The following is a 57,671-nucleotide window of genomic DNA, read 5'->3' on the forward strand; positions in this document are numbered from 1 at the left end:
CTGGTGGGGTATGAACCATCGGTCATTGTGCTTTGTGACAAAGCAGAATCACCGTTGCATGAACTGGAGCTGGAGATAGCGGAAAAAATGGTCACCGTACCTATTATTCCCTTCATCGGAAATGTGTGTGATAAAGTTCGCATGCAGCAGTTGTTTGAAATTTATGCACCTGCTATCGTATATCATGCCGCCGCCTATAAACATGTGCCGATGATGGAAAAAAATCCGTCCATCGCTGTGATGAACAATGTGCTGGGCACCAAAACAGTAGCGGAACTTGCCGTTGAATACGGCGCGGAGAAGTTTGTAATGGTATCAACGGATAAGGCCGTAAATCCTACAAACGTAATGGGTGCTTCCAAGCGTATTGCAGAGATTTTCTCTCAATCTTTCAATAATCACCTGAGCGAAAAATATCAGAAAATGGGGCCGGTGTACAGCGCACCACCAACACGTTTTATTACCACACGTTTTGGAAATGTGCTGGGTTCCAATGGCTCTGTTATTCCCCGTTTCAAACAACAATTGGAAAAGGGTGGACCATTAACGGTTACGCATCCGGATATCACCCGTTATTTTATGACCATTCCCGAAGCTTGCCAGCTGGTGCTGGAAGCAGGAGCAATGGGGCAGGGTGGCGAGATATTTGTGTTTGACATGGGTAAGCCCATGAAGATTGCCGACCTGGCCAGGAAAATGATACGGATGACAGGCAAAGAACCAGGTAAGGATATTCAGATTGTTTTCACCGGATTGCGTCCGGGAGAAAAACTCTACGAAGAACTACTGAATAATGCAGAAAATACATTGCCCACTTATCATGAAAAAATCATGATCGCCAAAGTAAGGCAATCTGATTTCACGGAAATCAATGAGCGGGTGAATCAACTGATAGAGTCAGCTCAAAAACATTACCTCACACCAACCGTGGCCAGGATGAAGGAATTGGTGCCAGAGTTCATCAGCAAAAATTCAGCTTATGAAGAACTGGACAAGGTAAAATAAGGATGTAAAATTATACTGTAAAAATATCTTTTCTGCAAGCCCTGGGCTCGCAGCAGGGGACGATTTATTTAAACTGTTTGCCAGTAATGAAAATAATTAATCAGGGCTTGTCCCGTTTCAGACGTTTTAGAAGTTTACTTGTTTTAATGGGGAGCATGCTCGCCTTATTTATGGGTGGCTGCTCATCACAAAAAAATATTGCATACTTCAAAGATGTGCCTGATACAGTTAAACGGCAGATGGTGGAGATGGCAACATACACTACGCCTGTTATACAGCCGGATGATATTTTGCAGGTAACTATCCAAACGCTGGATCCTGCATCTACCGCACTAATGAATCAGCAGAATTCACCAAACTGGTCGGTAGGTGGTACTTCCGGTGCAGCCGGAGCCGCTGCCGCCAGCAGTCCGGGCTACCTCGTAGATAAACTGGGATTTGTAACACTGCCACTGGTGGGGAAAATACTGGTGAAAGGAAAAACAACCGGAGATGTACAGGAAGCTATTCGTGCTAAAGCGGCAGAATTTTATAAAGATCCTGTAGTAAATGTTCGGTTTATAAATTTTAAAGTAACGGTACTGGGGGAGGTAACTAAACCAGCGACTTATGTAATGCCTAATGAGAAAGTTACTTTGCTGGATGCGATAGGCATGGCTGGAGATCTTACTATTTATGGTAAAAGAGAAAACGTTTTATTGATTCGGGAAATAGAAGGGAAAAAGGAATTTATCAGATTTAATCTCAATAGCAGCAATTTATTTACTTCTCCTTATTACTATCTGCAACAGGGAGACGTGGTATATGTTGAACCGAATAAGTCAAAGGTGGTTTCCACGGATGCAGCCCGTTTGAGGAATATTACAATTATATCATCCGTTCTGACGCTGCTGGTTGTAATCTTTTCAAGGGTTAATTTTTAAATGTTTGCTGTTTATGTCGGAGAATTATAATGGTAATGGACAAACTGCTGTAAATGTAAATGGTGTTTTACATCAGCATAATGAACCTGATAAGGTTTTTGATCTCAGGAAGCTGCTCGACAAAGTGATCAGTTACTGGTACTGGTTCCTTCTCTGTGTAGTGGCTGGCATCGCATTGTCGTGGCTATACCTGAGGTATGCAACACCCGATTATAAAGTGAACGCCAAAATATTGATACAGGATGATCAGAAAGGCGGCGACAGTCCGGAAAAGGATATGTTACAGCAATTGCAGATATTCAATAGCAAGAGCAATGTGGATAATGAAATGGAAATTATAAAGTCCCGTTCATTAATGGAGAAAACGGTCAGGGACCTGCAACTGAATGTATCCTATTGGCTGGAAGGCAGATTGAAAACAGCAGAACAATTCCGTAAACTGCCCTTCGCCGTGCAATGGACCAATCTGAATGATACACTGCCAGATGCTGAATATGTTGTGCGCCCATTGTCCGAATCTAAAGTACACGTAAGTGCCGAAGGGATCGTGAATAAGGATATTTCCTGGAACGACACGCTGCATTTACCGGAAGGAGTGATGAAGGTGATGCGACAGCCAGGTAATAACCTGATTAAGGAAAACTATGTGGTGAGAGTGGTATCTGTTGATAAAGCAGTAACCGTTTACCGAAATAAATTAGCTGTAAATATTCCTAATAAGCAGGTAAGTACTATCGACCTGACGATGACAAGTACTATCCCGGAAAAAGGGGAGCTCATATTAAATGAGCTGATTAATGCCTATATGCAGTTAAGCGTGGATGCCAAAAACAGGATTGCAGACAGCACTATCGCCTTTGTAGACAATCGTCTGGCACTGGTAAGCCGTGAGCTGTCAGGCGTAGAAAAAGATATTCAGACTTTCAAGCAGAATAACCAGCTGGCTGATCTAGGAGAACAGGCTAAACTCTTAATATCGAGTACGGGCGACTTCTCCAGGCAACTAACAGAACAGCAGGTTAAATTAAGCGTCATTGAATCCCTGGAAAAATACATCAATGACGAAACAAATAATAAACGGATTGTGCCCTCTTCACTTGTTCTGGAAGATCCCAACTTTGTATCTATTATTGGAAAGTATAATGGTCTGGAGTTGGAAAGAGAGCGGTTGCTGATGTCAAACACGCCGTCTAATCCGGCAGTGAAAAACATTGATGAACAGCTGGTTGGTCTCAGGGGAGATTTGAAAAGCAACTTGTCTTCTTTTAAAACCGGCATACAAACAAGTATTGGTCAGTTGCAGCAAAGATCCGGCGCCATTGACAGGAAGATTCAGCAGGTGCCCGCCAAGGAAAGGGTATTCCTGGATTATTCCCGCCAACAGGCGGTTAAGCAGGAACTCTACCTGTTTTTACTCAAGAAGCGTGAAGAATCTGCTATTTCCAAATCTTCCAACCTGGCTGGTGCAAGAATCATTGATCTCGCCAAAAGTGAAGCATTCCCTTATATGCCTAAGCGGGCTTTGATTTACCTGCTGGGAATGATACTGGGTATTATTTTACCTTCTATTGGTTTATATCTGCGGGGTATATTAAGTCGCCGTGTAGTCAACAAACTGGATATCACCGAAAATACACCTGCGCCTATACTGGCAGAAGTAGGACATACTGATGTAAAAACAGCCGTGATTATATCAAAAGATTCCGTGACGCCGGTAGCAGAACAATTCAGAGCGCTGCGTACCAACTTACAGTTTGTATTGCGTAATCCATCCGAGAAAGTAATCCTCCTGACATCCAGTATGAGTGGTGAAGGAAAAACGTTTATCGCCACCAACCTGGCGGCGGTTTTATCATTGTCAGGGAAGAAAGTGCTGTTGATGGAAATGGATCTCCGTAAACCCAAAATATCAGAAAAACTGGGTCTGGATAATCGTACCGGATTCAGTACCTGGTCGATTGGAAAAACGCCACTGAATGAACTAATCAAACCCTCCGGCATCAATGAAAATTGCTGGATGATCAGCTCCGGGCCCATTCCGCCAAATCCGGCTGAACTGCTGCTGACAGATGCCACAAAAGAATTGTTTCAGACCCTCCGTTCCCGCTTCGATTATATTGTTGTGGATGCGCCTCCGGTTGGACTGGTAACGGATGCCCAGCTACTCGGTAGCTTCGCGGATGCTACCCTTTACCTGGTAAGACAGGGATATACTTTCAAGCAACAGCTCCAGATATCCAAAGAGCTTTTCATCTTCCATAAAATGCCTAAAATGAACATCATTGTAAATGATGTAAAAGCTGGGAAAGGATATGGATACAGCTATGGATATGGCTATGGATACGGTTATAATGCCAATTCAGAGAAAGGATTATCTAAAAAAATCAAAGTAATATTCGGTAAGTAATATTATAAGAAACTATTCTAATCAAATTATCAATAAAATGAATCAGGAATCAAAAATTGCGATCATCGGACTGGGTTATGTTGGCTTACCGCTGGCGATTGAGTTTGGAAAGCTATATAGTACATTGGGATTCGATATTAACAGTCATAGGGTAGAAGAGCTGAGAAGTGGCTTTGATCATACCCTGGAGGCTGATCTCGAAGGGATGAAGGAAGCAATAGAGAAAAAGAAAGATGGCAAAGGAAAAGGACTGAGCTTCTCTGATAAAAAGGAAGAACTTAAAGCCTACAATACTTTCATTGTTACAGTACCCACTCCAATTGATCGTTTTAATGCACCTGATCTACGGCCTTTACTCAAGGCCACAGAAATGCTGGGTAGTATTCTGAAAAAGGGAGATACTATTATTTATGAATCTACTGTATTCCCTGGTTGTACAGAGGAAGACTGCATTCCCTTGCTGGAGAAAATATCCGGCCTGAAGTTTAATGTGGATTTCTTCGCCGGATATTCTCCGGAGCGTATTGTACCAGGTGATAAAGTGAATACGTTAACTACCATCAAAAAAATTACTTCCGGCTCTACACCTGAGGTGGCAGAAAGAGTAGACCAGTTATATAAAAGTATCATCAAAGCCGGTACGCATAAAGCGCCGAGCATAAAAGTAGCCGAAGCTGCCAAAGCCATAGAAAATGCACAGCGGGATGTCAATATTTCTTTTGTAAATGAACTGGCATTAATCTTTGATCGCCTTGGTATTGATACCAACGATGTACTGGATGCTGCCGGAACCAAATGGAACTTTCTGAGATTCAGACCCGGACTCGTTGGTGGGCATTGCATCAGCGTAGATCCTTATTACCTGGCGCACAAAGCGGAAGCATTGGGCTACCATCCGCAGGTGATTCTGAGCGGAAGACGTGTAAATGATATGATGGCGGTATTTATCGCTAACAAGATCCTTAAACTGATGGTAAAGAAAGGACGCAGAGTGGAAGGAGGAAAAGCACTGATCCTCGGTATTACGTTTAAAGAAAATTGCCCTGATATACGTAATTCCAAAGTGGTGGACATCTGCAAGGAGTTGACGGAATTTGGAATGAAGGTCGATGTGTATGATCCACATGCAGATAAGGCAGAGGTAAAAGAAGAATATGGTCTGGAGCTGATTGATAATGTGTCAAAACAATATGATGCTATTTTGGTAGCAGTGGCACACAATGAATTCCAGGCAATTGATTATAACGCCTTGAAGAATGGTCATGATGCAGTGCTGTTTGATGCGAAAGCCATTTTAGACCGATCTCTGGTAGACGGAAGACTATAGCGAAAAGCGGTTACCATACCCGATTTTCATAAATACAGGATTGTTGAAAACCCTTAGTTGAGAAACCTTTTGTTGAAAGACCCATAAATAAGAAGGATGAACCATATCAAAAAGAAAAAAGTAATGGTAGTTTTTGGCACCCGGCCGGAAGCTATAAAAATGGTTCCGGTTGTAATGGAACTGGCCAGACATAGTGACCTGATTGATGCAAGAACCTGTGTAACAGGCCAGCACCGGCATATGCTGGACAGCGTACTGGAAACTTTCAATATTACACCTGATTTCGACCTGGATATCATGCAGCAATCGCAGGATCTCTATGATATCACTATCAACATTCTGTCAAGAATGAAAGTAGTGTTGAAAGAGTTCCGGCCTGACCTGATCCTTGTGCATGGTGACACTACTACCGCTTTTGTGGTTTCGCTCGCGGCCTTTTATGAAAAGATTCAGATAGGACATGTGGAAGCGGGGTTGAGAACCTTTAACATTCATTCACCGTGGCCGGAAGAATTTAACCGGCAGGTAGTAGACAAAATTGCGGACCTCTGCTTTGTACCTACCGAAAAGTCTAAAGCTAATTTATTGAATGAAGGAATGCCAAAATCAAGCATATTTATTACCGGCAACACCGTAATAGATACATTGCTGCTGGCACTGGATAAAATAGAAAGCGATGCATCGTTGAAATTATCATTGGAACGAATTTTATTGGAGAGCGGATATGATATTTCAAAAGGCAGGCAATTTATCCTGGTAACAGGGCACAGAAGGGAAAGTTTTGGAGATGGTTTCCTGAATATTTGTGATGCCTTGAAAAATATTGCCACCCGCTTTCCGGATGTGGACATCGTTTACCCGGTTCACCTGAATCCCAATGTGCAGGAGCCTGTTTATAATAAACTGGGTGGCATTGAAAATATATACCTGACCAAACCACTGGATTACCTGCCATTTATTTATCTCATGAAACATTGTTACCTGGTGCTGACAGATAGCGGCGGTATTCAGGAGGAAGCACCAAGTCTGGGTAAGCCCGTATTGGTCATGAGAGACACCACTGAGCGTCCGGAAGCGGTAGATGCAGGAACCGTCATACTGGTAGGTACCTCTGCTGAAAAGATCTTCTATGAAACGGAGTGGCTCATACTGGATAGTGAAAGATATGCTGCTATGAGCATGTTACATAATCCTTATGGTGATGGTAAAGCTAGTGCCAGGATTATCGATGCTATTCTGGAAAAAACGGCTGTTACAAAATAAAGGTTAAACGGAATCACAACGGAAAATATGTAAAATATTTTCCGATCAAGATACTAAGATGATAATTATCCAGAAGTATATGCCGCGGCTTGCAGATATCATATTTGCGCTGAAAGCGAAGGTTAACAAATCAGAAGTTGGTAAGAAGATAGTACACGGTGTTTTCTGGACATTTCTGGGAACGGTGGTCTTCAGAGCCCTGATCTTTTTATCTTCTATTGTGATCGCCCGCATGCTTAAAAAAGAAGGTTTCGGAGAGATGGGAATGATCCGGTCAACGATCGACATGTTTATCGTTTTCTCCATATTCGGTCTGGGTATCACCACCACAAAATTTATTGCGGAATTCAGGGATACTGATAAACAGAAAGCGGGCAGAATAGCAAAGATGGCCATGCATATGGCTATTTTAATGGGATTGATTATCAGTGTTTCGTTGTTTTTTTCGGCGAGTCCGCTGGCAGAGCATTCGTTGGAGAATGCCCACCTCGGCACCGGGCTGAGATATGGTTCCTGGGCGATCCTTTTCTACGCTATTAATGGCGTTCAAACTGGAATCCTGGCCGGTCTGGAAGCGTTTAAAAAGATAGCGAAGGTTAACCTGATGGCCGGGGTTATTAACCTGCCGATTTCCATAGGGCTTACTTATTTAATGGGCGTAAACGGTGCTATTCTGAGTTTAACCATCAATGCACTTTTAATTGCCGTGTTGAGTTGGGTAGAGATCAAAAAGGAAACAAAGAAATTTGGTATCAATGTAAATGAAAAAGATTACCGCAAGGAGTTAAAGGTATTGTACACTTTCAGTTTACCAGCGGTTTTAAGTGGCATACTGGTATTACCGGTAAACTGGTATTGTAATGTGCTGCTGGCAAAAGAACCAACAGGTTATGCGCATCTCGGGGTATATAATGCAGCACTCAGTATTTCACTTATTATCAGTGTGGTAAATACTACGCTGGGGCAGGCTTTGCTGCCGCAGGTAATCCGCAATTTTAAACAGCGGAATGCTAAACTGGAGGCGATCAACAATTTTGTTCCCTGGGGTATCGGTATATTTTTATCGCTGCCTTTTATACTGGTGCCGGAAATGGCAGGTATCGCTTTTGGTAAGGATTTTACATCCGGCAATTTAAATGGTACAGTGGTGATCGTAATGATAGGTACTATCGTTATTGCACACCGGCAGGGTATAGCCAGAAATTTTGCAGCAGGTAGCTTTATGTGGTGGAGCATGTTAAGCAACGGTATCTGGGGGCTACTGGCTATTTTCTATATGATGGGAATTAAGCAGGGCGGTTCGGAAGGCCGTGCGGGTGCTTATGCATTTGCCTACTTTATCAGTACCGTGGCATTTGTTCCTTTCTATATAAAAAAGCAACTGGCAGATGCTTATTTCCTGATATCTCCTGAATCATTGGCTATCTGGGGAATCATCTTTATAGCATTTATAGTGATGATGATGTTCAAGTTGAGCATATACGTGCGGCTATTGATTTTGCTCGTTGCATGCGCCATTATTTTATGGATATTTTATAGAATTTATAAACATGTCAGGTCTGTTTCTTAGTAAAATATACAATGCTGTTGCCAACAGCATTCACAAAGCGGGTATCAGGCGGACAAAGTTCCACCTGCTGGGTGCAGGTGTGTCAATAGGTCGCCCGTTTCACTGCAGCGGGGAACGTAACATCTCTATTGGGGAGTACACTTATATTGGCCCTGGCGCCAAACTATATGGTGTAGGTGGTATTACCATCGAAAAGGGAACCATTATAGGACCTGATGTAACGATATACTCCGCCAATCACGTATTCAGAGACGCACATTATATTCCTTACGATCACCGGGTGGACACCAAACCTGTGAGCATTGGCGAAAATGTTTGGATCGGTGGGAATGTAATTATCGTACCCGGCACAAGTATTGGGGAGGGCAGCATCATCGGCGCAGGAAGCGTGGTAACAGGCACTGTAGCGCCGTTTTCTATTGTAGCAGGCAATCCCGCGAAAGTAATCGGTAGCAGAGACGCTTCACATTACAACAAGCTTAAAAGCGAGAATAAAATATACTTCAGGGCCAAGCAGCTGGGTACACTACAGCAGTAGCACTGACAGGGAAGACATTTGATAACCATATGAAAAACCATATAATAACCAGATAACATGAAAGTATTGGTAAGAGGGGGATACGGACTGAATAACTTTGGCGATGATGCATTGATGATTACAATGTATGATCACATAAAAGATATTCTGCGTGAAGATGAATTTGGCTTCTATTGCACCAAGGCAGATTACTTTAACGAGTTACTTCCTGCAGCAAGAATTATTTCTTCCGAAGATCTTTTTAGTAAGCTGGATGTAGATATGCTCGTTTACGGAGGAGGTACCCAGTTTTTCTCTTTCCCTAACACGCAGGTCAAGTATCTTCCTAAAATGACCCTGAAGAAATTGAAATATTTCTTTGACTATAAAACCCTCAAATCCGTTGTACTACCCCGTTTAAGAGGGTTTAAGAAAGTAAGCGGCATCAAAGCTGCCAAAACAGTGGCCATCGGTATTGGCGTAGGTCCGTTTGTAAAAGATTCTGTAGAAGAGCGGGTAGCAATGCAAACTTTCCGTCAGCTGGATCAGGCACTGGTTCGCGATGTGGTGAGTTATGATATGTGTAAATCGTGGGAATCCAAAGGATTGTTCCTGGGTAGCGACTTATGTTTTAATTCCTCTTTTGTCAGTAACTATTTTACAAAAACAAAACCCGCTGCCGATCCACGTGTGATTGGTATCATCGTGCGTGACTGGAAACATACAGATGAAGGACATGCCTATTACGGTAAGTTACTGGAAGCTACCCGCATCTGGCAGCAAAAGGGATACGAAGTAAAATATATTCTTTTTTCCGAAGAACGCGATCCTGAATGGTTGGATATTATTAAGCGGGAAAATATCGAAGCCATGATCTGGGATGCCAGACGATATACCTTCAAAGCATTCATCCAGGAACTGGCAGGTATTGATATGTTCGTTACTGCCAGGTTCCATGGGGCTATTTTTGCTGCGCTGCTCAACAAGCCTGCAGTGTGCATTGAAGTGGAACAGAAACTGAAAATCGTCAGCGATAACTTTAAATCGTTCGACTGCTGGAAATACCCGTTTGATGTTAACCAGCTGGTAAATTATGTAGAACAGATCCGTGCTGACTATGCAAACAGGATCCGTCTTTTCCAAACAGATCTTGACAGAGAGATTGCCCGGGGAGATCAGATGTTTTCTTTATTCAGACAAGCCATTCAGGAACTGTAGCACGTAAATTTTAGATTATGAGTAAGTTTAAAGTACATATATTTTACCCCCGTGTATATGATTTTGACGGAGGACATGTAACAGTAGGAGGTGTACAAACCTATCTGCTGTCGCTGGCTGCTGTGTTGGCAGGCGAGGGACTCGATGTATCCATTGTACAGTTTGGAAACAAAGATTTTAACAGGAAAATTGATAACGACGTTAACCTGGTAGGCTATAATCTGTCGAAACGCCAGATGAAGCCGTTGTTTGATCGCCACATATCACAGATTGATCCGCTGAACGACCTGGTGATCTGGGGTGCCGATACCCTGTCTGTAAAAATTGCGCCTTATAAAACGATCAGTATCCAGCATGGCGTATATTTCGATTCGCTGGAATTAAATACAGGCATGCGCAAGCTGATGGCGCAAATGCAGTTGAATGTGGTGACCAAATTAATGCAGTCTTTCAAAGCCTACAGTTACTTTACCAAATCAGAGTATAAGGTTTGTGTGGATTACAATTATTTATCGTGGTACCGCACGTTCACTTCGAGGGAAGGAGAAGAGAAGATTTTCGTAATTCCCAATTTTGCAAGTGTGAGTCAAACGCCCAATATCAATTTTGGCGGAGCGGGTGGGGAAACCATTAAGATACTCATCGCCAGGCGTTTTACCAAGATCAGAGGTATTGCAGTGATGGTGGATATTGTAGAAAACCTGAATAAAAGATACTCAAATCTGAGCTTCACATTTGCAGGGGAAGGGGAACTGGAACCCTTGTTGACGGAGCGATTTAAGCATCTCTCCAATGTTCATATTACCAAATACGACTTTAATGACTCCCTGAGGTTTCATGGCAATTTCCATATTGCGGTGGTGCCAACATTGGCATCAGAAGGTACTTCTTTTTCGCTACTGGAAGCAATGGGCGCAGGATGCGCGGTGGTAGCCTGCAATATAGGCGGGATCAATAATATTTTATTGAACAACTACAATGGCATGCTGACAATGCCGTTTGCCGAAAACATTATGGGGGCTATAGAGTACCTGGTGAATAACCCCGAAGAAAGAAAAAGGGTGGCTAAAAATGCCATTGACACCATAAAATACAGTTTTAACGCAGAAAGATGGGCTGACTCCTGGCTGGAAGTAGTACGAAAAGTGAATAAGCAAGCATGATACAGTTGGAATATAAAGATATAGCCGTGAATCATATGGCGCTGGATGCAGCATATAACCGCCATAGCAAAATCGCCAATTTTTTTGGGAGTGCTATCGTGCTGTTTCTGGCGCTGGGGTATCCTATTCAGTGTGCTGTTCCATTGTTCCTGAAAGTCAATTCAACGCCTGTTAACGCCGCTTTTCGGGTGTTGATAGCGCTTGCGTCGCTGGTAGTGATTGCCCGTGTACCATTTTCGATGAAGAAAGTATCGAAAGGTACTTTCCTTTTATTGTTGTTATGGTTCATTTATTCCTGCCGTCTTTTTGTAGATGTGAGTCTGCGTGGAATAGAGTTTGGTAATGGCAGGTACAGTACTTTCTTTATGTATTCCATGGCATTCGCCAACTGTTTTCTGCCGGTGATTGCGGTGGCAGCGGCAGCGCCTTATATCAATATAAAGCAGTTCCTGAAATGGGCATTCATCTTCACGTTTGTCAGCAATATCATCATCTTTGTATCCTTCTTTACAAGTAATGGTATTACGATGGCACTGATGTCTACCAGAGGTGCAGTGGGCGATGATCCCAGCGAAGCCATGATTAACCCGATTACCATCAGCTTCTATGGCATGTTGCTGGCTGTTTTAGCACTGAGCAAACTGCTTTTTGATGCACCGAAAACCATAAAAGGCGGTATCGCATTTTTTATATGTGTGATCATCGGAGTGGCCAACGTACTGCTGGGCGCATCCAGAGGACCCTTCCTTTCCCTCATATTATCGGTGTGCATACTCTTTTATTTTAAGTTAAGAATGTCCCGTAATACGGTGAGCATCGTGTTAAAGTCGGCCCTGGTTATTTTTATGCTGTTGGGCGGCCTGATGATGAGTGGTATAGGATCAAAGATATTTTCGGATGATGTATTCCTCTTTTATCGGTTAACCCACTTTTTTGATAACGTAGCCAATGGCGAGAAGGAAGACCGGGACTATGAATATGCCAGTGCCTGGGACCAGTTCAGTAATCACCCTTTTATCGGAGATAAATATGTGACGGATCATAGCCATATTTATCCGCATAACGTATTCCTTGAATTACTGATGTCGTTGGGAGCTGTTGGTGGCATCCTCTTTCTGCTGATTCTCTTTGAGGTGCTCATCAAAGCAGGCCATGCCAGCAGATACCGGCTACACCGTCATATTGCCTTGCTATTGATTTTGCTTGGATATTTATTATTGTCAATGACTTCCGGGGGGATCTTTATTACTCCCGGATTATGGATACTGCTTGCATTGTTTTTTGAAATAAAGAACAAGCCTTTCGATGAATCTTTAAACTGATTATGATGATGTATTGGATAAAAACATATAAAGTGTTTACGGGTATACTGCTGCTGGGTCTTGCAGGTATACTGCATGCTGCATCGGCGCAAACAGCAAAACCCGCCAGCAGCAATCCTCGGTTATACATTGCCATCAGCGGGCTGGGCGACAAAGCAAATACCTATATACAGGGGCAGCAGAATATTGCCGTGGCGAAGATTATTGGCCAGAGCAGCATTGTAGCGAAGAATAGTCTGAACGTAGACAGCAATTTGCTCGTTACCAGCATCCGGAAAATATACCCGGATAAAGGCGCCGGCGGCGTATGCATATTGGACTGGGAAGGAGAGGCCCTGGAAATACTGACCAACAACCACTCCGGTAACCAGGATTATCAGAAGATTGCCACGCAGTTTAGAAGAGCTATCACGATTGCAAAACAGGAACGGCCGAATGTACAATGGGGTATTTATGGACTGCCATTCAGAACGGTTACTGCTAATGAAAAATGGCAGAACCAGTGTTATCAGCTGAGAGACCTGTTAAAGTATGTAGATGTTATTTGTCCATCGCTTTACATGATTTATTCAGAAAGAGTGGTAAGCAGAAGTTATAACGAGAAATATATAGAGAATAACCTGCGGATAGCGCTGGAACTGGGCAAGGAACTGAATAAGCCTGTACTTCCTTTTGTGTGGCCGCGTTGGCAGGGTAAAGGAGCGTCATTTATGACACTGGTACCAATGGACGCATTTTCTGCCTATGTTAAAAAAATCATGGGTGCAGAAGTGAATGGCAACCGGCCTGCAGGCGTAGTATTCTGGGATGGGGAAGTTTATTACTATAAGCAGAAACAACCACAGATGCTAAAGGAAGCTCCAAACCTGGAGAGCTTTGTTCAGCGTCACGATAGCCAGGTGATAATATACAGTGATCAGATCCTGAAAGCATTAAAAAGATAACCCTTAATTTTTTGTATTAAAAAGAATGTAATGAAACTACTGATTGTTTATAACAAAGTATGGCCATACCGGGAAAAAATATTTGAACTTATTAATGAGAAGTACGACTTAACTGTGGCTTATACGGATCCTAAGTTTTTAAACAAAAAATATCCATATAAAACCGTATTCACACCCGGTAAACAGGTAGGACCTTTTTTTATTCATAAAGAATCGCTACACAAGTTATGCGCACAGTTCGATGCCGTGATAGGGCTCTATGAACTGCGCTGGTTGCGCCTCATGGCGCTGATGCTGAATCCCTGGAGAAAATATAGCATGTCTTTCTGGGGCATAGGTGTATCTGCCTCTTACAGCAATAAATTTGATGATAAAAAGCAGTGGGACTTTGTAAGGAATTTCTTTGGTAAAAAGGCCGAGTCCCTCATCTTCTATAGCGATTATCCTAAAACCAAATTTGTGCAGGCAGGTTTTAGCGCGGATAAAATTTTTGTTGCCAACAATACGACCTACGTAAGCCCGGTGAACGGCCTGGTAGCGGAAAGAAATACTTTTCTTTTTGTAGGCACCCTGTATAAGGAAAAAGGTATTGATATTCTTTTGCAGGCGTACAGCAAAATTAAAACCAGCCGTGAAGCGCTGCCCGTCTTAAATATTATTGGCGAAGGGCCTGAACGTGCTTCCATTGAGAAATGGGTAAAAGAAGAAGGACTGGAAGACAAAATTTTCCTGCATGGCGCCATCTACGACAGCGAAATCCTTAAGACATTCTACACAAAGGCGCTGGCCTGTATTTCGCCTAACCAGGCAGGGTTGTCTGTACTGACCAGCATGGGATACGCCACCATTTTTGTAACGGAGAAAAATGCGATCACCGGTGGGGAAGTATTGAATATCACCAACGGGAAAAACGGAATTATCTACGAAGGTGGGGTAGAAGCACTCCAGCAGCAAATGCAATGGATCATAGAAAATAAAGAGGAAGTGATCCGGATGGGGAAAAATGCGCAGGAACACTATCGCAACAACAGAACACCGGAACAAATGGCTGGTTCTATCATGGGCGCAGTGGAATATGCTTTAAAAAGGAGGAAGCATGCTTGATCTGATCCTTCATCATTTCAGCGTAAAGCATTTCAAAGACTGGTGGAAAAATCGTCACCTGTCATTCTTTGTCTTTTATGATAAAGTAACGGTGATTTCTGAAAAATGTCGCATACAAAGATCTGTAGTAATAAGACAAAGTACCATCGACAAGTATTCTTATATAGGACATGGCACCAATATTAACAGTGCCACGATCGGTAAATACTGTTCGTTCTCAAAGAATATCATTATCGGTATTGGTACACATCCAACAGACTTTATTTCTACGTCGCCCTTATTTTTCTCTGTAAATAATGGTACGGGGTATTCATGGATTACGGAAGATAAGTTTGATGATCGTCCTGCTCCTGTTACGATTGGAAATGATGTTTGGATAGGGTTAAATTCTTCAGTAATGGGAGGAGTAAAGATTGGTAACGGTGCTATCATTGCCGCCCACTCTGTGGTGACAAAAGATGTTCCTCCATATGCCATTGTAGGAGGAGTGCCCGCGAAGATTATTAAGTATAGATTTTCGGAAGAAATAATTCAGCAGCTGGAAACCCTCAAATGGTGGGACATGCCGGAAGATGCCCTCAAAAAGTATATCGGGCATTTTCAGTCAGCATTGCAGCCGGAACAAATAGAACATATCATACAGGATTTTAAACAATATAAAAGCTAAGTTATGTTGATAGATATTATAGCCGGAGCCAGACCCAATTTCATGAAAATAGCTCCGATTATTGAAGCTATAAAACAAAGAAAGGAAGAGGGGATTCGTTACAGGCTCATTCACACAGGTCAGCACTACGATAAAAAGATGAGTGCTGATTTTTTTGAGCAGCTGGGTATTCCGGAACCTGATATCAACCTGGAAGCAGGTGGTGGTACGCAGGCGGAACAAACAGCGGCCATTATGGTACGATACGAAAAGATCTTAATGGATACCAGGCCAGACCTGGTGCTGGTAGTGGGAGATGTTACGTCTTCTATCGCTTGTGCCATGGCTGCCAAAAAATTAAACAATATAAAAGTAGCACACGTGGAAGCCGGTATCCGTAGCGGAGACTGGACCATGCCGGAAGAAATCAACCGGTTGCTCACGGATGCTATCACAGACTATTTTTTTACGACCACAGAAACCGCCAACGATAACCTACGGAAATCCGGCGTAACAGAAGAACGCCTGTTCCTGGTGGGAAACACCATGATTGATACCTTATTGAAACACCAGCCACATTTCAAACAACCGGATATCTGGAATGAACTGGGACTGCAAAAAGGAGGATACATCGTGATGACCCTGCATCGCCCCGGCAATGTGGACCAGGAACAAAATCTCAAACTGTTGATGGATGGTATTATCAGCTCATCAAAGGGGCTTCCCCTGGTGTTTCCGGTACATCCACGTACAGCAAAAATGCTCGCCAATATTGGCATCAAAGCACCTAACCTCCATATGGTGGAACCATTAGGATACCTGGAGTTTAACTACCTCGTTCAATATGCCCGGGCAGTCATCACTGATTCCGGTGGTATTACGGAAGAAACTACTGTCATGCATATCCCATGTATGACGCTGCGGGCTAATACCGAAAGACCGGAAACCTGCGACATAGGTACAAATGAACTGCTGGGGATTAGTCCTGCTGCCATTCCTCCGGCCTTTGAAAAGCTCTTTTCCGGTAACTGGAAAAAGGGCGGCATCCCGCCATTATGGGATGGAAAAACTGCAGAAAGAATCGTTGACGTTTTATTAAAATTGAATTAATCATGTTTGAAGGAAAATCTTTATTGATAACCGGCGGTACCGGATCATTTGGTAACGCTGTTCTGAATCGTTTTTTACATACTGATATCAGGGAAATACGCATATTCAGCCGCGATGAGAAGAAACAGGATGATATGCGCAACCTGCTCCGCAGCGAAAAGGTAAAGTTTTATATGGGAGATGTTCGTGATTTCAGAAGCATCGATGGTGCTATGGAGGGCGTGGATTATGTATTTCATGCCGCTGCACTGAAACAGGTGCCTTCCTGTGAATTTTATCCTATGGAAGCCGTAAGAACCAATGTGCTGGGTACAGAAAATGTACTGGAAGCTGCCATTAAAAATAACGTAAGCAAGATCATCTGCTTAGGTACAGATAAGGCCGTATATCCCATCAATGCTATGGGTATTTCCAAAGCCATGATGGAAAAGGTGGCAATTTCCAAAGCCCGCTTACGTACCAATCCGCTGATCACCTGTACCCGCTATGGCAACGTAATGGCCAGCAGGGGATCGGTAATTCCCTTGTTTATTTCCCAGATCAAGGCAGGTAAACCACTCACCATCACCGATCCTGAAATGACACGCTTTATGATGTCGCTGGATAATGCCGTGGAACTGGTATTGTTTGCCTATGAAAATGCCAATCCGGGTGATATCTTTGTACAGAAATCACCTGCTGCTACTATCAGGCAGGTAGCGGAAGCGCTCTGCGAAATTTTCAAAGCGAAAAATGAAATAAAAGTAATCGGTACCCGCCATGGGGAAAAACTCTACGAAACATTACTGACACGGGAAGAGTTTGGAAAAGCAGAAGACCTGGGTGATTATTACCGTATTGCTGCCGATGACCGTGATCTGAACTACGCCAAGTATTTTTCTGAAGGTGATAGCAAGATTGCAGAAGCACAGGATTACCACTCCCATAATACATACAGATTAAGCGACGAAGAACTGAAAGCATTATTACTCAAACTGGACTATGTTCAGCAGGAACTGAAGAACTAATGGCATCAGTAGAACTAATAAAAGGCGGTTCTTTTGCCGATGCAAGGGGAACACTGGGATTTGTAAATGAGTTTACTTTCCCGGACGTAAAGCGTTTCTACCAGATTGTGCATCCGGACATAAGTGTTGTACGCGCATGGCAGGGCCACAAAGTGGAACAAAAATATTTTTATGTTCCCAAAGGGAAATTTGCACTGGCGTGGGTGGAAATTGATGACTGGAGCCAGCCTTCGAAGGATCTGAAGGCAGAATACCTTATATTGAATGAAGCCGAACCTGCGGTATTAAGCATCCCTCCGGGGTATGCCAATGGTATAAAAGCACTGGAGCCAGGTTCCATCTTAATGGTATATTCAGATCTGGATGTGCAACAATCGGGAGAAGACCGCTGGTCTTTTGATGCTTCACTATGGTTGGACTGGAATAAATTATAAAATGAAAAGAATAGGAATTACCGGCCAGAATGGCTTTGTAGGATCTTACCTGTTTAACAAAATAAGTTTACTGAAAGATGAGTTTACGCTCATCCCTTTCAGCAGATCTTATTTTGATTCGGAGGCACAACTAACCGAATGGGTGAAACAATGTGACGTAATTGTACACCTGGCGGCCATGAACCGTGATCCGGATCCGCAGCTGATCCATGATACCAATCTCGGGCTGGTACAGCAACTGGTAACAGCACTCTCCAAAGCGGGGAATCATCCGCACGTCATCTTTTCTTCCTCTACCCAGGAAGAAAGGGATAATCTTTATGGTAAATCCAAGAAAGGTGGACGTGAACTGCTGGAGAAGTGGGCTGTCAGCTATCAGGCAAATTTTTCGGGATTGGTAATCCCGAATGTATTTGGGCCTTTTGGGAAGCCATTTTATAATTCTGTAGTCGCTACTTTCTGCCACCAGCTTTGTAATGATCAAACGCCTAAAATAGACCAGGATGGTTTTTTAAAGTTGATTCATGTGGATGAACTGGCCGCCCTGATCATTGATGCCATTCGTAACAACGATCATCAGCGCAATTATGAAGTAAAGCCTACGGCAGAATTGTATGTGTCTGAGATCCTTTCAAAATTGACAGATTTTAAGAAACTGTACCTGGAACAGGGAGTGATCCCGGCGCTTCCGGATGCATTCAGCATCCACCTGTTTAATACTTTCAGAAGTTATATCGACCATAAAACTTACTTCCCCTTTAAATTGAAGCAACATGCGGATAACAGGGGTGTTTTTGTGGAGATGGTAAAGCTGCAGGTAGGCGGACAGGTATCTTTTTCTACCACCCATGCCGGTATCACCAGGGGGAATCATTTCCATACGCGGAAAATTGAAAGATTCCTGGTCATCAGAGGGAAGGCACTGATTCAGTTACGGAAATATAATACGGAAGAAGTACTGAATTTCGAACTGGATGGAAACGAGCCATCATACGTAGATATGCCGGTTTGGTACACGCATAATATTAAGAACATCGGAGAAGAAGAATTATATACAGTATTCTGGATTAATGAGTTTTTTGATCTGCAGGATCCTGATACCTACTTTGAAACCGTTTAAAAAGTTTTTTAACAATCATCATCATGAGTACAGCTATAAAGAAATTGAAGGTGCTGACAGTAGTGGGCACCAGACCGGAAATAATAAGATTATCAAGGGTATTGGCTAAGTTGGATGAGTCGGAAGCAATAGAGCATGTACTGGTGCATACCGGGCAAAACTACGATTATGAGTTAAACCAGATCTTCTTTGAAGACCTGGGCCTGCGCAAACCTGATCATTTTCTGGAAGCTGCGGGCAAAACCGCCACGGAAACAATCGGCCAGATCCTTATAAAGATTGATCCGCTGCTGGAAGCGGAGCAGCCGGATGCTTTCCTGGTACTGGGAGATACCAATAGCTGTTTATGTGCTATTCCAGCCAAAAAAAGAAAGATTCCTATTTTTCATATGGAAGCAGGCAACCGTTGTTTTGATCAACGCGTGCCGGAAGAAACCAACCGGAAAATAGTAGACCATATCAGTGATATCAACCTGACCTATTCAGATATCGCCAGAGAATATTTACTGCGCGAGGGATTGCCGGCCGACAGGATCATCAAGACCGGCAGCCCTATGTATGAGGTGTTGCATCACTATATGCCAAAGATCCGGCAGTCGCATATCCTGGATGAGCTACAGTTGAAAGAACAGGAATATTTTGTTGTATCGGCACATCGGGAGGAAAACATTAACTCCGACAGGAACTTTGATAACCTTGTTACCTCGCTCAACCAGATTGCAGGCATATTTGGTTTGCCGGTGATTGTGAGTGCACATCCCCGTACCCGTAAAATGATTGAGGCAAAGGGTGTAACCTTTGATCCACTGGTAAAGCTGATGAAGCCATATGGACTCAGTGACTATATCGCACTGCAAATGCAGGCTAAAGCAGTATTGTCAGATAGCGGTACTATTTCGGAAGAGTCGTCGATCCTTAACTTCCCGGCACTAAACATCCGGGAAGCGCATGAAAGACCGGAAGCAATGGAAGAAGCCTCGGTGATGATGGTAGGGCTGAACCCGGAAAGGATCTTGCAGGGATTAAAACAACTGGAATATCAGGAAAGAGATACCAGGAACTTCCGGGAAGTGGCTGATTACTCCATGCCCAACGTAGCAGATAAAGTGGTAAGGATAATTATTTCCTACACCGACTATATTAAAAAAACAGTTTGGAAAAACTATGAATAATTATGGGGAATAAATTATGGGTAGTAACCGAGCTATTTTTTCCGGAAGAAACGTCTACAGCGTATATCATGACGGAAGTCAGTGCACACATTGCGCAAAACAGTGAAGTGCACGTGATATGTGGCCCATCTTCTTACCAAAAATCAAATATTGTATCCAACGATGCCTTTGCAAATGAAAGTGTGAAAATTCACCGCGTAAAGGCGCTGCCGTTGAGTAAGGATAAGCTATTACAGCGTTCCCTCAGAATGATGTTATTAAGTGTGCAGCTTTCATTTAAACTGCTGGCAAAGGCAGGTAGGGGCGATCGTGTACTGATTGTTACCAATCCTGCGCCAATAGTGCTGTTGGTATCTTTGATCAGCAGGTTAAAGGGGCTGAAATGCTTTACGATTGTACACGATGTTTTCCCGGAAAACCTGGTAGCAGCCAGGTTAATGAAAACCAGCAGTATTGGCTATAAATTGTTGAAATGGATTTTTAACAAGGCATATAGTAAAATGGCGGTATTGTTTGTGCTGGGAAGAGATATGAAAGAAGTTTTTGAGAAGAAGCTAAAAGGGTATAAAAGGAAGCCAGCCATATACGTAGTCGAGAATTGGGCCGATACAAAAAGCATTTTCCCTACAGGGAAAGATGAAAACAGGATTGTGCAGCAGTTGGGGATTACAGAAAAAATCATTTTTCAATTTGCCGGAAATCTGGGTCGTGTACAGGGACTGATGGAGTTATGTAACGTTATCAAACAGATCCGGAATCCATTGGTGCATTTTATGTTTATCGGAGAAGGTGCTGTGAAGGAAGAAATGAAGCAATTTGTAGCTGTTAATCATCTGCGTAACGTATCCATGCTGGATTCTTTTTCCCGTAGTCAGCAGCGTGAGTTTTTAAACGCCGGCGATGTAGGTATTGTTTCGCTGCAGGAAGGGATGGCCGGCCTCGGTGTGCCATCAAAATCTTACAATATCCTGGCAGCGGGAAAGCCGATACTCTTTATTGGTGATGACGAAAGCGAGATTGCCAGAATGATCCATGAGAACGATGTAGGCTGGTGCTATGCGACGAATGATACCCGCACGTTGCTTGATTTTTTTAACAGCTTGTCTCCTGAAGATGTCTCACAGCTTAAAAGTAAGGGCGAAAGGGCGAGGTCTCTGGCGGAAACAAAATATACCAGGGAAATTATCCTGGATAAATATCTAAAAATGACAGCAAGTGAAAATTGATATATTATTAACCGGTGCTTCGGGCTTTTTGGGAGGAGAAATTATTGGCACTCTCGATGGCAGGTACCACTTTATTACGTTGGGGCGGCAATCGCCGGTTTCCGGCGGGAGACATATCGCAGCCGATCTGGGCAGCGGTATGGTCATCAATTTGCCTGCCGTTAAATATGTTATTCATTGTGCAGGAAAAGCGCATAGCATACCGGGAAATGTGGCGGAGAGGGAAGATTTTTATAAAGTAAATTTTCAGGGAACCGTCAATCTGTGCCAGTCGCTGGAGAAGGCGACGGCGCTTCCGGAGGCATTCGTTTTTATCAGCACAGTGGCCGTGTATGGAAAGGAGGAAGGTGTTTTGATTGCTGAAGATCATCCGTTGGCCGGCGATACACCATATGCAGAAAGTAAGATCATGGCAGAGCAATACCTCGAAGAGTGGTGTGCGAAGCACCAGGTAAAACTGAGTATTTTACGTTTGCCATTAATAGCGGGTAGCAACCCTCCCGGAAATCTTAAAGCGATGATCCGCGGTATCAGGAGTGGAAAGTACCTGAGCATTGGCAAGGCCAATGCAAAGAAAAGTATTGTATGGGCGAAAGACATTGCTGCTATTCTTCCTGCTGTGGCGGAAATAGGCGGAACATATAATTTAACAGATGGGGATCATCCCAGTTTTCGGGAGCTGGAACACAGTATCGCCCGCGGTATGGGTAAAAAAGATCCGTTGCGTATCCCTTTTCCGGTGGCAAAACTACTGGCGCTGATGGGGGATTTGCTGGGAGATAAATTTCCGGTGAACAGCAGCAAGCTTAAAAAAATTACGACAACACTGACCTTCAGCGATGTTAAAGCGAGGAATTTGCTTAACTGGAAGCCATCAGTTGTTACAGAGAAAATAAGATTTATAGTATGATGTACCTGGCATTTGCAGCAGCATTTTTTTTGCTGATCAAAGTTTATTTTAAGTTGGCTAATCATTACAATATTATTGATAAGCCCAATGAGCGCAGTTCTCATACCAGTATTACTATCAGGGGAGGAGGCATCGTTTTTGTAATGGCAGCCCTGATAACGCTGATGCTTGATTTTAATGGATTTGGTATTCCTGCCGCAGGTGTGATTATTATTGGTGTCATAAGTTTTCTGGATGATATTTATTCTTTACCCAATAAAGTAAGGTTACTGTTTCACATAACAGCTGTGTCACTGATGTTTTTCTATCTGTCGGTATTCGGGAACTTCCCTGTTTATGCTATCATCGCTTTGTATATACTGGTCATCGGTATCATTAATGCCTACAATTTTATGGATGGTATTAACGGTATCACCGGTTTATACAGCCTGGTTACCCTGGGCGCCCTGCAGGTTGTAAACATACGGCATATTCATTTCATCAATGAAGATATGATCTGGCTGCCCATGCTGGCATGTGCTGTTTTCCTGTTTTTTAATTTCAGGAAGAAGGCGGCTTGTTTTGCAGGAGATGTAGGTAGCGTAACGATTGCTTTCTGGATTATTACGTTGCTGTTGAAACTCATTTTATTTACAGGCGAATGGAAATACCTGCTTTTGCTGTCGGTTTATGGGGTAGATACCGTTCTGACCATTATCCATCGCTTAACACTGAAACAGAATATTTTTAAAGCACACCGGTTACATTTTTACCAGCTACTTGTCAATGAAAGAAAGATGCCGCACTTACTGGTGGCTTCATTGTATGTAGCCGTACAGGCGGCTATCGATGTATTCATCATCAGTAATCAAAATAGTCTGCTGACGAATATAGCGATTGTTGGTGTACCGCTGGTGCTGATATATGTAATTTTAAAACCGGGATTAAAACCTAAACTAGCTGCATAATGTCCACATCATTTCTTATTTACGGTGCGGGAGGTCATGCTAACGTGCTGGCTGATCTTGGAATGCTCACCGGTGCAGAGGTGCCTGTGATGTTCTCAGATGATGCTGCACATCATGGTAGCCGCAACAATACGATTATCCGCTCCTACGATCCGCTTCTTTTTCCTGAATTACCATTGGTATTGGGTATTGGGAATAACAATGTCAGGGAAATATTGGCGGAAAAAGTAGCCCATTCATTTACCGGGTTATTGCACAGTACTTCTTATGTGGCGGCGAACGCTGCTATAGGAGAAGGGAGCGTGGTGCTGGCCAATGCCGTAGTACAGGCAAACAGCCGGATCGGGAATCACGTGATTATTAATGCTGGTGCTGTGATTGATCATGACGCTGTTATCGGCGACTTCGTACACGTGTCTGCCAATGCCTATATTGGTGGTGGTGCTGTTATTGAAAAAGGTGCTGTAATAGGACCCGGAGCCATTATAACAAGGCATGCTGTTGTAAAGCAGGGAGTTGTTGTACCACCACTCACGGTAGTGGCCTGAATATAGTGATGCATTTTATCAACCAACATCTTTTTTGATATTTTACCAATTGTAAATCTTCGTTACTTTTACAACACAGGATAATATTTTAATACTACCTGCCGTTATAGTCGCAATAGATGGAAACCTTTATTTCTTATAGATTTTATCTGATAACCATTGCTGTTCATTTTTCTTTATCGTCCTATTTAGTGAGGAAAGCTATTTATTAAATAATTGTTTTATTCATAAAAAACATATAAAATAATTTTACATTTGTGAGAATGTTATTCTTGAACAAGCGGGCTATGTAAAACGTTGTATGTTCAGAATGTTCGTTACGAGGCTATGCCTTCGCTATTTGAAATGTGAATTTTTTTATGAAAACCATATCTTCTGCATCTTATTCTGTGCTGCTGAAAATCCGCGCGCCAACTTTTTTAACCTACTTCTGGCGGTTGAAAAAATGGAGCAGTATACTCCTGCTTGTCTTTCTTCTCTCGTTACAATATGTATCCGCACAGGACATTCAGATAAAAAATCCTTCACTGGAAGGTGTGCGTGGACAAACAAAAGCACCACCATATTGGATTGTAGCCTTTAATACGCCAGATATACAACCCGGTGTTTTGGGGATTACTTTACCAGCTTCACTTGGAGCTACCTACGTTGGTTTGCACAGTGGGAAAGACGAACTGGAAGGAATTTCCCAGGAGGTCAACTTAAAAGGAGGACGTACCTATACGTTTTCCTTTGATCTGGCGTACGCCCCTTTGTATATTTTCAGAGCATGTTATGGTGATTTAGCTATTTATGGAAGCGATACGCCCACAACACCCACGGAGCTATTATGGAGATCCGGACAGTTTTATCATACGGATTGGCAACGGCATACCGCTCAGTTCACAACTACCCGGAGCTTTAAATATATTATTCTTGCGGCGTATGTTTCAGCAGCATGTGATAAAAGTAAATATGGCTCCGCCTTATTGATAGATAATTTATCCGCCACCATGCGGGAAGTACCTCAGATTACTTTCAATGTGGAACATACCTGCATAGGTGCAGCCAATGGCCGCCTTTCAGCGAATGTATCAGGCGTTACACCTCCCTATACTTATTTATGGAAGCCAGGCGGACAAACTACCAGCAGTATTGCAAATCTGGATGTAGGAACCTATGAAGTAACCGTTACCGCAGCTAATGGAACACAAGCCACCGCCAGTACTGCTATCCGGAATACTGATTTGAAGAGTGAAGTTACTACCATATCCTCTGATTGTAGTGGAGAGAATAAGAATCAGATATTGATAAATACTACAGGAGGAATACCGCCTTATCAATATTATCTGAATAAAAATGATCATGCCAGTTACACGCCTGTATTTAAGGACCTAAGACCGGGAAGTTACCAGGTAAGAGTAAAAGACGAACATGGTTGTGCTAATAGTTTGGAGAATATAAAGCTGCAGGAACCATTGCCGCTGGAAATTACGGAAGTAAAAACAACCGGTACCAGCTGTACCAGTACGATTGATGGAAAGATTGCATTGAACGTAACAGGAGGGACGGCGCCATATGCTTACCGCCTGGAAACAAATGAGTGGCAAACGGATAATATTTTGAGTAAACTGGATGCAGGTACTTACTATTATCAGGTAAAAGATAAAAATAATTGCCAGGTACATGGAAGTGCAGAAATAATCAAAAATATAAGAGAGTGTGCTGTGTTTGTTCCTACTGCATTTTCACCAAATGGTGATGGGCAGAATGATCTGTTTCGTGTAAAATTACATGATGATGTCCATGATTTTCATCTGGACGTTTATAGCCGATGGGGACAACTGGTATTTAGTACAACCAGCCCTGAAAGCGGCTGGAATGGCGAATTAAAGGGCCAACAACAGTCCGCCGCCACCTATGTATGGGTACTTACCTATACAGATAGTAAACAGCAGGCGCTTAAGCAAACAGGAGTCGTTACACTGGTCCGGTAAATTAAAGGGTATTATTTCTGAAGGAATAAGTTTCCAGTATTCTTCTCAGCTTCGTATTCCTGGCAATATCTGTAATAGCCTTCAGGTGTTTTTCATGATGAAGATCCGTACCGATCAGATCTATGAGTCCGGCGGACATGAGTTTTTCTGCCGCCTGCTGTACATGTTTGCCATAGTAGCCTACAAGAGAGAGCAGGTTCACCTGTAACAGACAGCCCTGTTGTTTCAGTTGCTGATATTGTTCCATATCCTTGTGATAATAGGAATAACGTTCAGGGTGTGCCATTACCGGCTGATAGCCAGCCGCCTGCAGATCAAACAGCCACTGACCCAGCTGCATCGGCGCAGACATGAAAGAGATTTCTACCAACACCAGGTTACCGGAAAGCGTTAACAATGGCTTTTGAAGTAAAGGGATGAATTGTTCATCCAGGTAATATTCAGCAGCATAGCTAAAATCGACCCGGATATCTTTTTGTTTAAGTGCCGTCACTACTTCCTGATAAGGTCCCGTCATCGTATCTGTTGAATTGGGATAACGATCCATCATGATATGCGGAGTAGTAATAATTTTTTTGATACCCAGTTGTTGCAGCTGATCTATAAAATGTAACGATGTGGCAGCATCCGGCACTCCATCATCAATGCCGGGCAGGAGATGGGAATGAATGTCTGTAGCCATAAACGCCAGCAAGTCTGCCGGCAATATTGTTTCGATATTTTTTTTACGAAAAAAAAGCATAATGGTTTTTCAATAAGTCAATGTCACAAAATTTCGCTGTGTTATAACACAATCAGTGCCACAATTTCTTCCAGAAATTGCTGATCGGTGGTGTCAAAGTGGGAGAGGTGCTCGCTGTCTACGTCCAGTATTGCTTTTACTTCATTGTTGCGGATCAGTGGCACCACTATTTCTGACCGGGAAAGACTGCTGCAGGCAATATGTCCGGGAAATGCTTCCACATCAGGTACAATCAATGTTGCAGCCTGTGCCCAGCTGCTGCCACATACGCCTCTGTTCTTACGAATACGGGTACACGCTACAGGGCCCTGAAAAGGTCCCAGCACCAGTTCATCTTCCTTCACCAGGTAAAATCCCACCCAAAACCATCCAAACTGCTCTTTCAGCGCAGCGGCAACATTGGCTAAGTTTGCCACGAGGTCTGTTTCTCCTTCCAGCAACCCCTTTATTTGCGGGATCAGTGAAGTATATTGTTCCGCTTTATCGCCCCTGATGATATGTAAGTCTTCTGCCATAATCGATGTTGTTATACTGCAAAAGTCCGGAAATTTCTATATATTTAGCGTAGTAACCGTTAAAGTAATTGTCGTTAACCATTCAACCAATATATATCTGTAAAGGGAGTTGTTTTTTGGTAGTTTATCCTATTTTCCGTCTGCCAAAAGTTTAATTAAAATATATTTGTGATACTATGAAATCACCGGACATAATTTTAGTGAACGAGCAAGATGAAGCTATTGGTACAATGGAGAAGATGGAAGCACATCATAAAGGATTGCTGCATCGTGCTTTTTCCGTATTTATCATCAATGATGCCGGAGAGATATTATTACAACGCCGTGCGCTGGAAAAATATCATTCCGGGGGATTGTGGACCAATGCCTGCTGTAGTCATCCGTTTCCGGGGGAAGCTACAGATGCAGCCGCACATCGCCGGTTGGAGGAAGAAATGGGCTTCGATTGCAACATGAAGGAAATTTTTACGTTTACCTATAGAGCGGAATTTGATAATGGTTTAACCGAACATGAATTTGACCATGTGTTGCTGGGTACCTATAATGGCAACATATATCCTAATCCAACTGAAGTATGTGATTACCAATATTTGTCTTCCGGTCAGATTATGGAATTAATGGAAAAAGAGCCAGCCTCATTTACTATCTGGTTTCATCGCGCATTACCACTGGTATTGCAGTATATGAATATCCCGATCAATGCTGCCGGTGTATAATTTTTAGTTTTTGTTTAGCTATGCCAATTTGCTGTTAACCGGAGCGGTTTAATGAAGTGAAATTTACAGCACCTATCTGCTTACTGCCTTGATACGGCAGTTATTTCTATGCCCTTTAGCCACCTTACCAGGACAAGCCCGGTAACACCTATGCTATTTACTACCCTCAATAATTAACTATTAAATCAACTGACACATGACAACTCTCCAAATGCCTGAAATCAGGTATCCATTCCCTTCTGGAATTAATCAACATGTCAACGAAGCCCAGAACCACGTTGCCTCCTGGGTAAAATTTTATGGTTTGCTCTCCACAGAAAAAGCCTGGCACCGCTTTCATAAGGCCCGCTTTGCATGGTTGGCGGCCCGTGCTTTCCCCGATGCCGCCCTGCATGAACTTTGCATTGTGGCCGATTTTAATACCTGGCTGTTTATTTTAGACGACCAGTGTGATGAGGCCACTGCCGGCCGTAAGGCAGACTACCTGAAAAGCATGATGGCCGGATTCATGGACATCCTGCAGCATAACCGGCAGATAACACCAGACAACGGCGGCCCGCTGCCTGCCGCGCTGAGTAGTATCTGGGACCGTATGCGTGCTATCGGAAGCCCCGCCTGGCGCCTCCGCTTTATACGCAGTATGGATGATTATTTTACTTCCTGTATCTGGGAAGCTGAGAACCGGGAAGCAGGCATCGTCCCTTCTCTGGCAGATTACGTACACATGCGCCCCTTCACCGGCGCCCTCCTGGCAGATATCGAAGCCATTGAAATCATTGAAAAAATTTATCTCCCCCGCACGGTAATAGAACAGCCTTTGATGCAACGCATGATACAGGCCTGCAATAACATTGTATGCTGGTCAAACGATTTGTTTTCCTGTGCCAAAGAATCCCGGCAGGGCGATGTCCATAACCTCGTACTGGTGTTGCAGCACCACGGACAGATTAGTCTGCAGGATGCGGTGAACCAGGCCGCCCGGATGCACAATGAAGAAGTAGCAATTTTTGCTACCCTCGAAAAATTATTACCGCTGAAAGGAGATGAAAGAGATTATGAACTGCTCCGTTATGTATCTGTACTACGTTCCTGGATTACGGGTAATTACGACTGGAGTGTCAGTGATACCGGCAGGTATGGTATGGAAGTGAAAGAAGTGGTGGCCGCATAAGGAAAAGCTTCCGGCGTTTGTCTGTAAGGGAAAACAACAAACGCCGGATATGTTTATCGCTGTTTCATCCGTTTCTCTATCAACCGGCCCACCCACCAGAAGGAAATGGCCAGTATGCCAAAAAACAGTCCTTTGTTGGTATGGTCCCAGAGATATTCAAAGTAGCGGGTATAAAGGTCCAGTAAAAGAAAAACCACGGCCAGGTCACGCAACAGGTCATCTTTCATGCGGATGCCCAGTAGCAGCATGCCCACACATTGCAGGGTGTAAATGATTACCCACTGTAACAAATGTATCTGTCGGAGCTGCTGCCATTCGTCCCAGGTACCACAGTTACCGAAAATGGAGATGAGCCAGCCGGAAATGATAAACAACAGCCAGCCGCCACTCCAGGTAATATCCTTGATGGGCGCATATACCCGGAATTGCCGTAACAACCAGGCCACCAGCACCAGCAAAGCACCCAACAGGGCCATGCGGCAGGGCAGGTTCATACCCAGGAAAAAAGAAGCATCCCCCGTAAGATAATAGGTGAGTTTTACATAAGCCGGTATGAGGCACAACAGCGTAGCGGCCCACAACAGCCTCGAATGAAGTGTAACGCCCAACACACCGTAACAGGCGGTTGCCAGCAACCAGAAGGCGCCATAGTTGCCATCGAGATAATTTACACTCTTGCCCAGGTATACCACGCTCACGCCTATACTAAGCACAGGCAACAGCCAGAAAAGCTCCCGGTTAAAAGAAAATACCGGCTGATGTTTATTACGCCGCCAGCCCTCATAACAAAGAAATATGGTCAGTCCGGCAAATAGTAAGGCAATCACGCTATCTGTCAGCGAAAACTTTTTCCGGATGATCTCTATCCACTTTTCATCAAGTACCAGTGAGCCAAAAGCCATCAGTGCACAGGAAATGGCAGCGATGAATATGTAAAGGGTAATTGTTTGCCAATCCGTACTCACCACTTTATAGCTTTGCTGCAGTTTACCTGCCTGCTCCTCCGTAATGAGCTGCTCCTTCTGCCAGGTGTTGATTGCCCGGCGGAGTAATTGTGCTTCCCTTTTGTCCAGTTCCATCATAGACGATCTATTCAGTTGTTTTCTCCACCCGGTGTACCAGGCGCAGGGTATTTCGCTTTTTTATCTTTAAACGGAAATAATTAAACAAACCCAGCGCCGGAATAATCATATAACTGACACGCTGGTACGCAGTATTTTCCGGATACAGGAAATAGGTCATGGCAATACAGGTAAAACCCGTTGCCATAGTGAGAAATCCGTATTTAAAGCGCTGGTATAATAACTCCTTCTCTGTATGATGGCCCGGCACAGCCAGGTTTGGATTTTTCTGAAAAACATAGTAACTGATCCAGAATAAGGCCGCCAGACAGCCCGTCAGGTTGCAGAGATAGATAAAGACGGGCAACATAAAATGAGTGCTCGTATGCAAAATCGCCGAAGTCGAAAATGGAAACGACACAATAAAAAATAAAAAGAAAAGATTGCGATGAATCAATCCTTCGTTGTAATTTTGGAGGAAGCGGCATAAATGAAGATGCCGTACCCAAAAGTTACAAATAAATACAAAGCTGGCAGTAAAAGTCAGAAATTCGATAACAGTCGGCTGCAGCAGATCCCAGTAGCCGTTGGCAGGCATCTTTCCAGGAAGGACAGGCAATTTGATTTCAATAATCAGTAAAGTAACGGCAATGGCGAACACCGCATCGCTGAAAAGGATCAATCGTTCCAGCTCAAACTCACGATGAAACGGTTTGGGTTCTTTTATAACAGACATAGACATAGTTAACAATAACTTTTCCGAAAGATACGAAAATAGCTATTAGCTGACAGCTATTAGCGTTTACCATGCATTTGCCGGATGCTGCCTCCCGAAAAGAGACAATATCCGCTCAACCTTTTTACCTGTTTGTTGTTAAGTATTTATCAATCATCATATACTTTCAAAGTAATAAGTATGCATTGTCGTTTTTTCCTCTTCACCCTTCTTTTATTGTCAGGAATAACAGCAGCTTACGGGCAGGTGGATACTACACAGCCAGGCAGCTATGCTTATAATCTGGTCAATTGCATACAATACGGACTCGCTCATCAGAATGATGTGGTAAATGCCCGGCTGGATGTAGCATTCTCCCAGGAACAGATAAAAGAAGCTACCGGTAAGTTATTACCCCACGTAAATATTAACGGAAGTCTGGTAGATAACCTCAAACTACAGACCTCCCTGATTCCGGATATCGCCAGTGGTAACTATGATAAAAAGATCCCGGTGCAATTTGGCACTAAATGGTCTTCCGGGGTTACGGGACAGGTAGACCAGGCCATCTTTAACAGTGATTACTTCCTGGGACTGAAGGCTTCCAGGGTGTATGGGGGCTTGTCGCAAAAGACCTATAAACGTACAGAAATAGACACCAGGGTAGCCATCACCAAAGCCTATTATGCGGTGCTGGCCAATGAAGAAAATATCCGGTTGGCCAAATCCAATATGGCCCAGCTGAGCAAAACCCTCTCGGATACCAAGGCCCGTTACGATGTGGGCGTGGCAGAAAGGGTAGACGTAGACAGAATACAGGTGTCCTATAATAATGTGGTGACAGACATTGAAACCCAGATCCGGGTTCTCGTATATACGATGCAGTTATTGAAGTTCCAGATGGGCATGCCCCAGGAAACAAAGCTCACCCTCACCGAAACAGTACAGGACCTGAATGTGGACTCATTTATTTCAGATACCATTGATTACCAGGTGCAGGATAGAATTGAATACAGCATACAAACCACCCAGATCGCACTGAATGAACTGAACCTGAAAAGTAAGCGCCTGGGATACCTGCCAACCCTGAATGCTTACGTCAACTACGGATATAATTACTTCGCCTCCACTTTCGGAGACCTGTATAAAACCGGTTATGGGGCTTCTGCGCTTGGGCTAAGTCTTACCTGGCCCATTTTTGCAGGTACGGAAAGACTACATCAGATCCGGGAAAACAAGATAACATTAAAAAAGTCGCAAAATGACCTGGATTATCTGAGCCAACAGATCAAACTGGATGTGACCAATTCCAATACCCAATATCTCAACAACAGATCAAGGTTTGTAACACAGAAAACCAACATGGGGCTTACCCAGGGAATATACGATCGCATCGTGCTCAAATTTGAACAGGGAGTGGCCACCAGTCTGGATGTTACCTCGGCGGAAAGTGACCTGAAACAGGCGCAGGTAGATTATGTGCAGGCTCTGCTGAATACACTGATCAGTAAAACAGACCTCGATAAAGCCATGGGCAAAATTAAATAAGCAGTTAGCTTTTTTGTATTCGTAATTCGCAATTAATTTCTCATATGTATCTAATAAATAACAAGCGGACCTTTTATGTGGCAGGAATGATACTCTGTGTAGCCTGTGGCAACAGCAAAAAGCAACAGCAGCAGGCCGCTATGATGGGGAAGATGAAACCTACGGTGGTAGCTGCGGAAGTGGTTCCTGCCGTTTATACCGTAGCAGAAAAATTTCCTGCTACCCTCCTGGCGCATGATGTAGTGGAACTCCGCCCGGATGTTTCCGGCTACCTCGAAGCCATCCGGGTACAAGACGGTAGTAACGTTACCAAAGGGCAGGCATTATATGATATAGACAGAAGTCGTGCTGCCGCTGCATATGGTCAGGTAGCCGCTACCCAGCAACAGGCGGAAGCCGATCTGGCACAGAAAACACGTGATTACGAAAGATATAAGTCCCTGCTGGAACATGATGCCATCTCAAAACAAACGGTAGACCAGGCCTACACAGCCATGCTGACATCGCAGGCCAATGTGGCCGCCGCCAAAGCATCAGTGGCCAAAGCCGGTACGGATGTGAACCATGCCATCGTAAAAGCACCGGTAACCGGTAAAATAGGTATCGTCCAGATTAAAGTAGGAGATATCGTGAATGCCGGCCAAACACTGATCAATACTATCGTCAACGAACATCCCATGTTTGCCGATATGGATATTCCACAGTCCCGGCTGCCGGAATTTCTCCGCATCCAGAAAGGACAGGGAGATGAAAAATTCTTTATTCAGTTTGGTGATGGTACCCGATACGGAGAAGAAGGGAAGGTGCTGACGATCAATAATATCGTTGATGCCCAAACCGGAACTGTCCGTGTGCGGCTCGTGTTTCAAAACAAAGATGATATGCTAAAATCAGGTATGAGCATCGTGGTAGTGATGCAATATGGTACCCCGGCCACCCAGCTGGCTATCCCTGCAAAAGCTATGATCCAGAATTTATCTGAAACCAGCGTGTATACGATCAGCAAAGACAATGTGATCGGGGCCAGGGATATTGTGCCGGGAGCCATTACAGATACCATGCTGCTGATCAACAGCGGATTGAAAGCCGGCGACAGGATAGTGGTGGAAGGTATACAGCGGGTGAAACCCGGAGACACTGTCAATATTGCGGGAGCAGGGGCACCGGCAGGAGCACCGGCAGGAAAATAATAATACTAAATCACCATCACAGTATGATCTCAAAAACATTTATAGAGCGCAAGAATACTACTATCGTAATTGCTATCATCATTGTGATTGTAGGGCTCATCTGCATGTTTAACCTACCCATTGCGCAGTTGCCGGATATAGCACCACCAGTAACAGATGTAAGGGCCAGTTACGTAGGAGCCAACTCCACTACGGTAGAAGAAACAGTGACCACCCCCATAGAAAACCAGGTAAACGGTACCCCCGGCGCCATGTATATTCAGTCCGTGAGTGCCAACGATGGATCTATGAGTATTACTGTCACCTTTAACCTGGGTACCAATCCCGATATCTCTACGCTGGATGTACAAAACCGTGTGAGCCTGGCGTTGCCAAGTACACCGGATGAAGTACGGCGTGTAGGCGTAACAGTGAAGAAGCGGTCCAACGATATGTTGATGGTAATTGCGTTAAACTCTCCCAAGGGAAAGCACTCCCGCGAGTTCCTGGATAACTACATGAACATTTACCTGAAACCGGAGCTGGCACGTATTGTAGGAGTAGGTGATGTGAATGCCTTCTCACAGGATTATAGTATGCGCATATGGCTGAACCCTGATAAGATGGCCGCCCTCGGCCTGACTGCAGGTGATATCGCCGCTGCCATTAGCGAACAAAACCAACAGGTGCCTGCCGGTAGTATCGGTGCACCACCCATGAGTCATTCACAGGCATTTGAATATACCGTAAGTGTGAGAGGCCGTTTGGCTACCTCAGAAGAATTCGGCAACGTAGTAGTGGCTAAAAGTAAAAACGGCAGCCTGGTAAGACTGCGGGACGTAGCCCGTATCAACCTCGGATCTTTTACCTATTCCATCGAAGCCAAAGCAGATGGTAAAACAGGTAGCGGTATGGCAATTTACCTGTCTCCCGGCGCCAATGCGCTGGATGTAAACGACAAGGTAATGACCAAGATGGCGGATATGGCAAAGAATTTTCCGGAAGATGTGAACTGGCTGGTGCCTTTTGAAACCACGTCCTTTGTGCGGATCTCTATTGAGGAGGTAATCCAGACATTTATTGAAGCCCTGATCCTCGTGGTGATCGTGGTATTTATATTCTTACAGAACTGGCGGGCCACACTGATTCCTATCCTGGTAATTCCGATTTCCCTGATAGGTACCTTTATCTTTTTCCAGCTACTCGGTTTTTCCATCAATACCCTGACCCTGTTTGGTTTTGTGCTGGCCATCGGTATTGTGGTGGATGATGCCATTGTGGTGGTAGAGGCGGTGCAGCATCATATAGATGCAGACCTGATGTCGCCCCGGGATGCCACCTTTAAAGCTATGTCGGAGGTACAGGGACCGGTAATTGCCATCGCACTCATCCTGGCAGCGGTATTTGTGCCCGTGGCATTCATTCCCGGTGTAAGCGGACGATTGTATCAGCAGTTTGCCTTAACGATCGCCTTTTCCGTGTTGTTGTCTGCATTCCTGGCGCTGACCTTTACACCTGCATTGACGGCCATCCTGTTAAGACCTGCACACCTTACCCAAAAATCGCATGGTCTGAATAAGATCTTCTTTAAATTTAATGAATGGTTTACGCGGGTGACCAATAACTATGGAAAAGGAGTGATGTTCTCCATCCGCAAAACTCCGGTGGTACTCATTATCATGGGAATCATATTTGCCGTAGCCTTTTTCCTCTTCAAGAAAACACCGACTACCTTTGTGCCCCAGGAAGATATGGGTGCCCTGTATATAGCACTGGAACTGCCGGAGGCCTCTTCTACTGAAAGAACAAAAGAAGTGGTGGCACAGATCAGTGATATTTTATTGAAAGATAGTGCTGTTATACATTTCTTCGGCATCACCGGTATCAACTTCGTGGCCAATGCCACCAAACCCAACTCCGGTACGTTTTTCGTGAGCCTCAAACCATGGGATGAACGATATAAGCATGGCGACAATATAGGCACTGTATTAGGCCGTATACAAATGGCGACCAGCAGAATTATAGGGGCCAATATTATTTGTATTCCGGCACCAACGCTGCGTGGTTTGGGTACTTCGGGTGGGTTCTCCTTTATATTGGAACAACGAAGTAATCCGGACATCAATCAATTCCTGCAGGTAATGGGGCAGTTCCTCATGGCAGCCAATCAGCGGCCGGAAATTGCCAGGGCATATGCTTTTTTCAGCGCCAATACCCCACAGTTTAACGTGGATGTAGATCGTGATAAATGTAAGCAACTCGGTGTAGCCGTCAGCGATGTATTTAATGCGCTGCAAACATTCCTCGGAGGACTTTACGTTAATGACTTTACAAAGTTCAGCCGTAGCTTCCGCGTGGTGTTGCAGGCAGATTCATTATACCGTACCAGCATCAATAACCTGAGTACGTACTATGTCAGAAATAACACAGGGTCGATGGTGCCACTCAGCGCATTGATCACCACCAGAAAATCAGCAGGTGCGCCGGTAATCAATCACTTTAACCTGTATCGTTCCGTTGAAATTGATGGAGATAGTAAAACAGGCTATAGCAGTGGTGATGCCATCAATGCACTGAAAGAAGTGGCGGCTAAAGTATTGCCTGAAAACTTTGGTTATGAGTGGGCCAACGTATCATTGCAGGAAATTGAAGCAGGTAATAGTAGTGTGCTCATCTTCGCATTATCTATCCTGTTTGTATTCCTGCTGCTCACCGCCTTGTATGAAAGCTGGTCGGTTCCGTTCTCCGTATTGCTGGCGGTACCCATTGCATTATTTGGTTCCATCCTGGCACTGTCGTTAACCAAACAGGCCAATAGCGTATACTCTCAGATCGGGTTGATTACCCTGATTGGTCTGGCTGCGAAAAATGCCATCCTGATTGTTGAGTTCTGTAAAGAACGTGTAGACAGGGGGATGCCATTGCTGGACGCTACGCTGGAAGCCGTGAAGCTGCGTTTACGTCCTATTCTGATGACTTCCTTTGCCTTCATATTAGGGGTGTTGCCACTGTGTCTGGCGAAAGGTGCAGGTGCTGCTTCCCGTGTTAATATAGGCTTCACCGTAGTAGGAGGTATGCTGGCAGCTACTTTACTGGGTATTTTCACGGTCCCTGTATTGTATGTACTCATCACCAAGATGGCTTATGGCAAGAAGAAACTGGCCGACCTGGAAGCGAATGGTAATGAAGACAAGAAACCTAAAGGTTTAGGAGAATAACCTAACTTCATTATCATGAAAAATACGGAACGTTTTAGCACACGGGTAGATAACTATGTAAAATACCGGCCGCATTATCCTGTGGCCATTATTCCATATCTGGCTACAGAAGTGGGTTTAACGCGCGATACCATCGTGGCGGATATTGGTGCCGGTACCGGCATCTCTGCTCAGCCTTTCCTCGATAATGGCAACAAGGTGTATGCGATAGAACCCAATGCAGAAATGAGAGAGAAGTCGCAGCAATTACTGCAACGCTATCCGGGGTTTTCCGCATTGGCAGGTGCTGCAGAACATACCACCCTGCCGGCAGCATCTATAGACCTGATTGTTGCGGGGACCGCTTTTCACTGGTTTGATCAAACCGCTACGGCCACGGAATTCAGACGCATAGGCCGCAAAGATGCCCATGTTGTACTGATGTGGAACGTAAGACAGGCGGAACTGCCTTTCGAAAAGGGCTATGAAAAACTCCTGCACCAGTTTGGTACCGATTATAAAGACATGCAGCACAGAAACGTAGGGACGTCACAGTTAGCCGCGTTTTTTCAGCCTGACACCATCCACGAGAAGACTTTCCAAAATGCACAGATCTTCGATTTTGCTGCGCTGAAAGGACGGCTGTTGTCTTCTTCCTATGCGCCTGAAAAAGGCCACCCTGTGTATGAAGACATGATCAAAGCCCTGGAAGACCTGTTCTGGAAATACCAGGAACAGGGCATGGTGAAGTTTCACTATGAAACGAAGGTGTATACAGGAAAAGTCTGAACGCGAGTTTTTGTCCAGGGTTGTACTGATTTTGATGATTTCCGGATTTTTATTTTTAGGATTATAAATGATTAAAAGATGAGAGGAGATATAAGCGTATATAGTTCGCTTATATCTCCTCTTATCTTTTTAAATTATCAAAAATCACAAATAAAAAATCCTGAAAATCAGTATCATACCGGACAAAGACAAGCATCCGCTATGCCAGGCTATTATACAATATCTCCACCGGGTGAAGGGCTTTCACCCCGGTTCCATCTTTTACCTGATGTCTGCAGCTGGTGCCAGGAGCAGCAATGATAGTACCGCTGGCAGCATTACGCACCGCCGGGAACAACACCATTTCACCTATTTGCATACTCAGGTCATAGTGCTCTTTTTCATAGCCGAAAGACCCTGCCATACCGCAACAACCGGAAGGAATCACTTCCACAGAATAGTTCTGTGGCAGTGACAACATCTTTTTACTGTGCAGTGCAGAAGACAACGCTTTCTGCTGACAGTGGCCATGTAATTTAATATGTTGTTTATCACTGGTAAACTGTGCGGCAGTGATATGTCCTTTGTCGGCTTCTGCTGCCAGGAATTCGTCTATCAGGTACACATGTTTCGCCAGTGCTTTGGCGGATGCGCGTAAATTTTCACGTACCAGGTCTGGATATTCATCCCGGAAACTCAGTATGGCAGAAGGTTCTACGCCGAGCAGCGGTACGTTTTCGTTAATAACGTTACTGAATATACGAACATTATTCTCTGCATATTCGCGTGCTTTACGCAGGAGTCCTTTCGACATATAAGCGCGGGCACTTTCAGGATGTTCGATCATTTGAACATCATAGCCCAGGCGGTGCAGCAGTTGTACGGCTTTGATACCGATAGCCGTATCGTTATAGTTGGTGAACTCGTCACAGAAAAGATATACTTTTTTATTACCGGTAGCACCTTGCTTTTCTTTGGGCCATTTTTCGTTGAACCATTTACGTAAGGTGGTGTTGTGCAGGCCTGGTAAGGAGCGTTTCGCGGCAAAGCCGGCGAATTTACGGATGATGCCTCCGGTAAAGGAATTATTGATCATGGCATTGTATACTCCTGGTGCAATAGCTGCCAGTGCCGATAATTTGGAGTAGTTGCCGATCATTTTAGCCCGCATCGGTACGCCGTTGGCATCATAATAATGCTGCAGGAATTCCATTTTCAGCTTGGCCATATCTACGTTGGACGGGCATTCTGATTTACAACCTTTACAAGCAAGACAAAGGTCCAGCACCTCATAAATTTCCTTATGATCAAAGCGGTTTTCTTTGTTGCTATGTGTCAGGAATTCGCGGAGGATATTTGCCCTGGCGCGGGTAGTATCTTTTTCATTCCGTGTAGCCATATAGCTGGGACACATGGTGCCGCCGCTCAGTTGTGTTTTACGGCAATCACCGGAGCCGTTGCACTGCTCGGCATGTTGCAGCATGGTTTGTTGCGGGAAATGAAAGATGGTTTTTATTTCCGGCACCTGTTGTCCAGGCTCGTAGCGCAACATACTATTCATAGACGGCGTGTCTACGATCTTGTTGGGATTGAAAATATTTTCCGGATCCCAGGTATATTTAATCTGTCGTAGTAGTTCATAATTTTTGTCGCCCACCATCTGTTTGATGAATTCACCCCGGAGCCGGCCGTCACCATGTTCTCCACTGAGGGAGCCATTGTACTTTTTAACGAGGGTGGCAATTTCTTCGGCAATTTTGCGGAACAGTAAATTTCCTTCTTCTGTTTTCAGGTTGATGATGGGACGGAGGTGAATTTCACCGCTACCGGCATGTGCGTAGTGGACAGCGTACAGTTTATATTGCTGCAGGATATCGTTGAAATCACGGATAAAGTCAGGCAGGTCTTCTACTGCTACGGCGGTGTCTTCAATCACCGGCACGGCTTTTTCATCGCCGGGCAGGTTGCTGAGCAGGCCCAGACCCGCTTTGCGGAGTGCCCATATCTTTTTGCTGTCATCGCCGAAGAGGAGGGGGAAGTGGTAACCCAGTCCTGCTGCGCGCAGGGTAGCTTCCAGTTTGCCGGCAATCTCCACTACTTCTTCGCGGGTGTTGCGGCAAAACTCCACTACCAGGATAGCGCCGGGATCTCCCTGTACAAAGAAGCGGTTTTTGCTCTGCTCGATATTATCCTTGGTACATTCCAGTATATAATGGTCAATCAGCTCGCTGGCGCTGGGCTTATATTCCATCACCAGGATGTTGGCGCGGAGTGACTCATCAATATTATTGAAGTGAATGCAGATCAGGCCTGTTTCTTTGGGAGGCAGGGGATCTACATGCAGTTTTATTTCTGTCAGAAAAGCGAGGGTACCTTCAGAACCTGCTATCAGCTTGCAGAAGTTGAAATCTTCTGTGCCGGCGGTGAAGGGGTTGGTGTCCAGCAGCATGTCTACCGCGTAGCCGGTATTGCGGCGGGGGATGCTTTTCTTTGGGAACTCTTTCCTGATCTCGGTTTGGTAGCTGTGGTTACTCAGACTGCTACGGATCTGTTTATAGATCTTCGTTTCCAGGGTATCAGGGCCTTCGCATTTCTGGTGGAAGCTTTCGGCATCCATGCTGCCGAAGGTCACTTCTTCGCCGTTGCTTAGCAGGGCTTTTACTTCCAGAAGATGTTCGCGGGTGCTGCCATATACCACGGAGTTGGAGCCGCAGGAGTTGTTACCTACCATGCCGCCTATCATGGCGCGGTTAGCCGTGGAGGTTTCCGGGCCAAAGTAAAAGCCATGTGGTTTCAGGAACATGTTGAGTTCATCGCGGATCACGCCTGGCTGTACACGTACCCAGCCTTCTTCTTTATTAAATTCCAGTATGTTGGTAAAGGTGCGGGATACGTCGGTAATGATTCCGTTGCCTACTACTTGTCCGGCTAGTGAGGTGCCGGCCGTACGTGGGATCAGGGAGGTTTTATTTTCACGCGCAAAGCTGATCAGTGTCTTCAGATCATCGATATGCTGCGGAATAGCTACTGCCAGCGGCATTTCACGGTATGCCGATGCATCAGTGGCATAAAGTGTTCGCATGGTATCGTCTGTATAAAGCTTGYCTTTCAGTTGCTGGGCCAATTGCTCTAGCTTGTCGCGCATCATTTTTAGTACCGGTTTTGAAAGGGCGAAATTAATATTTCAGTCCGGCTTTTTCATGCCTTGTAATGTATTCGTCAAAAAAAGCACTATTCTTTTACAAATTGGGGCTTTTTTACTTGTAGGCCGCAAACCGCTTCCAGTTTATCAATCAGGTATACGGCCAGCTCGGGGGATTTGGCCTCATCGTGCATGTGCATGAAAAAATATACTTCCTTCAAACCGTTGTCCAGCCAGTATTTGATGCGGTTGGCCCAGTCATCGATCCGGGTATAATCGGTAGGATGCAGGCTATTGCCTACAAACCGGATAAATATTTTGGGGATGGTCAGGTACATATGTGCCACATCCCTTCTGCCGGCGGTGTCGGTGATAATGATGCCTACATTGAGTTCCCGGAGCTTTTCAAATAGTTCCAGGCGTACGGCTTCATCCTCATACCACGCTTTATGCCGCAGTTCTACAAAAAACTGCAGGTCTTTCGGCAGGGAGGCGAGGTATTCGTATAGGTATTCCCGTTTGGCCGGGCCATATTTATCACTCAATTGTAAAAAAATAGGTCCCAGGTGAGAACCGAATGCCAGCACGCCTTCCAGGAAAGACGTGGTTTTGTCGCCAGCGCTTACCAGGTTGCTGAAATGACTGATACTTTGCGGTACTTTGGGGCAGAACTTAAAATCCATGCCCTGGGCTTTCACATCCCATTTGGAAATGGTAGCCGGTCCATATATCTGGTAATGGGTAGCATTGAGCTCTATGCTGTTGAAGTGTTTTACATATTCCCCGAGGAAATCGGCCTCCTTGGTACCTTTGGGATATATTTTCCCTATCCATTCCTTTCTGCCCCATTTGGCGCAGCCCAGGTAGGCCAGCGGTTTTTTGACGGGCTTGCCTTTCAATACCTTCTTATTAAAGGCAGGTTCTGCAGGCAATTTAAAATCAATGTCTGATAATTCGGGAGTAGGAACACGACCAAAATCCATAACAGGCGCTTTTAGAGGATGAACACATGACAATAAGGAATACAAATATACCCCACGGATTTTGTCTTACCCAGGATTATACTGATTATACTGATTTTTCCGATTTTCTTTTATGATTTTGGAAGATAACTGTGGATATAACCACAACTATCTCCGCTAATCTTAAAAATCACAATAAAATTAATCAGGTAATCATCAAAATCAGTATAATCCTGACCCAGACAAAATCCGCGTTAAAATAAATTCCGTCTCCCCCTTTGTTTTCTTATTTTTCCAAGGTAACTTAATAAAGATTATCAATTATTTAGCATGGAGATTTTACACATTAGCGCGGAATGTTACCCGGTAGCCAAGGTAGGTGGACTAGGTGATGTGGTGGGGGCATTACCCAAATATCAGCACCAGTTAGGAAATTTTGCCAAGGTAGTGGTGCCCGCCTACCGGACCAAGTATTATGACACCCACGAATTTGATGTGGTACACCAGGCTGGTATGTGGCTGGGGCACGACTGGTACCATTTCAATGTATTAAAAGAACGCAGCAACGAACTGGGTTTCGACCTGTACCTGGTGGATATTCCCGGTTTGCTCGATACCCCTGGTGTATATGGCTATCCCAATGATACGGAACGCTTTCTGGCCTTCCAGGTTGCGGTGCTGGACTGGATCAACGAATGGCAGCATCAGCCGGATGTGATCCATTGCCATGATCACCATACAGGGCTCATCCCTTTTCTGTTGAATTATTGTTACAAATATGCCCGGCTGAAAGATATTCCGTCTGTACTGACTATTCATAATGCACAATACCAGGGCCAGTTTGGATGGGATAAGCTATACCTGCTCCCTTCTTTTGACCTGTGGAAGGCAGGCTTACTGGATTGGGGTGGCGCCATCAATCCGCTGGCTGCCGCTATCAAATGTGCCTGGCGCGTAACTACTGTTTCGCCGGGTTACCTGGAAGAACTGTTTTCTAATGCCAACGGCCTCGAAAGCCTGATCAGCCAGGAAAAAGCGAAGATGGTAGGGATTCTGAACGGAATCGATACCCTGGTATGGGATCCCGCTACGGACCATATGCTGGTCCGGAATTTTGATATTGATACCGCTGTAGCCGGTAAAGAAGAAAATAAACAATTGCTGTGTGAACGCTTCGGATTGGATGCAACTTTACCGCTGATCTCCTTTATAGGCAGACTGGTAGGAGATAAGGGCGCAGACCTGTTACCTGAAATCATTGGGCGCTCGCTGCACGAACTGCCCGGAGAAGTCAACTTCCTCGTTCTGGGGAGTGGGGAACCACATATTGAGTGGTCATTGCAGCAAACGCGTCAGTTGGTGAGCTATGGTTTCAATGTACATATCGGGTACGATGAATCTTTATCCCATCTTATTTATGCGGGCAGTGATTTTCTGTTGATGCCCTCACGGGTAGAGCCTTGCGGGCTGAATCAGATGTATGCCCTGCGTTATGGAACGGTGCCGATGGTGCGCAGCACCGGGGGATTGAAAGATACCGTCACCGACTTTGGAGATAAAGACGGTGTGGGGATTCGCTTTAACCAGGCAGGTGTCTGGGATGTTTGTTACTCGGTTAAACGGGCGATAGAATTGTATCATGATGCCACACATCTGGAGGAAGTACGTTTGAGAGGCATGAACATTGATCATTCCTGGGGCAGTTCTGCACAACGTTACATTGACATGTACAGCAGTATGAAATAGTTTAGAATATTGAATGATGACTTTCTAAAACCAATTCCCATTATGACTAACGATGTAATATCCATTATTCTCGGAGGAGGGGCCGGCACCCGCCTGTATCCGCTTACCCGTCGCCGTTCAAAACCAGCGGTGCCTTTAGCCGGTAAATACAGACTGGTGGATATTCCCATCTCCAATTGTTTGAATGCTGAACTGAACCGCATCTTTGTATTGACGCAGTTTAATTCGGCCTCCCTGAACAAACATATCAAGAACACTTATCACTTCAGCAATTTTGATAAGGGATTCGTGGATATCCTGGCAGCTGAACAAACACCCGATAACCCTACCTGGTACCAGGGTACAGCGGATGCGGTAAGACAATGTATTCATCACATGGAGAACTTTGAGTTTGAATATATACTCATTTTATCCGGTGACCAGTTGTACCAGATGGATTTTAAGAAGATGATCCGGCACCACATCGACACCCGCGCGGAGATCTCTATTGCCACCATTCCGGTAAGTGCCAGGGATGCTTCTGATTTTGGTATTCTTAAGGAAGATGACAAAGGCGCTATCGTTTCCTTTACAGAGAAGCCTTCCCAGGCCGTTTTGCCACCATGGGCTTCTGAAGTAAGTGAAGAAATGCAGAAAGAAGGCCGTGTATACCTGGCCAGCATGGGGATCTATATCTTCAACAGACAGGTACTTTTTGATATGCTCAATGACCAGCCGGAAGCTGCCGACTTTGGTAAACAGCTCATTCCACAGGCCATTGAAGCCAAACGCAGGATCTTCAGCTACCAGTATGAAGGCTATTGGACAGACATCGGTAATATTGAGTCGTTTTTCGAAGCCAATATCGGACTGACTGATGAAATCCCTTTATTTAACCTCTTTGACGAATCTCAAACCATCTACTCCAGGGCCAGAATGCTGCCTCCGGCAAAAATTTCCGGGACCATGGAGAAAACAATGATTGCAGATGGTTGTATTATAATGGCAAACCGCCTCGAAAGGGTAGTGGTAGGTATACGTACCCGGATCGGTAAAGGCTCTGAAATCAGTAATGCCTATATCATGGGTAGCGACTACTATCAGACCCTGGAAGAAATTGAAAATGCCAGGGCAGAAGGACGACCTACCATGGGCATTGGAGAGAACTGTATTATTAATAACGCCATCATCGATAAAAACTGCAGCATCGGAAACGGCGTACATATAAATGGCGGGAAACACTTAGCTGATGGGGACTTTGAGAAATATACAGTGAAAGACGGCATTGTTGTTGTTAAAAAGGGAGTTGTCCTGGAAGACGGATTCAGTATTTAACAAAACGAAAAACATGCGATTGTCAATAGAGCGGAAATCCACAAAGATTTATCCTGATCTGAAGCGCGTAGTAGCGAGATTTTTTTTCAATGGAGAGGCCAGGGCTAAATCTATCATTCAATTGGTAGCTGCTATGGGCGATCCGGAGGTAGACATAACGATTATGCCTATACTAAGAGAATTTTCCCGACGCCACAGGAATATTACCCGAATTTTTGAAAGACATGCAGACCGGCTGCGACACCTGTATCCCGGCTTGCAGATTGATTATGAAGGACTGTCGCTTAAACGGAAATTACTGACAGGCTCCTATTTTACCAACGAATATTCTATTGAATCTGCTGCTTTTTTTAATCCCTCCCTCATCGAAGATGTAGATCAGAGCGGTTTGGAAGAAGGACAGAAACGTGTGATTATGAGCTTCCGCGCAGTGGGAGAAGGACATGTGTCCTCCATTGCCTTCAGGTCTGGTATCATTGATAAGAACAATGAAATTTCCCTGATAGCTCCGGGCAATTACGTAGATGAAGCGGAAATTATCCGCAACTCCATCTACCGGAAAAATACTTTTTTCCAAAACGCCGCTTCTATCAGGTTGCCAGATTCAGTCATGCAGGAAGTACAAAATAGCCTCCCCGACCAGTTTGAATACCTCGCTCTCAAGAAAGTGATCCGGGAAATGCAGCAGCGTTTCCAGGTAGATCACCTGCTGAAAAAAGGACTGGAAAGGATCTTATGGTTGGCAGACTCTTACTATGAGCTGAATTTTTCACTGGATACAGATCTGTCCGATCGTGTTATTTTTCCCTACTCTGATGCAGAAAGCAGGGGGATAGAAGATGCCCGCTTTGTGAAGTATACCAGCGAAAACGGTAGTATTACCTACTACGCTACCTATACCGCATATGATGGAATTACTATCCAGCCAAAGCTACTGCAAACGAAAGACTTTTATAATTTCAAGATCATGCCCCTGTATGGAGAAGGCGCACAGAACAAGAACCTGGCGCTGTTTCCACGCAAAATAAACGGCAAATACGTCATGATCTCCCGTATTGATGGTATCAATGGATATATCATGTATTCTGATAAAATCAATATCTGGGAAAACCCGCAAATACTGCATACACCTAAATATGCGTGGGAATTTGTACAGGTAGGTAACTGTGGTTCTCCCATTGAAACACCGGAAGGGTGGTTAGTGATTACCCATGGAGTAGGACCTATGCGTACGTATTGCATTGGTGCCAGTCTCCTGGACCTGGAAAACCCGGGCATAGAAATAGGTCGCTTACGTGAGCCCCTGCTGATGCCCAATAAGGACGAACGTGAAGGGTATGTTCCCAACGTACTGTACTCCTGCGGGTCTATGATCCACAACGATGAACTCATTATTCCGTATGGCTTATCCGATTATGCTTCGGGATTTGCCACAGTAAACCTCGAGAAATTGCTGTCGCAGATAAAAGCAGACGGCGTATAGATAACCGTTATTCGTTAAAAGGGGGTATCTCAAAATGACTTTGAGATACCCCCTTTTTCTTCTGATTATCGGTCAAACCACTTAAATGAAAATCTATTGCAGTGGATCGAACTCTCCACCCCAGTTACTATTTTGTTTGAATAATGGATTCCTGTCCAGAATGGATTTTGGAATACCGTAAATGTAGTATTGATCCTTGATAGCTATGTTAACCGCGTCTGTTGGAATAACAGTAGAAGTAAATTTGTTCCACACCGTATTTATATCCGACATAGGGCTTACATCCGATTGTCCGGGTTTCAGCAACACCGCGATTCCATGACGTTGGGTAAGACTTCGCAGGTAATCAAACATTTTCCAGCGGCGCAGATCATTCATACGTTTGCCTTCAAAACAAAACTCAACAAAACGTTCTTTTTGATACGCCTTGCGCACATCAGGCTGCAGCACAGCTGTAATACCATAGTTGCCGGCAATACCTGGCAACACGCCTGCGCGGGCCCTGATTTGTTTTAATATATCCAGTGCTACTGCAGTGTTGCCTGTTTCATTGGCGCATTCACCATAATTCATTAATACTTCAGCATAACGGATTTCAACCCAATCAACGCCTGCATTGTAAACAGTACCTTTATCAATCGTTTTATCAATTGCTTTTATGCGGTAGAAACTTGAGTTAGACCACAAAGGGTCCAGTGTTATTGGGTTATGCACTCCTTCAAGGCCTGTGTTACCATTATAATTTGTTATGCTGGTAAAATAGGTCCACAGATAGGTTTTACCATCACGCATCCCTTTTAAATATTGGTTGGGAGATCCGTTATAATAAATATTGGCATAAAACCGGTCATCCCTGTTAAAAAACAACGTATCGTAGTTTCTTGGTTGTGATTCCCAGCTGGAGCCATCTTTCATAGGAAAAGTATTTACCAGTTCCAATGAAGGCCGGTCATAACCTACATCATCTTTAGACCAATCCAATGGAATTAAGCCTCCCTGGAAATAGGTTGCCTGTGGATAGTTGAACCGGCGAACCATCACCACTTCTTTGTTTAACTCATCATCCCATATTTTACTGTATGGACTATACAACCCTTTACCACGGGCATCTAAAAATTCTTTAGCCGCTTTATTGGCGTCGTATGCTTTTTGCCAGGTAGCTACTCCTCCCAAACCATTAAACAAAGGGCTGGCATAAAACAATAGTACTCTTCCTTTAAAAGCCATGGCAACGCCTTTATCTACTCTGCCCATATCATCATCTGTAAAAGCATTGGGCAGTAATGCAGTCGCATCGTCTATATCTTTTAAAATCTGTGTTACACACTCCGATGTTTTATTGCGGGGCCTTTGCAGGGTTGTTAAATCTGTACTGGGCATCTGTGCTTCCAATATGAGGGGGACGCCGCCATAGTTACTGACCAGGTTATGATATGCCCAGGCTCTCCAGAATAATGCCTGTCCCTTAATTTTGTCTTTGTCTGCCTGGCCGAAACTGGCTTTGTCGATATTGGACAACAAAATATTAATGGTTCGTATACTATTATATGTTCCAAAGTTATTTTGTGAGTCAAAGGTGGCTGTACCTCTGAACCAGTCATTTGTTTGTTTCTGGTAAGGAACGCCTTCATCAGTGTTGTTTCCAGTCCCAGACCTATTGCCTGGCATCAGATCTGCATAGATCTGATTTAAATAGGCCGTAGCCATATTTACATCCGACCATACCTGATCCGGACCAACAGCAGAAAGATTTGTTTTATCAAGTACCTTACTGCAACCCATCAATAAAAAAGGAACGAAAAAGATGAGTACTGCTATATTTAACTTATTCTTCATTTTTCTTAGTTTTTAATTTAAACACGCTTTTCTACAACTTTATATCAATTCCTGCGGTAAAAGTTCTCATGGTTGGGTAGCTCATAAATTGGGATACTTCAGGATCGTACAACTTAAATTTGGTGATGTTAAACAGGTTGGATCCTGCCAGAAAAATCCTGGTATCTTTAATCGCTAATTTATTTAATACTATATCCGGGAGTTTATAATTGATGTTCAGGTATTTCATTCGTAAAAAACCGCCATTATACACGTTGAAGGTAGAAGTCCAGGTATAACCTGCTGAATGGGGATCTCCCCATGGATACATTTTAGGCGTAGTGCCATTGGGATTTTCCGTGCTCCAGGAATCAGCATGGTATTGAGGAACTTTTCCTCCTCCGCCAAAATTCCTGCCCCAGGCATCATTGTAACTTATCTTATATCCTGTAAGGCCGGAAAATAGTGCTTCTACTGTAAAGCCTTTATACGATAAAGAAATATTCAAGCCATAGGCGATGGGGGCATTATCTGCTCCAAAATAGTTGCCCAGCACCATTTGATCGTAACTATCTACTTTATTATCGGGCTTTCCGTCCGGACCACTGAGATCCGCTAATAACATATCGCCTAAAGCAGGTGCAACTCCATTGATGGTATAACCAGCCGGTAATTTATTCAAATCGTCCTGTGTGCGTATTACACCTAAGGCCTGGTAACCGCGTCCATATGCCAACGTTTTTCCGATCGGGTTTGCATAGTCCTGTGTGTTTGCTGCAACGTCTTTCTTTATCGCCTTATTGGTAGCATAAGTGAATACACCTTTTACATTATAGCTGAAATTTTTGCCGATGTTATTATTATAGCCCAGCTCTATTTCAATACCATTGGAACTAACTTTTCCGTAGTTTTCTGGTGGTAAGGATGCGCCAAATTCATTCGGAATAGCGAGGATGCGGCTACCTAATATATCATAGGATTTTCGTTTCCAATAATCGAAGCTGAATCGCACGTTTTTAAAAAGTGTTGCGTCCACACCTATTCCTGCAGAATTTGATTTTTCCCAGGTTAGATTGCTGTTAGGTAAACCACCATAGGCGAGGCGTGGCGCAGGAGTACCTGAAGCTCCCATATAATAGGTACCGCCCTGGATAATATATTGCTCCATCCATCTCCATCTGCTGTTGGGATCATCTTTATCCAGAATATCATTACCGGTGGTAGCATAGGATGCTCTCAGCTTTAAGAAATCCACCACCTGGCCAAGTTTGGATGATTGGAAGAAACCTTCTCTTGAAATTACCCAACCTCCTGATACTGATGGAAACCAACCCCAGCGCTTATCCGGCGCAAAGTTGGTAGAGCCGTCTCTCCGGACAGATGCACTAAAAAGGTATTTGGCATCGTAATCATAATTAATCCTTCCGATGTAAGACAACCTGCCTATCTGACCTTCGTTGCCATTTGTTGACCAGTCAGCATTGTTTGCGCTGGTATATAAAAACTGGTCTGTCGCAATGAGGGGGAAATTATATCGATACAGGCTGAAATAATTGGTGTATCCCTCATATTGCTCATAAACAGCCAGCGCGCCAATGGTATGTTTTCCAAATGTCCGGTCGTAATTAATCTGTGCGTTTAACTGATAAGTATTGGATTTATTATATTCATTGCCCAAATACTGAGTACCTGGATCACCACTTAAAGTAGTGCCCACTAATGTATCGGTGTAAATCAAACCATTGGGACCTGTTTTCTTAAAATTATACAGCTGCTGTTTTTTAGCAAAAGTTTTTATATAGCTGTTATCAAAATTTTTGCTGTAGGTACCCTTTATGCTCAGTCCTTCTACAAAGGGTATTTTGTATTCAGCAGTCACCAACGCATCTATTTGTTGGTTGCTGTTACGCCAATAGCCCCCGTTTTTCATCATTTCTATTGGATTGCCCAGCCAACCGGGGTTATTAGGTTTGCCATCTATGTAAGGGCTTGCAAATACATCCCAGTACAGTAATTTACCCCAAAGGTTATTCAGGTCATCGGAACCATAATCATAGGTGAAGTTGAAACGGCTACGGGTACCATAACTTGTACCCATGTTTAAACCAAGAGTAAGGTTTTTTACCAGATTGGCCTGTACGTTTCCACGCAGATTGTACTTCTTATATGACACCTGTGGCAGAAAGCCATCTTCTTTAATATAAGAACCTCCTATGTAACCTCTCAGCTTTTCACTACCTCCGGAAACGCTTAGCGCATAACGCTGGCTGGACGGATTGGTATAAGCAGCTTTGTAGTAGTTGTCGCCGTTAGGATTATTCTTCAGCACCCAGTTAATTTCCTCATCGCTTAAACCTCCATTAACTGCTTTGCTTAAATTCAATCCATCTTTAACGGGCATGTATTCGGGTAGCTTACCTACGCGTTGTGTGTTGTAGGTAGCATTGAAATTTATAACTGCCGCACCACTCTTGCCTGTTTTTGTTGTTACCAGAATGGCACCATTAGAAGAGCGGGAGCCGTAAATGGCCGCAGAGGAAGCATCTTTCAATATTGTAATATCTGCTACTTCATTAGGATCTAACGCATCGAAACTGGTTTTGTCCCTCACTATTCCATCAATAACATATAATGGTTCAACAGCGCTATTACTAAATGAAGAGCGGGACCGGACTTTAACATTTGATCCAATACCGGGCGTACCTGTAGGTGAGCTGATAAACGTACCGGATAAGCGTCCTGCCAATACATTTGATAAATTGGTAGCAGGAATAAGCTGTATATCTTTTGCATTCATAGAGGAAACAGCAGAAGTCATTTTAGCCCGCTTTTGTGTACCATAACCCACTACTACCACATCTGTTAATTCAGTGGTAGTTTGGCGCAACGCAATATTAATTGGCGATGCCCCGGCCATGGCAAAAGCCGTGTGAAACCCGGTCATTGTGATTTTCAGCCGGCTACCGGAAGGGGCGTTTAACTCAAAACGGCCTTCGGGACCAGTGATGGTGCCGTTTTTTAAATTCCCTTCCTGGCTGACGGTTGCACCAGGGAGCGGCGCACCTGTGGAATCGGTGACTACACCTTTTACGTTCATCTTGTTTTGGGAATAAATGCGCGTGCATTGTAGCATGATGCACAATAACGCTATCGCCCATAGTAACGATTTGGTTTGGCTCATAAAAAAAATTGAATAGGTGGTAAATTTTTAGAATCCTAATTCACTGTGTGACTGATATACTGTTTGGTTGATAATATTTCAATGCTATCCTAAGTATCAAATTTTGTGGAATGTTATTTCATTGTTCAATTGATATACTCCCTTGTTGATAATGTCTCTATACTATCTTAAGTAATAAATTTTGTGGAATGCTAATTCACTGTTCGATTGATGTACTGCATTGTTGACGATGTCTCTATACTATCTCAAGTAATAAATTTCGTGCAATGCTAATTCACTGTTTGACTGGTTGATGATGTCTTAATTCTGTCTTAAAGGTCAAATTATCTAGCTCTTTACACAAAGCTTAATTTGACTATTACAGATGCTATTTTTGCAGGAGATAATTCACATGTGTAAATACAAATCGCGTACTGTCTTAACTACGTCTGCTTTATAATATTTCGCCGGGAACGGCGAAATCTATTTTATAATTCCACGTGAGTTCATCAGTGTCAGTTATGTCCCTTAATATAATCTAACACTGTGAATTCAGCGAGGACGGATGTAGTAAAATCTGCGTGCGAAGGAAATTCGCAGAATATGGATTAAAATCGTTTCGTTGTCACAATTACTTTCCAGACATAAGAACAGCTGGGATTTGTAAATCCTTTTTTTAAATTTACATGAATCATGCAGGGACATCAGTATCCCCTATGATCAATATTCCTGGTATTTATTTCCTTTAATATATTCTCTGTTGAGGTAAATAGATGTATTGCATTCTCCGACTGCCAAACGAATGATAATTCTACCTGATGAAGTTCCACTGTTCCGATATTTCAACAATATAAAATTTGGTAATTATTCGCCTATTAACTACTTCTAATTTGATCAATTGCAATGTTTTTTTTGCATACCGGATATGATAGCTCATATAATTGGCCTTATCATATGGCTTGTGCGCCGGAAGGGAGTAGTATTTGTGTTTGTACCGTATTGGCCTCCACTTTTATCTTTGTGCGTATGTTGACGCCACTGCAAGTGCTTTCCTGGTCATTGTGAAAACTATCAGGATATCATTTCCTGCTATGTGATATGTCGGCTGAGCGCAAAATATGCAAAAAGGAAATCAACCTGCAACTGTTATATTAACAAATACCTGCGTTTTTTTGCCCAACAAATCTTTCATGGGCGTTAGGCCACTGGGGTTGAATTAATAAAAAAGGCCTCCCGGGAACGGGAGGCCGTGAGATTTGCCTTGTTATCACCTATTCGAATTAGAGGAGGGGGTCAAAAGTGCCTCCCCACATCATATTTTGTTGCAACTTCGGATTCCTGGACAGAAAGCTGAAAGGCAATCCGTATATATACATTTTCTCGGGGACAGCAAGGTTTGACTTATCAGTAGTGATCACTGTATAATCAAACCTGTTGTATACCTTATTGATATCATCCATAGGGACAGGATCTGTTTGACCTGGCTTGAGCGTAATGGCGAGGCTGTGGCGTTGTGTTCCTCTTAACAGGTCAAATTTTTTCCAGCGGCGCAGGTCGTCCCAGCGTTTGCCTTCGAAGGCAAACTCCACGAAGCGCTCGTCCTGGTATGCTTTCCTGATGTCTTCCTGAGTTGTGGCAGTGATGCCATAGTTGCCGGCTCCGGCTGAAACGCCGGCCCGCTGACGGATATCATACAATACCTGCAGTGCCTCGCCGATCTTACCCAGTTCGTTGGCAGCTTCACCATAATTCATCAATACCTCTGCATAGCGGATCTCGGGCCAATCGACATCTGACTGTTCAACTACAGATGCATCCCTGTCCACACCTTTTAACTTCAGGAAGAATCCGTTCAATTCTCCCATACCCTGTCCAATCCAATTCCCATCTGTAACCAGGGCGTTTAAAGTACCCGTAACACCCCCTGCTGATGTAAAAGAGGGATTAGTAAGATATGTCCAATAGTATTCTTTCTTCTCTACCATTTTGGGTGTAAACTGAACCGGTGCGCCGTTGTAGTAGATGGAAGCATAGAAGCGGTCATCTCTGTTTTTAAACAGCGTAGGATAATTGGAAGCTGCCGGCACAAAACGGCTGCCATCTTTCATAGGGAATGCGTTCACTAATTCAAGTGAAGGCATATCATTATCCCAGTCGTCTGCCGAGTAGCGCAACGGTGCATTTCCTGGCATGGCATAGTAGGCATCAGGGTAGGTAAAGCGCCGGAACATCACCTGTTCTTTATTCAGCTCTACATTCCAGATATCTCCGTAAACGGGATACAATCCTTTTCCCATGCCGGCGAGGAAATTTTTAGCCGCCAGGGTGGCTTCATAAGTTTTCTGCCAGGAGGCTACTCCGCCCAGACCGCGAAATAACGGGCTTGCGAAGAAAAGCAACACCCTTCCTTTAAATGCCATGGCAGCTCCTTTATCGATACGTCCAAGGTCGGCGCCCTTCCAGGCATCTGGCAGCAGTGCCACTGCGTCATCAAGATCTTTTAATATCTGCGTTACACATTCTGATGTTTTGTTGCGGGGTAGTTGTATCTGTGACACATCACTTACCGCATCCTGTGTTTTTAAAATGAGCGGCACGCCACCTACATCTTTCACTAGTTTGTAGTAGGCCCAGGCGCGCCAGAACAGGGCCTGTCCTTTGATACGGTTCTTCCCGGCCTGTTCAAAAGTGGCCTTGTCGATATTATCAAGTATGTTATTACAGGTACGGATATCCCCATAGGTGTTTACTGCCCAGTTGAGCTTTACGCCCGCTGCAGCGTTGTCATAGTTCTCCAGCCAGTCATAGGTAGCAGTACCCAGCAGTACCTTGTCGGAATAACGGTGCGGAGAAATGGCTTCATCGGTGCCATTACCATTGCCGAAATTCACAAATTGCCAGTTTTTTACCCAACTATCCCAGAACCAATTGTTGTATACCCGCGAACATCCGCCGGGATTAGCCATTCCGTAGGGCCAGCAGGGCATGAGGTCATAGTACACGGTGTCCAGATAGGCGGTAGCTGCCCGCTCCGACTCCCATACCTGCTTGTTGGTGAGGGCATTCAACGGATCCCGCTCCAGTATTTTGCGACAACCAATGAAAGAGATAAGTATAAAGGCCGCCGGTATTATATATTTCAGAAAACTTTTTTTCATGGAATCACTTTTTAAAATTAGAACTGAACATTGAAGCCTAATGAAACATTGGTCATGATAGGATAGCTGCCAAAGGAATACACTTCAGGATCGTAGAGTTTGAATTTTCTCAGGCAAAAGAGATTGGTGGCGCCGGCAAATACCTGCGCGGAACTCAGCCCTGCTTTTTTAAGCAATGTTTGTGAGAAGTCGTACGACAGGTTCAGGTTTTTCAATCGCAGGAAATCGCCATTGAACGTATTCAGTGCTGATACCACAGAATAATCCTGACGCTGGTTGCCGTTAGCATTGTACAGTTTAGGGAATTTTCCGTTGGGATTGGATTCGGAGTACGCATCTCCGTAATAGGCAGGATAGGGAATATTGCCACCGTTACGTCCCCATGGATCGTTATAAATAACTTTGTATCCGGCAAGACCACTCAGCAACATGCTCAGTCTGAAATTTTTGTATGCCATGCTGATGCTCAGCCCATAGGAGATAGGAGCATTGTTCGACTGATTGTTGCTGCCCGGGACTACCGCATTGGAATATTGCGCCAGCACTACTTTGTCGTAGCTGTCGATCAGGCCATCCGGCTTGCCATTAGGCCCGTTTACATCAGTAAAGTTCATCATGCCCTTTTCCGGTTTCACCCCGAAGATGGTATATCCTGCCGGCAGCGCTGTTACATCTGCATCAGTGCGCAGGATTCCGGCGGCCTGGTATCCCGCCTGGTAGTTAAGTGGTTTGCCTACCGGATCATCTGCTGGTGTAGCGCCCAGCGCCTTGTCTTTTATCAGCACATGGGTAGTAGCCAGTCCAAAGTTGGCTTTTATATCAAATGTAAAATCCTTTCCTATTTTGCCATATATATATCCCAGCTCTATATCCATTCCTTTTGCATTCATCCTGCCATAGTTCTCGATCGGATAACTTGAACCAAATTCCACCGGCGTTTCCAGTATACGCTGACCAAGGATATTGAAGGTTTTTTTTGTCCACACATCGGCTACAAAACTCCAGTGCTGTCTGAAGTTCAGATCAACCCCCGCATTGTAGGACTTGGCACCCTCCCAGGTATAATTCGTTTGTGCGATACCGTTATATGCCAGTATCGATTTTGATGATGTCGGATCGCCCAGATAAAATGGTGAGGCAGAGGCATTGTATAGCTCCTTGAAAAGCCATGCCGGGATGTTATCATTACCGGTGGCTCCGTATGAAAGGCGGAGTTTCAACATATCAATACCGCTTTTCTTCAGTCCCGCGAGGAAAGACTCTTCCGACATCACCCATCCCAGGGAGGCCGCCGGAAAGTATCCCCATCGTTTGTCTTTCGCAAACTTGGATGAACCATCTGCACGTACAGATGCTGATACAAGGTATTTATGCTGATAATCATAGTTCACCCTGCCAACATAAGATACACGCGCATCCAGGTAGGTTTCATATCCGTCTGCTTTGGTGTCGCCGGAAGCACGGCTGGCAAACGGGAATTGGTCCCTGGTATAAACCGGAAAATTGTATTTATAGATGCTGGAATAATTATAGTAACCGTCCGACTGTTCATACACACCTACAATGTTCAGGTGATGATTTCCGAAGTTCCTGTCATAGGTGGCAATTGCATTCACCTGATAGGAATTGGTCCGGCCATTTTCATTTCCGATAAAAGGCTGAGCAGGAGAGGTCGCGGTCTTCGTACCGATAATTTCGTTGGTATATATTTGTTGAATACCACTTTTCGGATCAAGTTTGAATTGATATAACAAAGGCTGGATGGCGTATGCTTTGGAGAAATCGTTTCCGTTATATAAGTCTGCCACACCCTTTAAGGTAAGGCCTTTGATGAATGGCACCTTATATTCCAGGTTGATGATACCATCTATGTATTGTTTGTTGATATGCATATAGCCACCGTTCTTCATCATCTCGATGGGATTGGTGACCCAGGTAGGTGCCATGGGCTTGCCATCTATGTATGCGAAAGTGGTGGGGGGCATGATATACTTCAGCTTCTCATAAAATCCTGACAGGTCATCATCTTTTCCTTCAATGGCAAAGAATCTGCTGCGCGCTCCCTTGTTGTAGCTCAGGTTCAATCCCAGGCTCAGGTCTTTTGTAATGGCCACCTGTACGTTGCTGCGCAAACTATATTTCTGATAGGCCAGTTGCGGCAGAAATCCTTTCTCATCATAAAAGGTACCACCAATAAAATAGGTGACACGATCCGTACCTCCGGAAACGTTCAGTGAATGCCGCTGGGTAAAAGGCCGCTGGTATGCCTCGTCATAATGAAGGTTGCCATCCGGGTTGTTCTTGTGTATCCAGTCGCGGTCGTATTGATTGAAGCGGAAATCCGCGGCGCCTGTGTGTGTGGAGTTGTACATATCCATGCTCTCGTCCATGCTGAGATATTTCACATCGATCTCCGGTTTGCTGTAAACGCCGAATATGGAATTGAATTGTACTGTTGCCTTGCCCGCCTTGCCGGTTTTGGTAGTTACCAGCAACACGCCGTCTGATGAGCGGGAACCATAGATCGCTGCTGACGCGGCATCTTTCAGGATGGTAATATTCTGCACCTGGTTAGGGTCAAGGGCATCAAAGGCTGCCTGGTCACGGGCAACACCATCAATCACGATCAGTGGTCCGGAGCTGTTCCAGGAGGATGAGGAACGGATACGGACAATAGATGACTTGCCCGGTACGCCGCTGCCTGATTGCACAAATGTTCCGGAAGCTCTTCCCGCCAGCACATTGGAAAGATTGGAGGCCGGAATGCTCATCATATCTTTGGTATCTATACTGCTGATGGCAGAAGTAAGGCTGGCCTTTTTCTGTGTACCATAGCCTACTACCACTACTTCTTCTACTTTAGCCTCCGATGGCTTTAATACGATGGTCAGGAAATCCGATTTGGAAACCTGCATGCGTATCTGCTGATACCCCAGATAAGATATCAGCAGTGTAGCCCCGCCGGTTGGAAGCTTCAATCTGAAGTTGCCGCTGGCGTCAGCTGCGGCACCTTCTTTAGTGCCCACTCTTGATACAGATGCGCCCGGAAGCGGGGTGCCTCCGGCATCAACAATCCTTCCCGAGACGACAAATCCCGGGGTATCTATAGCAGGTGCCGGTACCTTTGGGGGCACCACTTCCGATTTATCGGTGATGACAATAATGCCGTCTACATCGTTGTATGTAAAACGGTCTTTTCGAAGACAAAGATCCAACACCTTTTGGATCGGCTGAGCTCTGACGTCGAGTGTAATTTTTCCTATCCTGGAAAGTACCCCTTCGCTGACCACCAGGCTCTTCCCTGTTTGCTTTTGTATCTCCCGGAATACTTCCCGGGCCGGTACATCCTTTACAGTTAAGGTGATACTCTGTCCGTTGGTGCTGGCAACGGACTGCAGGCATGCAAAGAGCATTAAGAATGCTGTCGCTT

The 57,671-nt window shown here is 44.4% G+C and carries 42 protein-coding genes (2 of these 42 only partly in view); 32 read left to right on the forward strand and 10 right to left on the reverse strand.

All coding sequences use genetic code 11. From position 1 onward, the window contains the following. The 23 genes from AB4Z08_RS23400 to AB4Z08_RS23510 all read left to right on the forward strand — a co-directional run. Positions 1–1,005 carry the 3' portion of a polysaccharide biosynthesis protein gene (locus AB4Z08_RS23400; RefSeq protein WP_441576213.1) on the forward strand. It extends 789 nt beyond the left edge of the window, so 1,005 of the gene's 1,794 nt are visible here — the last part of the coding sequence; the start codon falls outside the window, past its left edge; it ends in the stop codon at positions 1,003–1,005. Between the two features lie 86 nt (positions 1,006–1,091). After that, positions 1,092–1,928, forward strand: a complete 837-nt coding sequence (locus AB4Z08_RS23405; protein ID WP_441576214.1) for a polysaccharide biosynthesis/export family protein — start codon at positions 1,092–1,094, stop codon at positions 1,926–1,928. Positions 1,929–1,941: 13 nt separating this feature from the next. Beyond that, the gene (locus AB4Z08_RS23410; protein WP_441576215.1) at positions 1,942–4,335 is read left to right on the forward strand and encodes a GumC family protein; all 2,394 of its coding nucleotides are present in this window, start codon (positions 1,942–1,944) and stop codon (positions 4,333–4,335) included. A gap of 37 nt (positions 4,336–4,372) precedes the next feature. Next, positions 4,373–5,662: a nucleotide sugar dehydrogenase gene (locus tag AB4Z08_RS23415; RefSeq protein ID WP_441576216.1), complete on the forward strand. Its 1,290-nt coding sequence runs from the start codon at positions 4,373–4,375 to the stop codon at positions 5,660–5,662. 96 nt (positions 5,663–5,758) lie between these two features. Then, entirely contained in the window at positions 5,759–6,925 is a 1,167-nt protein-coding gene (wecB, locus tag AB4Z08_RS23420; RefSeq protein ID WP_441576217.1) for a non-hydrolyzing UDP-N-acetylglucosamine 2-epimerase, read from the forward strand. Positions 6,926–7,004: 79 nt separating this feature from the next. Then, positions 7,005–8,495, forward strand: a complete 1,491-nt coding sequence (locus AB4Z08_RS23425) for an oligosaccharide flippase family protein (protein ID WP_441576218.1) — start codon at positions 7,005–7,007, stop codon at positions 8,493–8,495. Continuing rightward, the gene (locus AB4Z08_RS23430) at positions 8,476–9,033 is read left to right on the forward strand and encodes an acyltransferase (RefSeq protein WP_441576219.1); all 558 of its coding nucleotides are present in this window, start codon (positions 8,476–8,478) and stop codon (positions 9,031–9,033) included. The genes AB4Z08_RS23425 and AB4Z08_RS23430 overlap by 20 nt, the downstream gene beginning before the upstream one ends. Before the next feature lie 57 nt (positions 9,034–9,090). Beyond that, on the forward strand, positions 9,091–10,230 hold the full coding sequence (locus tag AB4Z08_RS23435; RefSeq protein WP_441576220.1) for a polysaccharide pyruvyl transferase family protein: 1,140 nt from the start codon (positions 9,091–9,093) through the stop codon (positions 10,228–10,230). A 17-nt stretch (positions 10,231–10,247) separates the two neighbouring features. After that, positions 10,248–11,393 (forward strand): glycosyltransferase family 4 protein, encoded by a 1,146-nt coding sequence (locus AB4Z08_RS23440; RefSeq protein ID WP_441576221.1) that lies wholly within the window; start codon positions 10,248–10,250, stop codon positions 11,391–11,393. Then, complete coding sequence (locus tag AB4Z08_RS23445; protein ID WP_441576222.1) at positions 11,390–12,715, forward strand: O-antigen ligase family protein; 1,326 nt, start codon at positions 11,390–11,392, stop codon at positions 12,713–12,715. Before AB4Z08_RS23440 ends, AB4Z08_RS23445 begins: the two co-directional genes overlap by 4 nt. A 5-nt stretch (positions 12,716–12,720) precedes the next feature. Further along, positions 12,721–13,659: a hypothetical protein gene (locus AB4Z08_RS23450; RefSeq protein ID WP_441576223.1), complete on the forward strand. Its 939-nt coding sequence runs from the start codon at positions 12,721–12,723 to the stop codon at positions 13,657–13,659. Between the two features lie 30 nt (positions 13,660–13,689). Then, complete coding sequence (locus tag AB4Z08_RS23455; protein WP_441576224.1) at positions 13,690–14,763, forward strand: glycosyltransferase family 4 protein; 1,074 nt, start codon at positions 13,690–13,692, stop codon at positions 14,761–14,763. After that, positions 14,756–15,430 carry a CatB-related O-acetyltransferase gene (locus AB4Z08_RS23460; RefSeq protein ID WP_441576225.1) on the forward strand — a complete coding sequence of 225 codons (675 nt, stop codon included), beginning with the start codon at positions 14,756–14,758 and terminating at the stop codon, positions 15,428–15,430. Before AB4Z08_RS23455 ends, AB4Z08_RS23460 begins: the two co-directional genes overlap by 8 nt. Positions 15,431–15,433: 3 nt before the next feature. Further along, a complete protein-coding gene (gene wecB / locus AB4Z08_RS23465; protein WP_441576226.1) occupies positions 15,434–16,519 on the forward strand; it encodes a non-hydrolyzing UDP-N-acetylglucosamine 2-epimerase in 1,086 nt (361 codons plus the stop codon). A gap of 2 nt (positions 16,520–16,521) precedes the next feature. Next, the gene (locus AB4Z08_RS23470) at positions 16,522–17,526 is read left to right on the forward strand and encodes a polysaccharide biosynthesis protein (RefSeq protein ID WP_441576227.1); all 1,005 of its coding nucleotides are present in this window, start codon (positions 16,522–16,524) and stop codon (positions 17,524–17,526) included. Further along, entirely contained in the window at positions 17,526–17,960 is a 435-nt protein-coding gene (locus tag AB4Z08_RS23475; protein ID WP_441576228.1) for a hypothetical protein, read from the forward strand. The genes AB4Z08_RS23470 and AB4Z08_RS23475 overlap by 1 nt, the downstream gene beginning before the upstream one ends. A 1-nt stretch (position 17,961) precedes the next feature. After that, positions 17,962–19,080 carry a polysaccharide biosynthesis C-terminal domain-containing protein gene (locus AB4Z08_RS23480; RefSeq protein ID WP_441576229.1) on the forward strand — a complete coding sequence of 373 codons (1,119 nt, stop codon included), beginning with the start codon at positions 17,962–17,964 and terminating at the stop codon, positions 19,078–19,080. 23 nt (positions 19,081–19,103) lie between these two features. Then, positions 19,104–20,252: a non-hydrolyzing UDP-N-acetylglucosamine 2-epimerase gene (wecB, locus tag AB4Z08_RS23485; RefSeq protein WP_441576230.1), complete on the forward strand. Its 1,149-nt coding sequence runs from the start codon at positions 19,104–19,106 to the stop codon at positions 20,250–20,252. A 2-nt stretch (positions 20,253–20,254) separates the two neighbouring features. Further along, on the forward strand, positions 20,255–21,478 hold the full coding sequence (locus AB4Z08_RS23490; protein WP_441576231.1) for a glycosyltransferase family 4 protein: 1,224 nt from the start codon (positions 20,255–20,257) through the stop codon (positions 21,476–21,478). Further along, the gene (locus AB4Z08_RS23495; protein WP_441576232.1) at positions 21,468–22,388 is read left to right on the forward strand and encodes an NAD-dependent epimerase/dehydratase family protein; all 921 of its coding nucleotides are present in this window, start codon (positions 21,468–21,470) and stop codon (positions 22,386–22,388) included. The genes AB4Z08_RS23490 and AB4Z08_RS23495 overlap by 11 nt, the downstream gene beginning before the upstream one ends. Beyond that, a complete protein-coding gene (locus AB4Z08_RS23500) occupies positions 22,385–23,335 on the forward strand; it encodes an MraY family glycosyltransferase (RefSeq protein WP_441576233.1) in 951 nt (316 codons plus the stop codon). The genes AB4Z08_RS23495 and AB4Z08_RS23500 overlap by 4 nt, the downstream gene beginning before the upstream one ends. Continuing rightward, entirely contained in the window at positions 23,335–23,883 is a 549-nt protein-coding gene (locus tag AB4Z08_RS23505; protein WP_441576234.1) for a PglD-related sugar-binding protein, read from the forward strand. Before AB4Z08_RS23500 ends, AB4Z08_RS23505 begins: the two co-directional genes overlap by 1 nt. 359 nt (positions 23,884–24,242) lie before the next feature. Continuing rightward, the gene (locus AB4Z08_RS23510; protein ID WP_441576235.1) at positions 24,243–25,859 is read left to right on the forward strand and encodes a gliding motility-associated C-terminal domain-containing protein; all 1,617 of its coding nucleotides are present in this window, start codon (positions 24,243–24,245) and stop codon (positions 25,857–25,859) included. Between the two features lies 1 nt (position 25,860). Here the strand turns inward: AB4Z08_RS23510 and AB4Z08_RS23515 are convergent, their stop codons facing one another. Together AB4Z08_RS23515 and AB4Z08_RS23520 are read right to left on the reverse strand one after the other, a co-directional pair. Next, positions 25,861–26,601 carry a tyrosine-protein phosphatase gene (locus tag AB4Z08_RS23515; RefSeq protein WP_441576236.1) on the reverse strand — a complete coding sequence of 247 codons (741 nt, stop codon included), beginning with the start codon at positions 26,599–26,601 and terminating at the stop codon, positions 25,861–25,863. A 41-nt stretch (positions 26,602–26,642) separates the two neighbouring features. Further along, the gene (locus AB4Z08_RS23520; RefSeq protein ID WP_441576237.1) at positions 26,643–27,116 is read right to left on the reverse strand and encodes a GAF domain-containing protein; all 474 of its coding nucleotides are present in this window, start codon (positions 27,114–27,116) and stop codon (positions 26,643–26,645) included. Positions 27,117–27,292: 176 nt separating this feature from the next. Here AB4Z08_RS23520 and idi point away from each other — a divergent pair, with 176 nt between their 5' ends. Beyond that, on the forward strand, positions 27,293–27,832 hold the full coding sequence (gene idi, locus AB4Z08_RS23525; protein ID WP_441576238.1) for an isopentenyl-diphosphate Delta-isomerase: 540 nt from the start codon (positions 27,293–27,295) through the stop codon (positions 27,830–27,832). A 196-nt stretch (positions 27,833–28,028) separates the two neighbouring features. After that, positions 28,029–29,003 carry a terpene synthase family protein gene (locus AB4Z08_RS23530; protein WP_441576239.1) on the forward strand — a complete coding sequence of 325 codons (975 nt, stop codon included), beginning with the start codon at positions 28,029–28,031 and terminating at the stop codon, positions 29,001–29,003. 53 nt (positions 29,004–29,056) lie between these two features. On the opposite strand, the gene AB4Z08_RS23535 is transcribed toward AB4Z08_RS23530, so the two are convergent. Beyond that, the gene (locus AB4Z08_RS23535; protein WP_441576240.1) at positions 29,057–30,085 is read right to left on the reverse strand and encodes a hypothetical protein; all 1,029 of its coding nucleotides are present in this window, start codon (positions 30,083–30,085) and stop codon (positions 29,057–29,059) included. Between the two features lie 7 nt (positions 30,086–30,092). Continuing rightward, complete coding sequence (locus tag AB4Z08_RS23540; RefSeq protein ID WP_441576241.1) at positions 30,093–30,800, reverse strand: TMEM175 family protein; 708 nt, start codon at positions 30,798–30,800, stop codon at positions 30,093–30,095. A 180-nt stretch (positions 30,801–30,980) separates the two neighbouring features. On the opposite strand from AB4Z08_RS23540, the gene AB4Z08_RS23545 reads away from it, so the two are divergent. The 4 genes from AB4Z08_RS23545 to AB4Z08_RS23560 are packed head-to-tail and all read left to right on the forward strand — an operon-like array spanning position 30,981 to position 37,482. Then, positions 30,981–32,327, forward strand: coding sequence for a TolC family protein (locus AB4Z08_RS23545; protein ID WP_441576242.1), 1,347 nt, complete (start codon positions 30,981–30,983; stop codon positions 32,325–32,327). Between the two features lie 44 nt (positions 32,328–32,371). Then, complete coding sequence (locus AB4Z08_RS23550) at positions 32,372–33,517, forward strand: efflux RND transporter periplasmic adaptor subunit (protein WP_441576243.1); 1,146 nt, start codon at positions 32,372–32,374, stop codon at positions 33,515–33,517. A 23-nt stretch (positions 33,518–33,540) separates the two neighbouring features. Next, positions 33,541–36,714: an efflux RND transporter permease subunit gene (locus tag AB4Z08_RS23555; RefSeq protein ID WP_441576244.1), complete on the forward strand. Its 3,174-nt coding sequence runs from the start codon at positions 33,541–33,543 to the stop codon at positions 36,712–36,714. Positions 36,715–36,729: 15 nt separating this feature from the next. Beyond that, entirely contained in the window at positions 36,730–37,482 is a 753-nt protein-coding gene (locus tag AB4Z08_RS23560) for a class I SAM-dependent methyltransferase (RefSeq protein WP_441576245.1), read from the forward strand. A 199-nt stretch (positions 37,483–37,681) separates the two neighbouring features. Here the strand turns inward: AB4Z08_RS23560 and AB4Z08_RS23565 are convergent, their stop codons facing one another. Then, the gene (locus AB4Z08_RS23565) at positions 37,682–40,606 is read right to left on the reverse strand and encodes an FAD-binding and (Fe-S)-binding domain-containing protein (protein ID WP_441576246.1); all 2,925 of its coding nucleotides are present in this window, start codon (positions 40,604–40,606) and stop codon (positions 37,682–37,684) included. Positions 40,607–40,692: 86 nt separating this feature from the next. Continuing rightward, on the reverse strand, positions 40,693–41,586 hold the full coding sequence (locus tag AB4Z08_RS23570) for a DUF72 domain-containing protein (protein ID WP_441576247.1): 894 nt from the start codon (positions 41,584–41,586) through the stop codon (positions 40,693–40,695). 309 nt (positions 41,587–41,895) lie between these two features. Here AB4Z08_RS23570 and AB4Z08_RS23575 point away from each other — a divergent pair, with 309 nt between their 5' ends. From AB4Z08_RS23575 to AB4Z08_RS23585, 3 genes are read left to right on the forward strand one after another with little or no spacing between them, the layout of a single operon-like run. Continuing rightward, positions 41,896–43,311, forward strand: a complete 1,416-nt coding sequence (locus AB4Z08_RS23575; RefSeq protein ID WP_441576248.1) for a glycogen synthase — start codon at positions 41,896–41,898, stop codon at positions 43,309–43,311. A 42-nt stretch (positions 43,312–43,353) separates the two neighbouring features. After that, positions 43,354–44,625, forward strand: a complete 1,272-nt coding sequence (locus tag AB4Z08_RS23580; protein WP_441576249.1) for a glucose-1-phosphate adenylyltransferase — start codon at positions 43,354–43,356, stop codon at positions 44,623–44,625. Positions 44,626–44,638: 13 nt separating this feature from the next. Next, entirely contained in the window at positions 44,639–46,108 is a 1,470-nt protein-coding gene (locus AB4Z08_RS23585) for a glycoside hydrolase family 130 protein (protein ID WP_441576250.1), read from the forward strand. A gap of 93 nt (positions 46,109–46,201) precedes the next feature. Here AB4Z08_RS23585 and AB4Z08_RS23590 read toward each other — a convergent pair whose 3' ends face one another. The 4 genes from AB4Z08_RS23590 to AB4Z08_RS23605 all read right to left on the reverse strand — a co-directional run. Further along, complete coding sequence (locus tag AB4Z08_RS23590) at positions 46,202–47,944, reverse strand: RagB/SusD family nutrient uptake outer membrane protein (RefSeq protein ID WP_441576251.1); 1,743 nt, start codon at positions 47,942–47,944, stop codon at positions 46,202–46,204. Between the two features lie 31 nt (positions 47,945–47,975). Beyond that, positions 47,976–51,020, reverse strand: a complete 3,045-nt coding sequence (locus tag AB4Z08_RS23595) for a SusC/RagA family TonB-linked outer membrane protein (protein ID WP_441576252.1) — start codon at positions 51,018–51,020, stop codon at positions 47,976–47,978. A gap of 1,343 nt (positions 51,021–52,363) precedes the next feature. Next, entirely contained in the window at positions 52,364–54,241 is a 1,878-nt protein-coding gene (locus tag AB4Z08_RS23600; RefSeq protein WP_441576253.1) for a RagB/SusD family nutrient uptake outer membrane protein, read from the reverse strand. Positions 54,242–54,258: 17 nt separating this feature from the next. Further along, positions 54,259–57,671: the 3' portion of a SusC/RagA family TonB-linked outer membrane protein gene (locus tag AB4Z08_RS23605; protein ID WP_441576254.1), read on the reverse strand. 4 nt of this gene lie beyond the right edge of the window; only the last 3,413 of its 3,417 coding nucleotides appear in the window; its start codon lies beyond the right edge, outside the window; its stop codon occupies positions 54,259–54,261.

The organism is Chitinophaga sp. RAB17 (assembly GCF_052114225.1).
Lineage (GTDB): Bacteria > Bacteroidota > Bacteroidia > Chitinophagales > Chitinophagaceae > Chitinophaga.

What these genes read in the sequence shown, in the direction of transcription:
- AB4Z08_RS23405 (WP_441576214.1), top strand. Translation starts at nt 1,092, where the DNA reads ATGAAAATAATTAATCAGGGCTTGTCCCGTTTCAGACGTTTTAGAAGT.
- AB4Z08_RS23410 (WP_441576215.1), top strand. Translation starts at nt 1,942, where the DNA reads ATGTCGGAGAATTATAATGGTAATGGACAAACTGCTGTAAATGTAAAT.
- AB4Z08_RS23415 (WP_441576216.1), top strand. Translation starts at nt 4,373, where the DNA reads ATGAATCAGGAATCAAAAATTGCGATCATCGGACTGGGTTATGTTGGC.
- wecB (WP_441576217.1), top strand. Translation starts at nt 5,759, where the DNA reads ATGAACCATATCAAAAAGAAAAAAGTAATGGTAGTTTTTGGCACCCGG.
- AB4Z08_RS23425 (WP_441576218.1), top strand. Translation starts at nt 7,005, where the DNA reads ATGCCGCGGCTTGCAGATATCATATTTGCGCTGAAAGCGAAGGTTAAC.
- AB4Z08_RS23430 (WP_441576219.1), top strand. Translation starts at nt 8,476, where the DNA reads ATGTCAGGTCTGTTTCTTAGTAAAATATACAATGCTGTTGCCAACAGC.
- AB4Z08_RS23435 (WP_441576220.1), top strand. Translation starts at nt 9,091, where the DNA reads ATGAAAGTATTGGTAAGAGGGGGATACGGACTGAATAACTTTGGCGAT.
- AB4Z08_RS23440 (WP_441576221.1), top strand. Translation starts at nt 10,248, where the DNA reads ATGAGTAAGTTTAAAGTACATATATTTTACCCCCGTGTATATGATTTT.
- AB4Z08_RS23445 (WP_441576222.1), top strand. Translation starts at nt 11,390, where the DNA reads ATGATACAGTTGGAATATAAAGATATAGCCGTGAATCATATGGCGCTG.
- AB4Z08_RS23450 (WP_441576223.1), top strand. Translation starts at nt 12,721, where the DNA reads ATGATGTATTGGATAAAAACATATAAAGTGTTTACGGGTATACTGCTG.
- AB4Z08_RS23455 (WP_441576224.1), top strand. Translation starts at nt 13,690, where the DNA reads ATGAAACTACTGATTGTTTATAACAAAGTATGGCCATACCGGGAAAAA.
- AB4Z08_RS23460 (WP_441576225.1), top strand. Translation starts at nt 14,756, where the DNA reads ATGCTTGATCTGATCCTTCATCATTTCAGCGTAAAGCATTTCAAAGAC.
- wecB (WP_441576226.1), top strand. Translation starts at nt 15,434, where the DNA reads ATGTTGATAGATATTATAGCCGGAGCCAGACCCAATTTCATGAAAATA.
- AB4Z08_RS23470 (WP_441576227.1), top strand. Translation starts at nt 16,522, where the DNA reads ATGTTTGAAGGAAAATCTTTATTGATAACCGGCGGTACCGGATCATTT.
- AB4Z08_RS23475 (WP_441576228.1), top strand. Translation starts at nt 17,526, where the DNA reads ATGGCATCAGTAGAACTAATAAAAGGCGGTTCTTTTGCCGATGCAAGG.
- AB4Z08_RS23480 (WP_441576229.1), top strand. Translation starts at nt 17,962, where the DNA reads ATGAAAAGAATAGGAATTACCGGCCAGAATGGCTTTGTAGGATCTTAC.
- wecB (WP_441576230.1), top strand. Translation starts at nt 19,104, where the DNA reads ATGAGTACAGCTATAAAGAAATTGAAGGTGCTGACAGTAGTGGGCACC.
- AB4Z08_RS23490 (WP_441576231.1), top strand. Translation starts at nt 20,255, where the DNA reads ATGGGGAATAAATTATGGGTAGTAACCGAGCTATTTTTTCCGGAAGAA.
- AB4Z08_RS23500 (WP_441576233.1), top strand. Translation starts at nt 22,385, where the DNA reads ATGATGTACCTGGCATTTGCAGCAGCATTTTTTTTGCTGATCAAAGTT.
- AB4Z08_RS23505 (WP_441576234.1), top strand. Translation starts at nt 23,335, where the DNA reads ATGTCCACATCATTTCTTATTTACGGTGCGGGAGGTCATGCTAACGTG.
- AB4Z08_RS23510 (WP_441576235.1), top strand. Translation starts at nt 24,243, where the DNA reads ATGAAAACCATATCTTCTGCATCTTATTCTGTGCTGCTGAAAATCCGC.
- AB4Z08_RS23515 (WP_441576236.1), bottom strand. Translation starts at nt 26,601, where the DNA reads ATGCTTTTTTTTCGTAAAAAAAATATCGAAACAATATTGCCGGCAGAC.
- AB4Z08_RS23520 (WP_441576237.1), bottom strand. Translation starts at nt 27,116, where the DNA reads ATGGCAGAAGACTTACATATCATCAGGGGCGATAAAGCGGAACAATAT.
- idi (WP_441576238.1), top strand. Translation starts at nt 27,293, where the DNA reads ATGAAATCACCGGACATAATTTTAGTGAACGAGCAAGATGAAGCTATT.
- AB4Z08_RS23530 (WP_441576239.1), top strand. Translation starts at nt 28,029, where the DNA reads ATGACAACTCTCCAAATGCCTGAAATCAGGTATCCATTCCCTTCTGGA.
- AB4Z08_RS23535 (WP_441576240.1), bottom strand. Translation starts at nt 30,085, where the DNA reads ATGATGGAACTGGACAAAAGGGAAGCACAATTACTCCGCCGGGCAATC.
- AB4Z08_RS23540 (WP_441576241.1), bottom strand. Translation starts at nt 30,800, where the DNA reads ATGTCTGTTATAAAAGAACCCAAACCGTTTCATCGTGAGTTTGAGCTG.
- AB4Z08_RS23545 (WP_441576242.1), top strand. Translation starts at nt 30,981, where the DNA reads ATGCATTGTCGTTTTTTCCTCTTCACCCTTCTTTTATTGTCAGGAATA.
- AB4Z08_RS23550 (WP_441576243.1), top strand. Translation starts at nt 32,372, where the DNA reads ATGTATCTAATAAATAACAAGCGGACCTTTTATGTGGCAGGAATGATA.
- AB4Z08_RS23555 (WP_441576244.1), top strand. Translation starts at nt 33,541, where the DNA reads ATGATCTCAAAAACATTTATAGAGCGCAAGAATACTACTATCGTAATT.
- AB4Z08_RS23560 (WP_441576245.1), top strand. Translation starts at nt 36,730, where the DNA reads ATGAAAAATACGGAACGTTTTAGCACACGGGTAGATAACTATGTAAAA.
- AB4Z08_RS23570 (WP_441576247.1), bottom strand. Translation starts at nt 41,586, where the DNA reads ATGGATTTTGGTCGTGTTCCTACTCCCGAATTATCAGACATTGATTTT.
- AB4Z08_RS23575 (WP_441576248.1), top strand. Translation starts at nt 41,896, where the DNA reads ATGGAGATTTTACACATTAGCGCGGAATGTTACCCGGTAGCCAAGGTA.
- AB4Z08_RS23580 (WP_441576249.1), top strand. Translation starts at nt 43,354, where the DNA reads ATGACTAACGATGTAATATCCATTATTCTCGGAGGAGGGGCCGGCACC.
- AB4Z08_RS23585 (WP_441576250.1), top strand. Translation starts at nt 44,639, where the DNA reads ATGCGATTGTCAATAGAGCGGAAATCCACAAAGATTTATCCTGATCTG.
- AB4Z08_RS23590 (WP_441576251.1), bottom strand. Translation starts at nt 47,944, where the DNA reads ATGAAGAATAAGTTAAATATAGCAGTACTCATCTTTTTCGTTCCTTTT.
- AB4Z08_RS23595 (WP_441576252.1), bottom strand. Translation starts at nt 51,020, where the DNA reads ATGAACGTAAAAGGTGTAGTCACCGATTCCACAGGTGCGCCGCTCCCT.
- AB4Z08_RS23600 (WP_441576253.1), bottom strand. Translation starts at nt 54,241, where the DNA reads ATGAAAAAAAGTTTTCTGAAATATATAATACCGGCGGCCTTTATACTT.